Source organism: Microbispora sp. H10949, assembly GCF_014161435.1.
GTDB lineage: Bacteria > Actinomycetota > Actinomycetes > Streptosporangiales > Streptosporangiaceae > Microbispora > Microbispora triticiradicis.
Window position 1 is genome coordinate 1 of record NZ_JABBWZ010000017.1, and the last position, 57,671, is coordinate 57,671.

The following is a 57,671-nucleotide window of genomic DNA, read 5'->3' on the forward strand; positions in this document are numbered from 1 at the left end:
GCAAACGCTGGGTGACCCGATGGAAGGCCGCCCTCAACGCCTTCGCCATCACCTTCGAAGGCCGCCTGACCCCAACCGCCCGATAGAACCAATCAAGACCGAGTTACACCGTTGATTGGACAGACCCTCGAGTTCGGCCGGGATGTCGCTGCAGCCATTGTTGATCGTGCGCGCGGTCGGCTGCGGCGCGTCGTTGGGGCTGCCGTTGTCCACGGTCTTGTTGGCCAGGTCGTAGTTGGAGTTGCCCGCCGCGGCGACGTTGACGACGCCCTGCTTGGTGGACCACTCCACGGCACGCCGGACGGCCTCCTTGCCGGCGGCCTGGTCGGGCTGGTCGTCACACCAGAACTCGAACGGGTCGACGTAGTAGGAGTTGTTCGTCACGTCCATGTGCTTCAGGCCCGCCCACATGAAGCCGCAGAGGGCGTACTCCGGGTAGATGAAGCCGTCGTTGTTGACGACCTTGACGGAGGCCATGCGCACGTTCGGCGCGACACCGACGATGCCGATGTCGTTGCGGGCGGCGGCGATGGTACCGGCGACGTGCGTACCGTGGTCGCTCGTCGTCGGGCGCCACGCCAGCGGCGTCTGGTCCGGGCGGCCGGCGTCGGTGCAGTTGACCGAGTTCGCGACGTCGATGTTGGCCTTGAGGTCCGGGTGGGTCGGCGAGATGCCGCTGTCGAGCACCCCGACGAGGACGTTGCGGTTGCCGTCAGAGATCGCCTGTGCCTGCGGGGCCTTGATCATTTGCATGTCCCACTGGACGCCCTCGTTGGGGTCGAGGCTCTCCCCGGGCTGCGGGTCGGACGGGATGTCGCCGTTGTCCGGCTTCTTGGCACCCTTCTTGTACCCGTTGGCGCCGGGACCCCACGGCGGGGCCACGTCGGTCGGCGTCCCCTCGGAGACCCCGGCCGTGCGGGTGGCGCCGACCGAGGCGACCGCGTTGCCGCCCTTGGCGGTGACGTTCACGCGGAAGGCCGCGCGGTCGGAGTGGGCGACGACCACACCGATCTCGGGCCAGGACTGGACGACGACACCTCCGGCGGCCTCGACCGCGCGCTCGACGAGACGAGTCTGGCCGGGGTTGGCGATCCGGGCGTTGACGACGTAGCTCATGAGCATCCCGTCGGGGATGTCCACGTTGACCGGTGTCGACGTCGGCTCGTCGGTGGTAGCCGCTCCGGCCGAGTCGGTAACGCCTCCAAGGAAGGCGGCACCCGCCATGGCGAACGCCGCGGCGGTGGCCGCGAGGCGTCGCTTGGGCAGGGCATGCTGCATGTGTTGCTCCTTGAACAGTGAGGCTGCGGCACCCATCGCCGCGGTCTGGCTGGGCCCCGATTTCGAAAGTCCGAAATCGCCCTGAATCCAGCCTTTAGGGTTGGTTGGTGACGGTAACAGCCTGATCGTGAATTGTTCAAGAGTTCACCACCGCGCAAGGCCGAGGGCCCGTCACGGGATCGACGACATTCGTGTCAGGCGTCCGTACGCGGCGGGGTGCGGAGGAACGAGCGGATGGCGGGGACGAGGTCGGCGTGGGCGTCTTCCAGCAGATAGTGGCCCGCGCCGTGATACCGGCGAATCCGGGCGGCGGGGAAACGCCGCCGCCATTCGTCCAGTACGGCGCGGTCGAAGACAGGGTCGTCCATTCCCCAGGCGATCAGCGTGGGCCGGTCGGCGAACTGCGCCAGCGACGCGCCGGTGGCCCGCAGGAGCGGCCAGGAAGGGTCGCCGGGGCGCAGCGGGATGTCCTGGACGAAGCGCTGGATGGCCACACGGTGCTCGGGCCGGTCGTAGGGGGCCAGGAACGCCGAGCGCACCGGAGCGGGCATCCGGCGCCGGACCCCCAGCGGACGCCAGGTGGCGCCGCGGGCGAACAGGTTGTGATGCAGGAACAGGCGGGTGCCCAGCCGGGTGTCACGCAGCACCCGGTACGGCAGGCGCAGCAGGGGACGTACGCGTTCGCCGTGCGGGTTCGGAAAGGCCGCGGTGTTCAGCAGGACCAGGCGGGCGATCCGGTCCGGGTGGCGGGAGGCCCAGGCCATGCCGATCGGCCCGCCCCAGTCGTGCAGGACGAGGGTCCACCCGTGTTCCGGGGCGCCGCCGGCGGTGATGAGGTGTTCGGTCAGCGCGTCCAGGTCGTCCACGCGGGCGGCCAGGTCGTAGGGGTAACGGCCGGCGTCCGGCTTGTCCGACAGGCCCATGCCGATGTGGTCGGGGGCGACGCAGCGGAACTCCGCACGCAGCGCGAGGATCGGCCGCCGCCACAGGTAGCTCCAGGAAGGGTTCCCGTGCAGGAACAGCACCGGCTGCCCCGCCCCCTCGTCCAGGTAGTGCTGGCGCAGGCCGTCATGACGCGGGTGGGCGAACCACCGGGAGGCGAACGGATAGTCCGGGAATCCGGTCACCGGATCTTCTCCGTGGAAAGGTGGGCGGTGAGCCGGGCCAGTCCGTCCGCCATGCTCACCCGGGGCCGGTAGCCGAGATCGCGGCGGGCCGCGGAGATGTCGAACCAGTGCGCCGTCGAGGCCTGCTCCACCAGGAACAGCAGCGGTGGCAGGCGCCGCGTTCCCGGCAGCCGGCGAGCCCGCTCCAGCAGCCGGGCCGCCCGCAGGACGGGTCCGACGGGCGCCCGGCGGGTCACCGGAGGCAGCCCGGCGGCACGCAGCAGCAGGTTGAGCCATTCCCCGAAACCGCACGGCTCGCCCTGGGCGATGAAGTAGGCCCGGCCGGCCGGGGGTGAGCCCGGACGCAACCGGTCGAGAGCGAGCAGGTGGGCGTCGGCGGCGTTGTCGACGTAGACGGTGTCGACGGTCTTGTCGGCCTCGCCCAGCAGGCACAGCAGACGGCGTCCCGCCACCAGCCTGGGCAGGAAGTGCGGATCTCCCGGCCCCCAGATGAGATGCGGGCGCAACGCGACCGCCGTCACCCGCCCGGCCGCGGCGTCGGCGAGGACGAGCCGCTCGGCTTCGGCCTTGGTCCGCGGGTAGGCGGCGGGAAAACGGCGGGCGTACGGCACGGACTCGTCCACGCCCTCCAGGTCCCGCCCGTCGTGGACGACGCTCGGCGAGGACGTGTGGACCAGGCGGGCGCCGTGGCGCGCGCAGGCGTCCAGCACGTTCCGCGTGCCCGACACGTTGACCTCCTCGTAGTCCCGGTCCCGTCCGTGCACGCCGGCCTTCGCGGCGCAGTGCACGACCGCCTCGCACGGGGCGACGGCGGCCGCCACCGCCGCGCGGTCGCGCACGTCGGCCAGGTGCTGGACGATCCCGAGCGCCGCCAGCGCCGGGCTGTGGTGCCGCTGGAGGGCGTGGACGGTGTCACCGCGGGCGGCCAGCCGCCGGCAGACGGCCTCTCCAAGGAAGCCCCCGCCCCCGGTCACCAGGACCCTCATGGCCGACCCGGCCGTACGCGCCGCGCGGCCCACCGGGCGAGCTCGGACCGGCGGATCTTGCTGTTGTGCCGGGCGTCGACCGGGAACCCGGGATGGAACAGCACGTCGCGGAGCCCGGCGGTGTGCGGATGGCGGGCCGCCACCTCCAGGACGTCGGCCGTCACGCGTGCGTCGTCCCGGGATCCCGGCTCGCGCTCCACGACCAGGACCGGGCGCTGCGCGCCGGCGGGACCGACGCCGACCAGCGCGGTGCGGCGGACCCCGGGCACGGCGGCGAAGACGGGTTCGACCTGGTCGGTGTGCAGGTCGCCGCCGGTGGTGCGGACCCGTTCCGATTTGCGTCCGGCGAACCAGAGCCTTCCCTGCTCGTCGAACCGGCCGACGTCGCCCATGCGGTGCCAGACGCGGTCGCCGTCGCTGATCCGGGCCAGCGCGGTCGCCTCCGGATCGTCAAGGTAGGGATCGCTGACGGTGGGGGCGGCCACGGCGATCTCCCCGATGGCGCCGGGCGGCACGACCAGATCCGCACTCCACCGTTCGACCGGGTCGTCGCTGAGGGCGATGACGCGTACCTCGGTGCCCGGGAGCGGAGGGCCCAGGCAGGTGCCCGCCCCGGCGGCGGTGGCCGCGGCGTGCTCGGCGAGCAGGCGGCTCTCGATCGCGGCCACCGGCATGCACTCGGTGGCGCCGTACACCGACAGCACCCGCGCGTCGTCGCGCAGGCAGCCGCGCAGGCGGTCCATCACCGGCATCGGCAGCGGCGCCCCGGCGGACACCACGTCGCCGAGCGTGTCCAGCACCAGGCCATGGGCGGCGCAGTGCCGTGCCAGCCGGTCCAGCAGCGCGGGGGCGGCGAACATCCCCGCCACGCGATAGCGCCGGATGTCGGCGACCAGGGCGGCCGGGTCGGCCCGCACCGGATGCCGCGGGTCCATATCCGGGATCACCACGGTGGCCCCGAACGCCGCCGCTCCGAGGGCGAACGGCGCGAACGTCGACATCACCGGCGTTCCCGGTTCCACTGTGCCCAGCGCGCCCAGCAGGGTGAGCTGCGCGGCCAGGTGCCGGTGCCGCAGCGGCACGCCCTTGGGCGGGCCGGTGGAACCGGAGGTGTACGCGATCAGCGCCAGGTCGTCGGGCCCGGCGGAGGGCTCGCCGGGCCGAAGGCCGCGTGCGGGCGCTCCGGACGGCCAGGCCGAGCCGTGGGCCCGCCGCGAGGGGACCGTGACGGACACGCGGACGTCAGGGGCCCAGCCCAGCAGCCTCCTGGCCAGGTGTACGGCGGGGATCGCGACGAAGGCCTCGGGCGCCGCCTGGCGCAGACAGCGCTTGATCGCGCCGAGCGGCAGCCCGGGATCGACCAGCACCGGCACCGCGCGGAGCCGTACCAGGGCGACGGCCAGCGCGCCCAGTTCCGGGCCCGGCGGGACCAGCAGGCCGGTACGCATGCCGGGGCGGATTCCGGCCCCGGAGAGGACCGCGACGGCGTGGTCCACCGACCGTGACAGCTCCCCGTAGGTGGTGGCCGCCGGGCTGCGGCCGCCGACCTGGCAGGCGATCACGTCGGGCTGCTCGCGGAACCAGTGCTCGGCGCGGACGATCAGCTCGCTGACCGGCTCGGCCGGGCCGGAGCCGCTCGAACGGGTCGCCCAGGTCGTCACCGGATCACCGCCGCATGTCGGTGGCTCCGGCTCGGGGGAGTCGCTTGTGTGATCACCGGATCACCACCGTACGACGACGATTCCGGCGCTGGCCCCGCTGGCCAGGCCGACGAGGGCGACCAGGTCGCCGCGCCGGACCCGTCCCGACCCGACCACCCGCGCCAGTTGCACGAGCAGCGTCGCCGCGACGAGGTTGCCGTGCTGGGCGATGGTGACGACGACCTTGCCCTGCGGTATCCGCACCTGGTCGCAGAACCACCACAGCGTCGGCAGCGTCGCCTGGTGTACGCAGACGGCCGCGAAGTCGTCCCAGGTCAGCCCCAGATCGGCGAGGGGTTTGTGGAAGACGGCGTAGTCGATGTTCTCGATGCCGCGCACCAACCCGGCGGAGTCGACGACGAGCGGCCCGATGGTGGGCCGGCCCGCCCACGGGTCGGTGGTCAGGTTGTCCACAGCGGAGACCGCCGCCTCCCACCCGGCGGAGTACGCGGAGAACCGGTGGGCGAGCACCCCCGGTTCGGAGCCGGCCTCCAGCAGCAGCGCGGCGCCGGCGTCGGAGACGGTGTAGGACGCGGCGACGGTGACGTACTCCTCGGCACTCGCCACCGTCCACGGTGTGCCGGCGGTGGGCAGCTCTCCGCAGCAGACGAGGACCCGCCGATGACGGCCGGCGGAGATCAGCGCGTCGGCCACCTGGATGGCGTTCAGCACGCTGTTGCAGGCGTTGCGCACGTCGAACACCGGGCAGCAGGCCCCGATCTTGGCGGCGACGATGTGTCCCGTGGCCGGTTCCACCGCGTCGGACGACACTCCCGCGTAGATGAGCAGATCGAGGTCGGCGGCCCGCAGGTCGTTGTCCTCCAGGACCCGGCGGGCGGCGTGCGCCGCCAGGTCGGACGGTTTCTCGTGGGGGAGGGCGATGTGCCGGCGCCGTACTCCGCTGTGCTCGTGGATCAGCCCCCGGGGCAGGTCCAGGGTGGGGTTGCGCTCGGCGAGCCGGTCTTCCAGCTCGGCCGTGCTCAGCGTGGTCTCCGGCAGATGGGCGGCCACCCCCGCCAACCGGGTGTGCGACTGGGTCACTGCGGTCCTCACCTCTCGTTCGCTTCAGGCCGGCCCGCCGGTACGGGGCCCGCACCGGCGGGCCGCTCTTCACGGCGCGGGCCGAGGCGGACGAGGACGCTGTGCGCGATGTCGGCGACGGTGCCGCCGCCGCGCATCAGCTCCATGGGCGGGATGTCGATGCCGAACCGGGCGCGGATGGAGGTCAGCAGTTCGGTGGCCATCAGGGAGTCCAGGCCGTACTCGTCCAGCCGCCGGTCGCTCGCGATCTGGTCGGCCGGGACGAGCATGACGGTGGACAGCAACCGGGTGATCTGCTCGGTGAGGTACGCGTACCCCTGCTCGTGGCTCATCTCCGCCAGCAGCGACGGCAGGTCGGGCCCCGGCTCCTCCGTGCCGGGCGGCAGCACCAGCGACAGCCACGGACGCCGCAGGCCGGGCAGGACCTGCCGCAACCGGCCCCAGTCGCAGCGGCCGACCATGGCGACGTCGGCGTGCTCGCCGAGCATGTCCCCTACGGCGTCCAGCGCCCGGGCGGGCGACATCGGCGGAATCCCGGCCTTGGCCAGCGTCTCTCCCTGCCTGCCGCGGGTCAGCACCCCGGTCTCCGCGAGCGCGCCCAGGCAGGCCGTGAGGCCGGGCAGGCCCTCCCGGTTGCGCCGCCGGGCCAGCGCCTCCAGGAACAGGTTCGCGGCGACGTAAGAGGTCTGGCCGATGTTGCCGACGGTGGTGAGGGAGGAGTACATGACGAACAGGTCCAGAGGGAGGTCCCGGGTCAGCTCGTCCAGCACCATCGCGCCGGCGACCTTGGGGTGCAGGACCGCCCGGATCCGGTCGTCGCCGAGGTCGGCGAGCAGGCCGTCGTCGAGATGCATGGCCGCGTGGACGACGCCGCGCAGCGGACGGCCGCCGGCGTCCAGGTCGCGCAGGATCCGGCGTACGGCGTCGCGGTCGGCCACGTCGGCCGCGTACGCGCGGACCTCCGCCCCCGCCGCCTCCAGTTCCGCCAGCAGAGCGGGTGCCTCGGGCGCCTCGGCGCCCCGGCGGCCGACCAGGGCCAGGTGGCGGGCGCCCCACTGGGCGAGGCGGCGGGCCGTCGCCGCGCCGAAGCCGCCCAGGCCGCCCGTGACCAGGTAGGTTCCCTCCGGGTCCAGGCGCGGCGCCGTCCGCTGGGGCCGTACGGTGACCGGTTCGTCGCGCGGGTCGAAGGACACCACGACTTTTCCGATATGCCGGGAATGGCGCATCATGGCGAAGGCGTCGGCGACGCGGGCGGCCGGGAACACCGTGTGCGGCAGCGGCCGGAACCGCCGGGAGTGGTAGAGGGGAGCGGCCTGCGACGTGCTGTCCGCCATCAGCTCGGGCGCCTTCCACATCAGGGTGCCGATGTCCACGCCGTAGAACGCGATGTTGTCGGAGAACGGGCGCAGCAGCAGGGACCTGTTCTGGTAGATGTCCCGTTTGCCGAGCTCGACGAACCGGCCGCCGTGCCGCAGGCATTCGACGCCCCGGGTGATGGCCTCACCGGCCAGCGAGTTGAGCACGATGTCCACGCCCTGGCCCCCGGTCAGTTCCCTGACCTGCTCGGCGAAGTGCAGGCTGCGCGAGTCGAGGACGTGGTCGGCTCCCATCGCGAGCAGCAGGTCGCGTTTGGCGGCCGTGCCGGCGGTCGCGATCACGCGGGCGCCGTGGTGCCGGGCGTACTGCAGCGCGGCCAGGCCGACCCCACCGGCGCCGCCGTGGACCAGGATCGTCTCGCCCGCCCTGACCCGCGCGCAGTAGCCCAGCGAATGATGCGCGGTGGAGAACGCCATCGGCATGGTGGCGGCCTCGGTGAAGGTCATCCCCTCGGGAAGGGGGACGGCCGCCCACGCCTTGACCCTCGCGTGACTGGCGAATCCGACCGGTCCCGCGGCCATGACCCGGTCGCCCGGCCGCGTCCCGGTGACGGCGGCGCCGACCGCGGTGACGATCCCGGCGCATTCCAGGCCCAGTCCGTGCCCGCCGAAGACCGCTTCGACGGCCTCGGCGGGCAGCAGGTTCACCGCGTGCATCACGTCGCGGTAGTTCAGCCCGATCGCCCGCACCTCGACCACGAGCTCGTCGGGCTCGGGCTCCGGGACAGGGATCTCCTCCCAGGCCAGCGTGTACGACAGCCCCGGATCGCACACCTTGAGCCGGTAGGCGTCGCCCGAGCCGTTGGCCACACCCCGGCCGGGCTCGCCCGGCTCCAGCAGCCGCGGCACGAAACGTCCCCGGCGGGTGAGCAGAATCTCGTCCTCCTCGTCCGGGGCGAGCAGTTCCGCCGCCAGGCGGCCGGCGTCCTGCGCGGCGTCACCGGTGGGATGCAGGCAGATCCGGCGTATCGCCGGCCGCGGCTGCTCGTTGCCCAGCGAACGCGTCGTCCCCCAGGTCGCCGCGTCCTCGGGGTGGAGCCGGACGCCGGTGAGGTGAGGTTCCGGCAACGCGCCGCAGGGACGGGCGACCAGCCACACCGTGACCGCGACGTGCTCGGGCAGTTGCTCGCAGGCCAGCGCGACGGCCCGCAGCGCCGCGGCCCGCCGGGTGATCCGCTCGACCGCCGCCTTCGGCTCGGTGCCGTCGGCTGGGCCCGATTCGGTGTCGTCGGCTCCGCCCAGGACGACCGCGACGGTGACCGTCCCGGCGGTGAGCGGGAAGTGGTCGGTCCAGTGGTCGGGGTCGTCACTGAGCGGCGAGTGGAGCACGTCGCCCCCACGGGACCGCAGCAGCGCCCCCAGCTCGGCGGTCAGCGCGCCGGTCCCGTCCTCACCGGCGAGGATCCACGTGCCGGAGGCGTCCGGCACGGCGGGCACGGTGGCCGGAGCGTCTCCGGCGGTGGCCGGGGCGCCCTTGGCGGTGGCCAGCGTCACCGAGAAGTCGCCGGCCGCGAGTTCGTCGTCGTCGCCGGTCTGGACGATCTCGGTGTAACCGGCCTCCGCCAGCACCTCCGGCCATTCCTCCCGGGACAGCAGCGGTGAGTGCGGGCGCAGGTGCCGGTCGGTGAAGTCCCAGAACTCCTCCTGCACGCCGAGGAACGGCAGCAGGGTCCCCACCCGGTGCGGTTCGGTGATGAGCAACTGGCCGCCGGGCACCAGGAGGGTGGACAGGTGGTGCAGCGCGGCGGGCAGGTCACGGGCCAGGTGCAGGCTGTTCGCCGCGACCACGAGATCGAATCCGCCCGCGGCCGGTCCCTGCCCGGCCGGGTCGGCGTCCAGGTCGAGTACGGCGTAGTCGACGAAGTCGAAGCCGGCGAAGCGCTGCCGCAACCGGGGCAACGCCGCTTCGGCCCGGTCGGTGACGAGGTAGCGGGTGCGGTCGGCGGGCAGGACGGGCAGCAACATGGCGGTGGTGCCGCCGGTCCCCGCACCGGCTTCCAGGACACGCAGCGGCCGGTCGGCCGGCCAGCGCCGGACGATCTGCTCGACCAGTGCCCGGGCGATCCGGTTGGTGAACAGGTTGACCGGCCCGACGTCGTGGAACTGTTCCAGCAGTTCCTGGCCGCCGCCGGAACTTAGGACCTCGGAGGCGGTGAGCCGGCCCGTGAGCAGTTCGGGCAGGCACCGCCCGGCCCGTACGGACAGGGCGCTCTGGGCGGCGAAGGCGGCCCCCCGGCTGAGGAGGTCCCGGTGCAGATCCCGGACCAGGTTCCGGTGCAGGTCACGGTGCAGGTCACGGTGGAGGTCATGGTTGGGGTCCCGGCTGGGACCCCGGGGGAGGTCGCCGTGCGGCTCGCGCGGGTCCCCGCCCGCCGGCGTCAGGCGGAGGCCGCCCTCGCGCTCCAGCAGTCCGTGCCGCTCCAGCAGCGGCAGGGCCGCACGCAGCATCCGCCGGTGGTGCGCCTCCGGGCACGCCTCGATCAGTTCCTCGACGCCGATCGGCCGCCCGTCGGCCGGCCGCGCGCTCGGCTCGGTGCTCGGCTGGGTGCTCAGCTCGCCGAGCGCGCCGGCCAGCGTACGGGCGAAGACCTCTTCGAGCCGTGCCGCGTACCGCGGGTAGTCCAGCTCGTGCCACGCCGAGCGCAGCCGGTCGATCCGCTCGGCCGCGCCGGACAGGATCTCCCCGGGGCCGGGTGCCGGCCACGGCTCGGCGGGGGCGCCGGCCCGGGGCGCGGCCCGAAGCGCCGTCTCGTACCGGGTGACCGGAGTGATGTGGACGCCGGGCATCCGGCGGAGCCGGCAGCCCTCCACCTCGGCGGCGATCCGGCCGTCGTCGTCGGCGACCACCAGGTCCCAGCAGACCTCCTCGGCACTGCTGGAGCGTTCCCGCACGTACACCAGCCCTCGCGCCGAGGGCCTTCCCCACAGGCGGACGGAGCCGATCGCGGCGGGCATGTAGCCGCGGCCCGAGCGCAGCGACTCCACCAGCCACAGCACGCCGGCCTGCAGCGCGCTGTCCAGCACCACCGGATGCATCTGGTAGCGCCCCTGTCCCTGCTCCGGGCACGAGTAGGCGCCCAGCACCTCCCGCTCGCCCATCCACAGCTCGGTCAGGACCTGGAACTCCGGCCCCCACACCATCTGTCCTTCGGCGGCCCGCGCGTAGTAGCCGGGCACGTCCACGCGCGTGCGGATGCGGGCGCGCAGCGCGGCCACGTCCAGCGGCGGCGGGATCCGGCGCAGCAGCGGCCGCACCCGGGCCCGGAAGTGCTCGCGCGGCTGCTCGGCCTGCCGCCCGGCGCTTGCCACGGTCACCACTCCGGTCTCGGCGCAGAGCGACGTCTGCGCGTACACCGGATCGGCGGCGGCCTGCGACGGCACCACCATGGCCCGGCTGATGTCGACCCTGTCCACCTCCACCGCCTCGGCGGTGTCCGGTAGGGCCAGCCGGGCGGCGGCGATGGCCATCTCCACGTAACCGGTGGCCGGCATCACGGCGGCGCCGCCGGCCCGGTGATCGGCCACCCAGGGCACCCGTACCCGGTCGATCTCCCCCTGCCAGGTCGGGTCCAGCACCGGCAGCCGCTGTCCCAGCAGCGGATGCTGGATCGTCGGGTCGACGTCGGTCCGCACCCAGGTGTGCGGGCCGCCGATCCAGTGCCGTTCGCGCTGCCAGGGGTAGGCCGGCAGCGATCGCACCGCGCCGGGGCGGGGGAAGTACCGATCCCAGTCGAGCCGCGCACCGGCCGCGACGAGGTCCGCGACCGCTCGGCGGACCCGCGCCGGGCCCGGCTCGTCGCGGCGCAGGGTGGCCACGACGGCCGCGCGTACCCGCGCGGAGCCGCTTATCCGGCGCAGGTACGAGCGCAGCACGGGATGCGGGCCGATCTCCAGCAGCACGTCGAAGCCGTCGCCGAGCACCCGCTCGACCGCCGCGGCGAACCGGACCGGCTCCCGGACGTTCCGCCACCAGTACGTCGCGTCGAGTTCCGGCCCCCGGACCAGGTCGCCCGTCACCGTGGACACCAGGGGGACACGCGCAAGGCCGGGCCGCAACCCGGCGAGTCCGTCGGCCAGGGGCTGCCGCGCCGGCTCCATGGCACCGCTGTGGAAGGCGTAGTCCAGGTCCAGTTCGCGGAAGAAGACCCTGCGTGCGGAGAGGTCCTCACCCAGGGACTTCAGCGACCCGTCCGGTCCGGCGATCGTGACGTCGCGGTCGGAGTTGACCGCCGCGAGCTCCAGGTCCGGGTAGCCCGCCAGGATCTGCCTGGCCGCGGTCTCGGGCAGCCCGAGCGCGGCCATCCGGCCCTGCCCCCTGGTGATCGACTGCGCGACGCCGCGCTCGGAGATCACCCGCGCCGCCTGGGCCAGTGACAGGGCGCCGGAGGTGTGGGCGGCGGCGACCTCGCCGACGCTGTGGCCGAGCACCACTCCCGGCCGTACGCCCGCCGCCTTGAGCATCTCCACCAGGCCGACCTGGACGGCGAACAGCAACGGCTGCGCCACTTCCGTGGCCGAGAGCCGGGACCGTTCGGCGGGCAGGGACAGCTCCTCGATCACCGACCAGCCGAGCGCGTCGGACAGTTCGGCGTCGACCGCCTCCACGGCCGATCGGAAGCCGTCGTCGGACAGCAGGTCGGCGCCCATCCCGGCCCACTGCGAACCGTTGCCGGAGAACGCGAACGCCACCCGCCCGTGCTCCACCGCCTCCGACTCCGCCACCGCCGCGTCCCCGGCGCCGAGCCGCCTGCCCGCACCCGGCCCACCGGATTCACCGGACGCGCTCGCGGGGGCGTCCGGCTCCGAAGCGTCCACCAGGCTCGCCAGCGCCCCTGCCGCCGCCTCCGCTGTACCGGCCAGCACCACGGCGCGATGCCGGTGGGCGCCACGCCGCCGGGTCGCGGTGTGGGCCACGTCGTAGAAGTCCCGTTCGTCGAGTGACGCCAGGTGGGCGGCGGTCCGTTCCACGGCTTCCCGCAGAGCCGGCCGGCTGCGCGCGGACACGACGATGGGCAGTGCTCCTGTGGGGGGTGCCGGTGCCTCGCGGGCGGCGGCCGGTGCTCTGAGGGGGGCGGCCGGTGCTTTGAGGGGAGCGGGTGGCGCGGTCAGCGCCACATGGGCGTTGGCGCCCCCGAATCCGAAGGAGTTGACACCGATCACGGGCCGCTCGCCTGCCGCGTCCAGTGGCCGCGACTCGGTGGCGACGCTCAGCCCCAGGGCGTCGAAGTCGATGCGGGGGTTGAGCGTGGCGGCGTGCAGCGAGGGCGGGATCACCCGGTGCCGGAGCACCAGCAGGGCCTTGAACAGCCCCGGCATGCCGGAGGCGGGTTCCAGGTGCCCCAGGTTGGTCTTCACCGAGCCGATGGGCAGGGCTCCGCGCGTACGCCGGTTGCCCAGCGCCCGCCCCAGTGCCTGACACTCGGCTGGATCACCGGCCTGGGTGCCGGTGCCGTGGGCCTCCACGTACGCGATCTCGTCGGGGCTGATGCCCGCTGTGGCGTACACCTGCCGTAACAGGGTCTCCTGCGCGTCGGCGTTCGGCAGCGCCAGCCCTCTGGTGTGGCCGTCGTTGTTGGTGGCGGCGCCGACGATGACGCCGTGGATCCGGTCCCCGTCGGCGAGCGCGTCGGCCAGGCGCTTGAGCACCACCACACCGCCGCCCTCCGCGCGTACGAACCCGTCGGCGTCGGCGGAGAAGGCCCGGCACCGGCCGGTCGGCGACAGCATCGACGCCTGACTGAAACCGATGAAGGGGCCCGGGCTGAGCAGCAGGTTGACCCCGCCGGCCAGCGCCACCCGGCTGGAGCCCTCCGCGAGTGACCGCCAGGCACGCTCCACGGCCGTCAGCGACGAGGAGCACGCGGTGTCGATGCTCATGCTCGGCCCGCGCAGGTCGAAGAAGTGCGACAGCCGGTTGGCCGCGATGGACAGGGTTCCCCCCGACATCGAGTACGGGCCCAGGCCGCCCGGCTCCAGCGCCTGCATCGTGCCGTAGGCCGGATCGGAGATGCCGACGAACACGCCGGTGTCCGTGCCCGCGAGCACCGCCGGGTCGATGCCCGCGTCGTCCAGGGCCTCGACCGCCATCTCCAGGAGCAGCCGCTGCTGCGGGTCCATCGAGGCGGCCTCTTTGGGGGAGATGCCGAAGTAGGCGGCGTCGAAGGCGGTGACGTCCCCGTCGAGGAAGCCCCCGGCCCGGGTGTAACTCCTGTTCGGCCTTGGCGTGACCTCGTCGACGAACCGATCGGCCTCGAACCTGCTGGGCGGAATCCGGCCGACCAGATCGGCGCCCTGCCGCAGCGCCTGCCACAGCCCGTCCAGGTCCACGATCCCACCGGGCAGGCGGCATCCCACGCCCACCACCGCCGCCGCGTGCTCCGGCCAGGCCTGTTCCGCTGTCGGGTCGTCCGCGCTCATGTCGCCCTTCCTGCTCAGGTCCACCACGACTCGGCACTTCGCCGGTCGGCTCGCTGTCTCGGCCAGGGTCCACCGTGTCTGACGTGCGCACCTGACACAGGCCAGGCGGATTCGTCACCATGTCACCACAACTGGTGGTATGTGCCTAGGTACACTCCGTATTTGTCCGGAAGAATGATGTTGTGCGAGGAATGGCCAAAACCATTGCGGCCCGTACCCGCCCGTCGTTCACGCCAGGACAATCAGCGGCAGAAAGCAGATACTGATCAGGTGAAGGTGACAACCAGTCCTGCACCTCTTCCCGGTGTGCGCGCTCAGGTCGTTCCCCGCTGAGTCGGCGACTCCGACGCCGACGTCTCCTGCCGGAGGTTCGCATGGAGCTGTGGGAGCGCTCCGGGCAACTGGAGCTCCTCGACGATCTGCTGCGGGGGACCGCCCACGGCGGTCGCGTGGCGGTGGTGGCGGGCGAGGCCGGGATCGGCAAGTCCGTGCTCGTGACCGAGTTCGCCCGGCGGTGCGGGCCGGCGGCGTGGGTGCTCTGGGGCGGTTGTGACCGGCTGATCACTCCGCGGGCGCTTGGTCCCCTGCACGACATCGGCCGCCAGACCGGAGGCGCACTGGCCGAGCGGCTGAACACCGGTGCCTCGCAGGAGGAGCTTTTCACGGCGTTTCTGGACGAGATCTCCGGTCCCGCGCAGCGCCCGCGCCCGGTCGTCGTCGTGGAGGACGCCCACTGGGCCGACGAGGCCACACTCGACTGGCTGACCTGGTCGGCCCGGCGGATCGGCCGCACGCCGGTCCTGTTCGTGGTGACCTACCGCGACGACGAGGTGGGCGCCGAGCACCCGCTGCGCGGCGCCCTCGCGACCCTGCCCAGCGCGATCACGCGGCGCGTGTCGCTGCCGCCGCTGTCGCGGGAGTGCGTGGCGGAGCAGGCACGCCTGACCGGGCGGGATCCGGAGCCGGTCCACCGGTTGGCCGGCGGCAATCCGCTGCTGGTGACCGAGCTGTTGAAGGCGGAGGGGCGGGCGGTTCCGGTCACGGTGCGGGACCTGGTCCTGGACCGGCTGCGGTTGCTGCCCCGGCCGGCCCGGGAGCTGGCCCACCTGGTGTCGGTGATCCCGACCCGCGCCGACGCCGCCGTCGTGGCGGAGGCGCCGGACCTGGTCGACGCGTGCGTCGACGCGGGGGTGCTCGTGCCGTCCGGTGACGGTGTGTCGTACCGCCACGAGCTGCTGCGCGGCGCGGTGGAGGAGTCGCTGTCGCCCGCACGCCGCGCCGCGCTGCACCGGCGGGTGCTGGGCACGCTGTCCGGGATCGCCGGGGTCGACCCGGGCCGTCTGGTCCACCACGCGACGCGGGCGGGGGACGAGGCCGCCGTCCTGCGGTACGGACAGGTCGCGGGGGCCGGCGCCGCCCGGCAGGGCGCCCATCGGGAGGCGACGGCGCACTATCGGGCGGCCGCCGGGTACGCCGACAGGTTGCCGGCCCCGCGACGAGCCGAGCTGCTGGAGGGGTACGCCTTGCAGGCGTACCTGGCCGGGCTGGCCGAGGAGGGACTGCGAGCCCGGCGGGCGGCGCTGGCCGTACGCGAGGATCTGGGGCAGCCCGGACCGGCAGGGGAGAACCTGCGCTGGATCTCCCGGCTCGCCTGGTGGGCGGGGGACGCGCGGCAGGCCTGGGAGGCGGCCGAGCGCGCGGTGACCCTTCTGGAGACCGAGCCGCCGGGCCGGCCGCTGGCCATGGCCTACAGCAACCGGTCCCAGTTGCACATGCTCGCGGGGGAGCGGGAGGCGGCGGTCTCGTGGGGCGAGCGGGCGCGAACGCTGGCCGTCCGGCTGGGGGACGTGGAGACCTCCCTCCACGCCGAGATCAACGTGAGCACCGCCCGGCTCGTGGGCGGTGACGCGGCCGCGGCCGCGGCGCTGCGGGAGGCGCACGAGCGGGCCGCGGCCCTCGGGCTGGCCGATCACGCCGCTCGGGCGCTCGTCAACCTGGCGACCACGCTGGTGCAGCTGGCCGAGTACGAAACCGCCGCACCGGCGGTCGACCGCGCGCTGGCGTACGCCACCCAGCAGGACCTCGACGGCTACCTCCAGTACCTGCTCGGGGTGCGGGCGGGGGTGCGGCTGACGCGTTGTGACTGGGCCGGCGCTCTGGCCGACGCGGACGCCGCGCTGGACCGGCCGGTCCGGGACGGGGTCGCCGTGGTGCCCGCGCTGCTGGCGCGGGGCCGGATCCAGGCGGCCCGTGGCGAACGCGAGGCGCGGGCCACGCTCGACGAGGCCGCCCGCCAGGCCGAGCGCACCGGCGAGGTGCAGCGGGTCTGCCCGGTGGCGGCGGCCCGTTCGGAGTACTTCCTGCTGTACGGCGACGTCGGGCGTGCCGCCGAGGAGGCCCGGCGCGGCCTGGACCTGGCCGTCCGGGCCCGTCATCCGGTGTACGCGGGTGAGCTGACCTTCCGGCTGTGGCGGGCCGGGGAGACCGGGCCGGCCCGCGTGGAAGCCGGGCCGTACCGGATGATGATCGACGGAGACTGGGCGGGCGCGGCCGCGGAGTGGGCCCGGCGCGGGGCCGCGTACGCGCGCGTCGAGGCGCTGGCGGGCGGTGACCGGGACGCCGCGGCCGAGGCCCTGCGGGTCCTGGACGGGCTGGGGGCCACCCGGGTGGCGGACAGGGTGCGGGCCGAGCTGAGAGGGCGAGGCCTCACCCGGGTGCCGCGCGGCCCTCGCCGGACGACGGCCGCCAACCCCGCCGGCCTCACGCCGCGGCAGGCGGAGGTGCTCGCACTGGTGGCCGAAGGGCTGTCCAACGCCGAGATGGCCGCGCGCCTGTCGTTGTCGGTCAAGACCGTCGATCACCACGTCTCCGCGTTGCTGGACAAGCTCGGCGTGGCCACCAGGGGCCAGGCGGCCGCGGTGGCGCACCGGCTGGACCTGGCCGGGAAGCCCGCAAATTAGGCAGTTCTCCCCAGTCGCGGATCGTCGCGAGGACCTACCGTTCCGCGCGAAGACGCCGTCCCAAGGGGGAGACATGAGCTATCTCGGCACACCTGACGAATCACCCCTCTACGAGGCCGAGCGATCCGCCCGGGGGTACGTGCCCAACTACCTGAGGGTGCTGGCGCTGCGGCCCGAGGTCTACGACGCGTGGCTGCGCCTGGCGGAGGAGGTCAGGGCGGGCATGGACCTGCGCCGGTACGAACTGGTCACGCTGACGGCCGCCCGCAGTCTCGGTTCCTCGTACTGCGGTCTCGCGCACGCGGCCGTGCTGCTCGAACGGTTCTACGACGGCACGGAGTTGCGGTCGATCATGACCGACCACCGCGATGCGGGGCTGGCGCCGGTGGACGTCGCGGTGATGGACTTCGCGGACCGCGTCGCCCGGGATCCGACGGGTGTGACCGAGGGAGACGTCGCGGTCCTGCGCGGGCACGGACTGGCCGATGCCGACATCCTCCAGATCGTCCTCGCCGCCTGCCTGCGCCGGTTCTTCAGCGGTGTCCTCTCCGCCGTCGGCGCCGTCCCCGATCCGGTCTTCGACGGGCTGCCGGCGGATGTCCGGGCGGCCTTGGGAGTGACCGGCGAGGCTGCCACACCTGCCGAGGCGGGCGGCGCCTGACCCGGGCGTCCGGAGGTCGTGGTGAGCTGGATCAGCGGCCTCACCGAGGCTCACCCGTGCGGCGGGGCCTCCGCACGGATCGCCGCCCGGTGGCCTTGCAGCAGGTAGACGATCACGACACCGACGACCGCGGAGATCGCCGCGAGGATCCCCACCATGGTGTAGCACGCGCTGGCGTATCCCCGGCTCAGGAACGCGACATAGCCATGATCCAAGCACGACTTTTGCGCATGTACGCGAAGGATAAGACGTGAGGCGCTACGACCTGCTGACTGCCGCGATGGCCGCCGTGACCGCGAGAACCGCGACCGGTGCAGTCCTTCGAGGGAGTGTGCCAGCCATCATCAGGTGCCGTCGATGGGTGATTTTCCCCAGAAGTACCGGATTACAAGGCCCCTCTCAAACACACTCTCACCGTGAGTGGCCTCGCGTGAAGTGTCGGCTGACCGATTGATCGCTTACTGTCACACTGCGTTAGGTTCATGACAGTTAGCGAACCTATGGTCCGCTCGCACCTTGTGAAAATTTCATAACAGTCAGGACATATGAAACTGTAGTGAAACTAGTAGCTCAATGAGTTAATTGTTCCTCGGGATCGGCTGCATCTTGCCTGCTCAGGCTGATCTGGGGGCGGGATCGTCAGCGATCCGCACATCCGCCTGAAGCCTGGCTCTAGCCGCCAGTTCTCTCAGACTTTGCCAGAAATCGGCCTAGGACCCTGTCCTTCCTCGGGTTCTAGGGTCATAATCGTCAAGTATTGCGGCGGACGGTGCGGTGACCGCACCCGAGACCGTGTGGCTGGCTGCCCGACAGGAGGCAAGATGCTTCTCCGCTTCCGTGTCGCCAACTACGCATCGTTGCGCGACGAGCAGGAGCTCAGCTTGGTTGCTCTGGATCCGCACAGCGATCTGGCGCTCTGCAACCCCACCCAGGACGATCTACGGCTGTTGCCGGCTGCGGCCATCTATGGCGGCAATGCCTCCGGTAAGTCGAACCTGCTGCAAGCCTTGCGTTTCATGGCGACCGCTGTCGAGAACTCCCACCAGAGGTGGAAGCCTGGGTCGGCTATCCGCCGAAACAGCTTCCGATTCGATGGCGAGAGCATCGGTAAAGAGTCGATGTTCTCTGTCGATATTGCACTCGATGGCACGCACTATGAGTACGGTTTCGAGCTGGATGATGAAGCCGTACGGAGTGAGTGGCTGTACAGCTTCACCAAGCAGCAGCGAAGGGTTCGGCGTGTGCTGTTCGAAAGATCAGGCCCCGAGGGGAGCTCCATTCGTTTCGGTGAGCACCTGAGAGGTAGGAAGAAATCGATTGCCGAACTGGTCAGGCCAAACAGCCTTTACCTGTCGGCTGCCGCAGCGAACAATCATCCCCAACTCACCAAGCTGTATCGGTGGTTCGAGAGAGGGATAATTTATATCGACGCGGGTGAGCCGTGGACCAACCTGGCTTCAACCCTGCATGAGCTTGAGGTGCATGACCGTGAAGGGATCCTGCGCCTGCTCAGTCATGCCGACTTCGGTATCACTGACGTGCGGCAGGAGTTGCAGCCCATGGCGAAGGAGGTGCGTGAGGGATTCATCGCGTTCTTCAGTGCGATAAACCCAGACTTCGCGCCGGGCGAAGATGTCGAACTCCAGGGTTGGCCGAACGTGGAGTTCACTCACGAGGTGAGAGGGCGCGAGTACAGGCTTCCGATGGAATTGGAATCCAGCGGAACGCGCGCATGGTTCGCTCTCCTGGGTCCTATCCTCAAAGGATTTTCGCGAGGGAGGCTAGTCGTGGTCGACGAACTGGATGCCTTCCTGCACCCTCTTCTGGTAGGCGAGCTCGTGGCACTGTTCCAAGACCCAGAGTTCAACAGGAAAGGAGCGCAGCTGGTCTTCAACACGCATGACGTCACTCTTCTGTCATCCCTGAACAAGGCGAGGCTTCGGCGTGACCAGGTCTGGTTCGCCGACCGTAACGCAGATGGGGCGACAGAGCTTCACCCGCTGACACAGTACCGAGTCAGGGACGGGCTCGATAACGTCTTCCGTGGCTACCTCCTGGGCCGCTACAGGGGTGTGCCGGTTTTCGATGATTCCTTCCTAGGGCATGCTCTCGCCGGGCACACTGGTGAGCATGCCGATCCGCCGCAGCAGCAGGACGCTCAAGCGCCGACAGGGAAACCTGCCAGAGAGGAAGCGATTCCTCATCTACTGCGAGGGTGAGGTTACGGAACGTCTCTACTTCGGTGCCCTGAAGCGTCAACTCCGCATCCCTGGGGTCCAACTTGGATCGGCACATGGAGAGCCGCTGAGCCTGGTTAGAGCTGCGGCCGACCACAAGGCGCGTGCAGCTATGTCCGAAACGGACCAGTGCACGCCATACGAAGAGGTTTGGTGTGTAATTGACGTCGAGGCACCGATTGAGCATCCCACTCTGCAGAAGGCGTTGAGCCTTGCCAGGGCGAAGGATATAAAGTGCGCTGTCTCAAACCCGTGTTTTGAGCTGTGGCTAATACTCCATAGCTGGGACCAGCGCGGCTACCTGACCACGGACCAGGCGTGTAACCTGCTGGAGGCTCGGGGCTCGTGTTGCTACAAGCGCGACGGCAAGAGCTTCGACGCTGTAGGCCTGTTGGGAAGCTATGAAGTTGCCCGAGAGCGTGCACAAAGGCTCGAAGAAGATCACCGCGAGGTGACTAGGTGGACAGACCGCAATCCCTATGCGTCTGTGTGGCAGCTTGTTGACAAGCTACGCGCTCAAGTCGATGGTTCGAGACAGTCGGTGAAATGACCTGGACTGGCTCTCTCGATGATGTTCAGGTAACGGTGGCACCTCGCACCGGTTGAGTTCGAGGGCGATACGCTGTGCCGTCGCTGTCGAACCAGGTTCGGGGATCCGCCGTCCAAGACACCATGACGGCAGACGCGCTGCGCCCGGGGGACCCGGAGAGGCTGGGCCCCTACCGGCTGGCGAGCAGGCTCGGCTCGGGCGGTCAGGGCGTCGTCTACGAGGGCTACGACGAGGCGGCCAGCCGCGTGGCGGTCAAGGTCCTGCACGCCTACCTGTCCGGCGACTCTCCCCTGCGCCGCCGCTTCACCCGGGAGGTCACCGCGGCGCGGCAGGTGGCGTCGTTCTGCACGGCACGCATCCTGGATCACGACCTCGACGGCGAGCGCCCCTACATCGTCACCGAGTTCGTCCCCGGCCCGAGCCTGCGTACGGCGGTGCGGGAGGAGGCTCCCCTCTCGGGAGACCGGCTGCACCGGCTGGCGCTGGGCGTGGCCACCGCGCTGGCCGCCATCCACCAGGCGGACGTGGTGCACCGTGACCTGAAGCCGGAGAACGTCCTGCTGGGCCCCGACGGGCCACGAGTGATCGACTTCGGCATCGCCCGGGCGGCGGGCCTGTCGCTGACCTCGCTGGGGGAGCTGGCCGGCACGCCCACGTACATGGCGCCGGAGCTGTTCTCGGGAGGACGCGCCGAGCCGGCGGCGGACGTGTTCGCCTGGGGCGCGGTGGTCCTGTTCGCCGCGACGGGACGCGACGCGTTCACCGCCCCGACGACGTTCGCGGTCGTCAACCGCCTGCTCAACCACGACCCCGACGTCGACGTCCTGCCGGAAGGGCTGCGCGAACTCGTCCGGGCCGGGCTGTCGAAGGACCCGTCCGCGCGTCCGTCCGCGCGGCGCCTGCTGCTGGCGCTGCTCAGTGGTGGCAGTGGTGGCAGTGGTGGCAGTGGTGGCAGTGGTGGCAGTGATGGCAGCGGTGGCGGGCGCGTGACGCTGGCCGAGGGCGCCCGGGCCGCCGCCGACGTACGGCCCCCGGGCGCGGGGCCGGTCGGCGAGCCGGCGTTGGGCGCGGTGGCCGAGCGGTGCTACGCCGGGCTGACGCCGTCCGAGCGTCAGGCGGCGCGGGATCTGCTGCTGCGGCTGGTGGACGTCCGCGACCACGACGAAACGCCGCGCAGCGCCGCCCTGGACGAGCTGATCGAGGTACGGCACGCCGAGCCGGTGCTCGCCGCGTTCGAGCAGGCCGAGGTGGTACGCCGGCAGGGGGACACGGTCGCGCTGCGCAACGCCGCTCTGCTGTACGCCTGGCCAAGGCTGCGCGAATGGGTGACCGGCGACCGCGACGCGCTCGGCCGCCACCGCGAGCTGGGCGAAGCAGCCCGGCGGTGGGCGCGGAACGGCCGCCGCCCGGAGGACCTCCTCCACGGCACCGCCCTGCGTCAGGCGCTGGAGTGGACCGCCGCCACGCACCTGACCCTCAACACCACGGAGCGGACGTTCGTCGAGGCGAGCAGGTCCGGGTCGGTGCGGCGGACGAGGCGGCGCCGCCTGACCACCACGGGCCTCGCGGTCCTGCTGGTCACCTCGCTCACGGCCGGCGCCTTCGCCTGGCAGCAGTCGGTCAGGAGCGACGAGACCGGCGGCCGCCTGGCCGACGAGCGGGCGCGGGCCACGGCCCGGCGGGTGGCGCTGCAGGCGGACGCGCTGCGCGAGGCCGACCCGGTGAAGGCGATGCTGCTCAGCGTGGCCGCCTACCGCATCGCGCCGGTCCCCGAGGCCGGATCGGCGGTGCTGAGCTCACTCGCCCAGCGGGAGCGGTCGGTCTTCACGGATCCTGCCCCGGCAAACGAGGGACGCACGCTGAGCCCCGACGGGCGGACGCTGGTCAGCGCCGGCGCCGGCCGGGTCACGGCCTACGACGTGGCGACCGGACGGCCGGTCAGGACCTTCGCCGGGATCGGCGAGGCGCCCGCCACCGCCGCGCTGGGCCCGGACGGCGACACACTGGCGCTCGCGCGGGGCAAGACGATGGAGCTGTGGAGCCTCCGGACCGGCAGGCGGCTCGGCGGGGGCCGGTGGGGGCCGAAGGAGATGATCGGCGACGCCGGCCGTCCGGACAGCGTGGAGTTCAGCCCGGGCGGGGGCTACATAGTCGTCCGGGACAACATCGGCGGGCCGTACACCGCGCTGTGGAACGTGGCGCGGCGGGCGCCGGAAAAGCCGGAGAAGCGGTACGGATACCTTGGCGGCGCGCTGCTCGGACCGGGCGACGGATTCGGCGTCGTCGACGGAGCGCTGCGGACGTTCCCCGGCGGGGGAACGCCGGTGGGCAAGCGACTTCCGCCCGGCCGGGCGGGGGCCGTGCTCGCCTTCAGCCCCGACGGCGCGCTGGTCGCCGTGCAGGGCACCGGGACGAGGCTCTGGAACCTGTCCACCGGCAGGTGGGACCGGCGCGTCCTCCCCGGGCTCTCCACCGACGCCGTCTTCAGCCCGGACGGCCGCTTCCTGATCACGTACGACGACTCCGCGGGCGGACACCTCACGCTGTGGCGGCTTGAGGACGCGGCCCCGATCCTCCGGCTCACCGTCGCCTCCGAGATCGTCGGATCCCCGCGGCTCGACTCCGGAAACCGCACGCTGAGCATCCTGGACGACGCCGGACGGGTGACCGCCTACGACGTCGGCCGGCTGACCGGTCCCCGGCGCGTCCTGCCCCCCGACGCCCGGCAGGCGCGGTTCACCGCATCGGGAGACGCGTTGTTCGCCCTGACCGGCGACACCGTACGGCGATGGTCGGTGCCCGGCTTCCGCCAGACCGGACGTATCGGGGCCGGCACGAAGGGACTGATCATGCGGGTCGGTCCCGACGGGCGCACCGTGGTCACTCTGCACCCCGACGGCCTGGCCGGTCCCACGATCTGGGACGCGGTGTCCGGGCGCAGGGTGGGCGAGGTGCCCCTGACCCACGAGCACGACAGGTCGGACATGCGGATCAGCCCCGACGGCCGCTTGCTCGCCGTCAGCCACGCCCTGCCCAACGACTACTACGGCCAGGGCGCCGTCGTCATCGTCGACCTCGCGCGACGCGAGCAGGTCATGCGGTTCGGCGACGTCGCGGGAGGCGCCCTGTCCTTCAGCTCCGACAGCAGATACCTCGTGACCGCCGACCAGGGCGGCGCCGACGTCATCGACCTCGTCGCCCGTAAGGTGCTCGACCCGGCCGAAGGCCCCGGCACGCTCGCCAGGAGGTGGATGACGTTCGCGCCGAGGGGCCCGCTGGCCGCCTCGCCGTACGGGAGCAGGGCGGTCGCCCTGTGGGACACCCGCTCCTGGCGTACGACGGGTCAGGTGTTCAGGGTGCCGGGAGACGTGCTGGGGGTCACGTTCTCTCCCGACGGGCGCATCCTGGCCGTCGCGCACGACACCAGGGTGACGATGTTCGACACGGTCGCGGGCCGCCGGCTCGGCGGTAGTTGGACGGTGACGACCGGCGGGTTCGATTCGAGCGTGATGGACGGGCCCGTGCCCGCGCTCGCCTTCACGGCCGACGGCACACTCCTTCGCGTGGTGGGACGCGACCGCGCGTCCCAGGATCTGCCCGCCGACCCCGCGAAGGCCGTCCCCGCCGTGTGCGAACGAGCGGGACGCCCGCTCACCCAGCGGGAATGGCGCGAACACGTCGGAGCGGAGCTCGACTACCGGCAGGTCTGCACTCCCTGACACGTGGCCCCACCGGACAGAGCCGGCCCGTCGCAGATCATGTCTCCCGTGGCCCACTCCACCCGCTGGGGCAGGGTTGACCCTGACACCGTGTGAGGTCGTAGACCGGAGGCGTCATGTTCAGTATCGGAGATTTCGCCCGCCTCGGCCGGGTGTCCGTGCGTATGCTGCGGCACTACGACGCGCTCGGACTGCTCCTGCCCGCGAGGGTCGACCACGCCACCGGCTACCGCTACTACGAGGCGGGGCAGCTGTCCCGGCTCAACCGCCTGATCGCACTCAAGGACCTCGGCCTGACACTCGAACAGGTGGGGCGGATCCTTGAGCAGAAGGTCGGCCCGGAGGAACTGCACGGCATGCTGCGGTTGCGCCGGGCCGAACTGGCGGCGCGGCTGGCCGACGAGAGCATGCGGCTGGCCAGGGTCGAGGCGAGGCTCCGATTGATCGAAACGGAGGGTCTCATGTCCATGGACGTCGTCGTCAAGAGTGTTCCCGCGGTCCGTCTCGCCGAGCTGAGCGGCATCGCGGAGAGCTACGAGTCCGAGAAGATCAGCCCCGTGATCCAGCCGCTGTACGACGAGCTGTGCCGGCGGATCTGCGAGGCGGGCCTGGCCGTCACCGGCCCCACGGTCGCCTACTACGAGCAGGTCCCCGAGGGGGTGCGGGTGCACGCGGGAGCCCCGGTGAACGCGGAGCCGGGCGGCGCCTACGACTTCGACGTCGTGGACCTGCCCGCGATCGAGCAGGCGGCCACCGTCATCCACCACGGCACCATGGACCAGGCGGATCTCACGACCCAGCGGCTCGCCCAGTGGATCGAGGAGAACGGCTACCGTAGTTCCGGCTTCGCCCGGGAGGTGTACCTCACGTACGGGCACGGCGATCCGGCCACCTGGGTGACGGAACTGCAGGAGCCGATCTCCAGGGATGCGTAGCGGATTGTGAGCCGCGCCCTCGGGCGTCGCTCACCGCCGGAGCCGCGTCGTGCTCCCGCTTCCGGAGGGCTGCGATGTCTTCGGCGACCCCTTCCCTCGGATCTATCCGGGAAGGCATTGAATTACTTTCGATCGAGGGTGGTATCCACTCCGCATTCCTCGGCGCCCTCTTTTTCTTGCACGGGATTTTGGCGGCGCGCCCCCGGAAAGACACACCGGTGTTTATCGATCGCGGGCCCGGGGACGGTTGTCCGCGAAACACCCCTTTTAGGGGTGTCGCCCAGTTCCGGGAGGCTGACATGAACGGATTCTTGCCGTACCGCGATTCGACTCCGGCTACCCGTGTCGGCGGCGTACGCGGCTGGCAGGCGGACATTCTCCGCGGTGAGTGATAGCCGAGACGAGTCACAGCTGAGCGATTCAGCGAGTCGAGGTGCTGCGGTGCGCAGAGGCCGCAGTGCCTCGATCGACGGCAGGCGGGTCGGCGCATTCCGGGGGGCGTTTCATGGCGCGCTTGTGCTATCCCGCCGCATTTCGCGGCGACATCGTGGAGGATCTGTTCGGAATTCCGGTCTCCGATCCCTACCGATGGCTGGAGAACGGCGACGACCCGCGCGTACGGGAATGGGCAGAGGCCCAGGACCGTCTCTTCCGGACCTGCCGCGCCGGATGGCGTGAGAGGCGGTCGTGGGCGGCTCTGGTGGACCAGGTGTCGTCCTACGGCGTCTCGGAGCCTCCGCTGGCGCGCGGTCCGTTCCTGTTCCTGACCGAGTGGCCCCGCGGGGACGAGCAGCGACGCCTTCTCGTCGTCGACGCCGAGGGGAACAGGCGGGTGCTGGTCGATCCCGTGCGGATCGACCCGTCCGGACAGACCGGGCTGCACGCCTGGTGGCCGTCGCGCGAGGGCGAACGCGTGGCCGTCCAGATGGAGGTCGCCGAACAGCCCGGCAGTGACATCGTGGTGCTGGACGCGCGTACCGGCGAGACGGTGGACGGCCCGTTGCCGCGCGCCCGCAACACCTCGCTCGCGTGGCTGCCGGGAGGGGACGCGTTCTACTACGTCAGCCGGGTGCCCGACGAGGACCTCGCCCCGGGCGACACGCGCCTGCATCGGCGGGTGCGTCTCCACCGGATCGGCACCCCCGACCGGCGGGACGCGGTGGTGTTCGGCGGCGAGGACGCCCCCGACCACTACTACGGCCTCACGATCAGCGCCGACGGCCGTTTCATGGCGATCACCGCGACGGCCGGGCCCGCCCCGCGGAACGACGTGTACGTGGCCGACCTCACCGATCCGGAGGCTCCGCGCTTCGTCAGGTTCGCAGACGGTGCCGCCCTGGGCGCCCGCGTCCTCCCACGCTTCCTCCCGGACGGCGATCTCCTGCTGGTGACCGACCACCAGGCCCCGTGCGGCCGCGTCTGCGTCGCCCGCCGGCCCGGCACCGGCCCGCACGCGCGGCACGACACCGATCCGGCCGCGTGGCGCGACCTGGTGGCCGAAGACCCCGAGGCGCCCCTGGACGAGTGCGTGGTGCTGGACGACCCGGGGCTCGCGCGGCCCCTGCTGCTGGTGGCTCGCGCCCGGCACGGCACGTCCACCCTGACGCTGCACGACCTCGGCACCGGCCGGCCGCTCACCGACCTGCCCCTGCCCGGCGCGGGCGTCGTGTCGTCCCTGCGTACGGCCCTTCCGCACGGGCGCCGGGCGTGGTTCGGCTACTGCGACGCGACCACGCCTCCCGCCGTCTACCGCTACGACGGCGTCACGGGGACGGTCGAACACGAGGCGGGCGCGACGGCGGGCCACACCCCGGAGATCCGCAGCCGCGTCGTCCGCTACCGGGCCGGTGACGGCACCGAGATCCCGCTGTTCCTCTTCACCCCGGCGGGGCGGCTGGAAGGCCCCCGCCCCACCCTCCTGTACGGCTACGGCAGCTTCGGCATGCCGATGCGCCCCTGGTTCTTCCCGGCCGCGGCGGCATGGGTCGCCGCCGGAGGGATCTACGCCGTCGCCTGCGTACGCGGAGGCGGCGAGGAAGGGCAGCGGTGGCACGACGCCGGTCGCGGGCCGCACAAGCACCGCGCGATCGGCGACTTCAACGACGCCGCGGCCTGGCTGACCGGCACCGGCGTGACGACCCGCGACCGGCTGGCGAGCTACGGCCAGTCCGCGGGCGGGCTGCTGGTCACCGCCGCGGCCGTCCGGCGGCCGGACCTGTACGCCGCGGTCGTCGCCGAGGGCCCGCTGTGCGACATGGCGCGGTACGAACGCTTCGGCCTGGGACGCACGTGGACCGAGGAGTTCGGCACCGCCACCGACCCGGAGCAGCTTCGATGGCTGCTGGAATACTCCCCCTATCACCACGTCACGCCCGGAACCTCCTATCCCGCGTTCCTGCTCACCGGCGCGGTGACCGATCTGCAGACCGGAGAGGCCCACGTCACCAAGATGTGCGCGGCTCTCCAGCACGCCACCGGCGGCGACCGGCCGATCCTGATGCGCCGGGACCCCGGCACCGCCCACGCCGCCTCTCCCGCGAGCAAGGAACGCGCCCTGACCGCGGACATCCTCGCCTTCGCCGCGGAACACACCGGTCTCTCACCCGATCGCCACGGCGGAACGAACCGGAGCGGCGACCGGCGGTCGGTGCTGGTGAACCCACCGGAGGGGACGTACGTTTCTGGGGCATGAGATTGCGAACGATCCTGCTCGTGGCGGTGTTGTCGCTGGCAGCGGCGTGTGGAGAGGCGACGTCGGCCACAACGGCGGCCCCCGCCGGCGACGGGCCGGCCACGCCGGTCGCCCTGTGGGGCGCCGAAGGCGGGTTCGTGACCCCGACCGTGAACGTGCTGCGTCCGCCCCGGGTGGTGCTGTACGGCGACGGCCTGGTGGTCGCGGACGCGAGCAGGCAACTGAGGCTCACCGACGCCGAGACCGTCGGGACGGTCGCGGCGATGGAGAGGTATCTGACCGGGCAGCCGCCGACGGTCCGGCCGAGCCCGGGCGCGCCGTCGGTGGCGGACGTGCCGGCCACCGTCCTCGCCGTACGGGGGAAGGACGGGAAGATGCGGGAGGTCCGGGCCGAGGCCCTGGAACAGGTCGCGGAGTTCTACCCCAGGGAGCTCATGGACGCGAAGAAGCTGATGGAGGGCCTGGCGGCCCGCGCCGGCACGGAGGGCACCGCCTACACCGCCCCGCGCGTGCGGATGGTCGCCGAAGGGGTCGATTCGGCGGAGGGCAAGCCGGCACGGTGGCCCGCGAAGGTCCCCGAGCCCGACGGCCCGGCCGACCCGGTCTGGCGGAAGGACCTGGACGGCGAGGCGGCGAGCGCGCTCGCCAAGGCCGTCCCCGCCGGTCAGGACCACGGCCGGCCGATCTTCAAGACCGCTTCGGGGAAGGTGTTCGTGCTCTCCTGGCGATATCTGCTGCCCGACGAGTGACCCGCCGCCCGGCGGCCGGAACGGTCAGAGCAGTGACGGCGAGCCCGCCGAGGACGACGAGGACGAGCAGCGCGGCCCAGGGGACGGCCCAGGCGTTCGTGGTGCTCTCGACGGCGGCGAGCGGGGCGACCGAGCCCGACGCGTCGGCGAGCAGCGGGACGAGGGTGACCGTCCCCGTCAGCCTCAGCGCGGGAGCCACTCCGCGCACCGGCACCGAGACCTTCCAGGTCTCGCCCGGCAGCAGCGGGGGCGAGTCGGCGATCCGCCCCGCGCGGACACCGAAACGCCCGAAGGGGCCGGAGGTGGACACCTCCTGCCGCGCGGTGAGGATGGCGTTGCCGGTGTTGCGGATCGTGTACGTGACGGTGGCGTCGCCCTTCGCGAACGGATCGGGCGTGCCGGAGTAGCCGACGTGCAGACCGTCCACCGACAGGCTCGGCCTGAGCTCCCCGCCCACCCGGAGGCGGATCCGGATGCCGAGACGCCGCCCGTCCGCCTCGCCGGACCGGGGTGGGCCGGTCACGACGCCGCCCATGTACTCGCCGGGTGCGGCGTCGTCCGGCAGGGCGACCGTGAACGGCACCTCGGCCGACTCTCCGGGCGGGACCGTCACGTCGGGCCGGGCGGGGTGGACCCACGCGCCCACCCCGGCGGGCGTCGCGTCCTCGCCGGCGAGGTCGAGCCCGCCCTGTCCGGTGGTGAACGCGTCCGCGGCGTACACGGCGAGGTGGAGCGGCGTCGTGCCGTGGTTGACGACCACGAGACCGTCCTCGATCCGCCCTCCGGGGTCGAGGGTGTAGGCGTAGTTGCGCCGGTCGGACCCGAAGTCGTTGGAAGCCGTCCGCACCGTCCAGGAGACCTCGCCGTCCGCCGCCGCGGCGGGTCCCGCCCCCGCTGCGAGGAGACCGATCGCGGCGAGCAGCGCCACGATGACGGCCCGGGCGAGGGCGGCGCGGGCGAGGGTGTCGGCCGCCGTGGTCGTACGCGGTCCGGGGGAGTACATGCGAATGGTCCTCGGGTGGGTCGGGAGCGGAGGGAGGGAGGACGTGCGGTGGGGCGGGCGCCGGACGGCGCCCGCCCCACCGGGCCGAGCGGGCCGGATCAGCTCGTCGTGACCGGCCGCGCGTCACCGCCGGTCGGCTACTGCAGCCAGCCGGACTCGGCCGCCGCCGGCGCGTCCTCCGTGGCCTTGCCCTCGTTCGTGTGGATCACGACCTTGTCGACGGTGGAGCCGACCGGCTGAGCGGCGGTGGCGCCGCTGTCCGGGCCGCACCAGGACTCCTGGCCCAGCTCCACCGCGGCGTTGGGGGCGGCGCAGGTGCCGCTGCGGATGTTCTCGACGACGAGCTTGTTCCCGCGCACCTGGACCCGCACGTAGGTGCGGACGTGCTCCTGGTTCTCGACCGAGTTGGCCCAGTGGCTCTTGGGGTTCAGCGGGTCGGGACCGTAGTTCGGGTCCTTGGTGGTGTCCGGAGCGGTGAGGTCGTAGTACTTCGAACCCGACGCCGAGTTGGCCGTCACGTAGATGACGCCGCCGGGGCCCTTGGAGACCTGGGCGGCGCCGGGCTGCTCGTCCTTGTTCGCCTTCTGCCCGTTCTTGATCACGTAGCTGCGGGAGTAGCTGTGGTCGTGACCCTGCAGGACCAGGTCGACGCCGAGCTTCGAGAAGGCCGTCGGGAAGTCCTGGCGGCGCACCTTGTTATCGCCGTCGTTCGCGTGGCTGGCCGGCGAGTAGATCGCGTGGTGGTAGACGAGCACCGTGTGCTTGACGCCGGCGCCGTGCTTGTCGACGACATCGGTGATGTAGGCGATGTGCGCGGCGTCGGAGCCGCTGGCGTACGCGTTGCTGTTGATGTCGATGAACAGGATGTTCTTGTACTTGAACCAGTAGTCGCCGCCCGACCGGGTCGTCGCGCTGCCGTTGTAGTACGGCGCGGACCGGTCGGTGTTCGGCGTCCAGAAGTGCTGCTCGTACGCCTTGCCGCCGACGTCGTGGTTGCCGATGGTGGCGGCCCAGGGGTACCGGCGCAGCTTGTCGGACGCGAGGAACGCGTTCCACTGCGTCTCGGTGTTGGCGGTCTCGACCTGGTCGCCGCCGGAGACCAGCAGTTCGGCCTTCGGGTTGGCGGCGAGGGCGACGTCCAGGGTGTCCGCCCAGCCGGCGCCGTCCTTCGCCACGTTGCCGGACGAGCCGATCTGCGGGTCGCCGAAGAACAGGAAGTCGAGGTTGTTGCCGTTGAAGTCCTGCGTCGTGAAGGAGTACGCCGGGGACCAGCCTCCCTCGGCGCCGACCCGGTAGGAGTACTCCGTGTTCTGCTTCAGGCTGTCGATCGTGGCGTGCGCGTTGTAGCCGCCGTTGACGCTGTTCGCGGAGACGGTGGCGGAGAAGGTCACGGCGTTCGCGGGGAACTGGCCCTCGACGAGCTTGGACGTCGGCGCGACCTGCACCACCTGCGGGGTGCCGGTCGAGGAGTACCACGACACGACGCGCTGCGTCTCGTCGGCGCCGACGCCGAGGACGACGCCGGTGAGCGTCGCGCTGTCGGCGTGGGCGCCGGTCGTCAGGCCGCCGAACACGGCGGTGGCGCTGAGAGCCGCCGCGCCGGCGCTGACGGCGACCCGCCGCAGCACCTGGCCGGGGCCCTTGGTCCCGTTGTCGAACTTCATTACTTTCCATCCATTTATGGGGAATTGGAGCGATTTGCACGCTTTCGGGGTTTGGTGTCGCGAAAGTGAACATCGGGCGGGCGGGCCGTTGCGCCTGCCGGAAGTTGTGATGCGATCTCGGATTCCGGCTCAGACTCCGAGCACGCGTTGCACGAACCACACCAGGCCCATCACGGACACCCCCGCCGCGATCGCCCCGGTCGTCCACAGCCCCGCGACCGGCCGGCGGTGCCGCAGCAGGGCGAGCAGCGGGAAGACGGCGACGATGATCGCCAGCTGGACGACCTCGATGCCCACGTTGAAGACGAGCAGCGACCACAGGAGCGTCCACGACCAGGCCTGGTCGATCCCCAGCGCCGCGGCGAAGCCCAGCCCGTGCACGAGGCCGAAGCAGAAGACCACCGCGAGCCGCGCCAGGCCCGCGCGGTCCAGGCCGAGGCGACCGTGCCCCGCGGTTTCAAGATCCGTGGCGTGCGATCGGCGCCGCCGGACGCGCCACAGGTGCCACCCGGCGACGACCGCGATCGACAGGGCGATGACGGGCTCGACGAACGACGCGGGCGCCCGTACGAGGCCGAGGGCCGCGAGGACGAAGGTCACCGAGTGGGCCAGCGTGAAGGTCGTCGCCGCGAGCACGATCTCGCGCAGGCGGCGCGATCCCGCGATGAGCGCCAGCAGGAAGAGGATGTGGTCGACTCCGCCGAGCAGGTGCTCGGCTCCGAGCCGGAAGAACTGCCAGAACCGCTCGGCCCAGGACTGTTCCGTGGAGAACGACCGATGCCGGGAGTCGAGAGCCGTGCTTCCGGACCTCAGGTCGAGGTCGTAGGTGACGATCGTCTTGCTGTCGCGCACGTAGCCCTCGGAGCCCGGGAACAGCCCGCTGCGCACCTCGTGCGCTCCGGCGGACTCCAGGCACCGGTAGTCGAGGACCAGCCGCGCGTACGGGACGCCCTCGCGTCGCCCGATGGTGAAGCCGCCGTCCCGGGCCGGGACGCACGCCGTGCCCCCGGCCGTGACGCCGAAGCGCTCGGTCACGTACGCGACGACCGAGCCGGCGTGCCCGTCGAGCGCGGCGGCCTGCTCGGCGGCGTCACCGCCCTCGAACGCGGCGGTGCCCTCCCTGAAGAGCGGGTCGTCCTTCCCGGAGTCGGCGGCGGAGACGACGAGCAGGTCGTACTCCAGCTGGAGCTCGGCGCGGACATGCCCGGTCCGGGGCGAGGCGAGGTGGACGTAGGCCGTCGAGGTGAACCCGTGGGCGAGAGCGGGGACGGATCCGAGCACAGCGGGCAGGACACTGGACAGGACGGCCACGGCTACGGCGGCGATGCCGGAACAGACGCGACGCCGCGCGGCGGTGGACATATTACTCCTTTTCGGGCTTGGCGTACGAAATCTGGCCGATCCGGATGAACGACCGATATCTCGTGAATGAATCGATGGCGAACCAATCCCGGTGAAGGACGCTTGAGGTCGGAAAGGACGCAGGCGATGAGATAGGAAGTAGGCGCACTTCCCGCGCCTCCGAAGGACGATCCCCATGCGCTCTCGGCTTCTGCCTGCCGGCACACTGGCCGCGGCGGTCGCGACCGCCCTGCTGGCCGGTGGATGCGGCTCCGGTGACGACTGGTCCCGGCCGCACGCGGAGGCCACCGCCGTCGGCACCCCGGGCCCGGGGTTCCTCCCCGCCTCCTCGCCCGCGCCGGAGGCGACGATCACGCCCCGGCCCGGCTCGTGGAACGGGGTCCGGCCGTCGGAGGGCTACCGCGTGGTGCTGCTCACCGCGGGAGCGGACCGCCGGACCCGCACGCTGGTGAACGCCGTAACGGAGTGGGCCGAGGAGGAGCGGGTCAGCCTGAGGACCATCACGGCCACGAAGCCGGCCGACTTCGTCCCGAGCATCAGCAGGGCGATCGAGCTGAAGCCCGACCTCGTCGTCAGCGCCGGAGACAGCCTCGTCGATCCCCTGGCCCTCGTCACGCCCAACCACCTCGACCAGCAGTTCCTGGTGGTGGGCGCCGAGCTGGCCGAGCCCACGGCGAACGTCACCGCCGCCGACTGGGCCGGTGCGTCGTTCCGCGGCGAGGGACTCGGCATGTCCTCGACGTACGACTCGGCCAGCTTCACTCCCGAGCGCGCGGGGCGTGCCGTCCGGGCCGGTGTCGCCGCCGTGCTCACCGGCCTCACCGGCAACGTGATCTGGCTGGACTAGGCGGCGGAGGAGCTGACGGAGGAGCCGGCGGCCGTGACGAGGTGGGCGTAGACGATGACGTTGTCGCGGTAGTGCCCGGTGGCGGAGTCGAAGGTTCCGCCGCAGGTGATGAGGCGCAGGCCGGGGAACCGCACCATCCCGTAGACCTTGCGGGTGGGGAAGCGGTCCTTCGGCACCTTCTCCAGGGAGTCCACCTCGAAGGTCACCCGGCTGCCGTCCTTCCTGGAGATCTTCACCGTGTCGCCCGGGCGCAGCTCCCCCAGGCGGAAGAAGACCCCGGGCCCCTTCGCCGAGTCGACGTGACCGGCGATGACGGCGGGACCACGCGCGCCCGGCGACGGGCCGAGGCGGTACCAGCCCGCCTCGCCGACCCTGGAGAGAGGCGGGACCTCCAGCGTGCCGTCCGGGTTCTTGCCCAGCGTCATCAGCGTGGTGCGCACGCCGATCTCCGGGATCTCCAGCAGCACCGGCGGTGACGCGGGCAGCGCGCGTGCCGTGGCCTTCGGGTGCGCCGGCGGGGTGGAGACGGAGGCGGGAGGGGCGGGCGGAGCCGCCGGGCGGCCGCCGGTGCGGCCGGTGACGACCACGACGGCGGTGACGGCGGCGAGGGCCGCGGTCAGGCCGACGAGGACGGCGGCGGGCCTGCCCAATTGATCACCGCTTCTGATCGAAAGCTACCGCCACATCATATGTCGCTTTTACGTAATCCAGTCCCGTGAGTCACTCGTGTACTCTCATGGGAGTAGTAAACGGTTATGTGGCGGCTTGCAAAGATCTGGACGGTTTTTTAGTGGTTCAGTCAGAAACTCTGCGCAGGCCGCCGCAGCCGGATCACGTTCCCGCGATCTTCGATCGCGAGCGGGCCGGTCCGGGCCGCCACCGGGCCGCCAAGGGCGCGGACGGCAGGCGGGACCTCCCGGAGGTCGACCACGCGCGCATGCGCGTCACCGTGCTGGTCCCGGCCCACGACGAAGAGGACCAGATCGCGGAGACGATCACCTCGCTGCACGCCCAGCGGCGCAGGCCCAACCGGATCATCGTGATCGCGGACAACTGCACGGACCGGACCGCGGACATCGCGCGGGCGCACGGCGCCGAGGTCATCAGGACGGTCGGCAACCGCCACAAGAAGGCGGGCGCGCTCAACCAGGTGCTCGAAGTGCTGCTTCCTCTGATGGGGTCGCGGGACGCCGTGCTGGTCATGGACGCGGACTCGGCGCTCGATCCCGGTTTCGTCCACCACGCCGTGCTCCGGCTCGCCACCGGCAGGCTGGCCGCGGTGGGCGGCACCTTCACCGGCAAGCCGGGCGGCGGGCTGGTGGGCATGTTCCAGCGCAACGAGTACGCGCGCTACGCCCGGGACGTGCGGAGGCTGCACGGAAAGGCGCTGGTGCTCACCGGGACGGCGACGCTCTTCCGCGCGCTCGCCCTCAAGGAGGTCGTCAGGGCCCGCCGCGCCGGACGCCTCCCCGGTCGCGACCAGGTGTACGACGTGCGCGTCCTCACCGAGGACAACGAGCTCACCCTGGCGCTGCTGCACCTGCGGTTCCGCATCCTCTGTCCCGCCGAGTGCACGCTCACCACCGAGGTCATGGAGACCTGGAAGGACCTGTTCAAACAGCGCCTTCGATGGAAGCGGGGCGCGCTGGAGAACCTCACCGACTACGGCTGGACGCGGGTCACGCTGCCCTACTGGGGCCGCCAGCTCCTGTCGCTGGTCGGAATCGTCGTGATCTTCGCGTACCTCGGCGCCACGGCCTGGTCGATCGCCGTCACGGGCAGGCTCGACTTCCATCCGCTCTGGGTGGCGGTGACGGGCGTCTTCATGATCGAGCGGATCGTCACCGTCCGGAGCAGAGGCGGCGGGCAGATGGCCGTCGCCGGCCTGCTGTTCGTCGAGATGATCTTCGATGTGTTTCTGCAGATCGCACAGGCGAAAGCCTTCTGGGACGCCGCGTGGCGTCGGGAAAGGAAATGGTGAACATGTACAACAATCCACCCATCGGGGGCGTGGCGGCGGGCTTCGGCGGTGCGGCACTGACCGCCCCGTTCATGGGCTGGAACGCGCTCTGGATCGCCCTGGGCCTGTTCACGCTGGTGTCGGCCGCGGTGGCGGTCAAGCGGATCATCCCCAAGCGCGAGGCCTGACCCCGGTCAGGCGCTACGCCTGGAGCTTGCGGCGCAGGTCGGCGGCGTGGGGGTGGCCGAGATCGCGGAAGATCTCGTACGCCTCCCGCCAGTGCTCGCGGGCCGTCTCCGGGTCGCCGACGGCCTCGCTCGCGTCACCGAGGTGTCCGAGCAGCTGGGCCCGCAGGGCCTGGTGGTCCGTCGGGCCGGCCAGCAGCAGGCCGCGGCGGAAGAGCGGGACCGCGCTCATCGGGTCGCCGAGCCGCTGGTGGAGCAGGCCCAGCGTGTCGAGGGTGACCAGCTCGTTCGGCCGGTCACCGGCCCGTCGCTGCAGCTCCAGCGCCTGCAGGTGGTAGGGCAGGGCCTCCTGGAGGGAGCCGAGCTCCGACAGGTACCAGCCCACGGCGAGGGCGGCCTTGCCCGCCCAGTAGGGGTCGTCGATCTCGGTGAAGAGCGACAACGACCGCCCGGCCTGGTCGAGCGCGTGCTCGCCGTCGCCCTGCAGCCAGTAGACGTAGGACAGCACGAAGCGGTTCTCGGCCTCGCCCGCCCGGTCTCCGGCGGCGAGGCTCAGCCGGAGCGCCTCCCGCATGTGGGCGTGCGCCTCCTCGAACCGGTCGAGCCTGCCGTGCACGGCGCTCAGGAAGCGGTGCGCGTGCGCCGCCGCCGGCCGGTCGGTCATGGCGGTGGCCGCGCGCAGCGCCACCGCCCACGCCGCCCCCTCGTCGTGCCAGCGCCGCTCGTCGTTCAGGAACGTGTCCAGCGCCCAGCTCAGCTGCCAGGCATGCCGGTGCATCCCCTCATCCTCGGCCTGCCGCAGCGTGGTCAGCAGCACGGCGTACTCAGCCTTCAGCCACCGCACGGCGGCCGCGAGGTCGAGCACCGGCTTCGGCTCGGCGCCGTCCACGGGCGCGCCGAGGGCCATCGGAATGGGCGCGCGCACCGGGTTCAGCACGAGTTCGGCGTGGTACGCGGTGTGCGTGTAATGGTCGAGCAGCCGGGTCAGCGCCTCCTGCCGCGCGGCCTCGGACTCCTCGGCCCGGACGCGTTCGGCGGCGTACGCGTGCAGCAGGTCGTGCATCCGGTAGCGGCCGGGCGCGTGCTCCACGACCATGCTGGCGTCGGTCAGCTCGGCCAGCGTGCGCCGGACCTCGGGCAGCGCCCGGCCGGCCAGCGCGGCGGCGGACGCGAGCGCGATGTCGGCGCCCGCGACGAGCCCGAGCAGCCGGAACAGCCGTGCGGCGTCCCGGCTGAGCGCGTCGTAGGACCAGGAGAAGACGACGTCGATCTCCAGCGCCGCGATCCGTCCATGGGGATTGCGCAGCTCCGTGGCGATCGCATCGGGCGGGAACCCGGTCAGCTGCGCCCGCGCGCCGACCAGGGCCAGCGCCAGCGGGAGCCGTCCGCACGCGGCCGCGATCGCGGCCACCGCGTCGCCACGCCGGGTCCGTGTCGTGCCCGGGCCGAGGCGGCGGCCGAGCAGTTCGACCGCCTCCGGCAGGTCCGGGACGTCGAGCGTCAGCGCCGTGGCGCCGGTCTCCGCCACCAGGGCGGTGAGCCGCCGGCGGCTGGTGACGATCGTACGGGCGGCGGGTCCGGCCGGCAGCAGGGGCAGGACCTGCTCGGTGTCTCGGGCGTTGTCGAGCACGACGAGCAGGGCGCGCCCGGCCGTGTGGCTGCGGTAGAGCGCCACCTGTGCCGTGAGGCCGGGCGGAACGCGGTCGAGCGGCACCCCGAGCGCGTCGAGGAACCCGCGGACCACCTCCGCCGGCTCCATGGCGTCGTGGCGGGAGAAGCCGCGCAGGTCCACGTACAGCCGGCCGTCCGGGAAGCGCGGCGCGGCCAGATGGGACCAGTGCACGGCGAGGGAGGTCTTGCCCACCCCGGCGGGACCGGAGACGGCGACCACCGCGGACGCGGCCGCGTCCAGCGCGCGCAGCGCCTCGGCCCGGCCGGTGAAGCCGTCGACGTCGGCGGGCAGCTGCTCCGGCGCCGGAGGCCGCCCGGCGTCCCCCTGTGCGGCGTGCTGGAAGGCGGCCCGGTCGTCCGGGGACAGGTTCAGCGCGCCGGCGAGCATCCGGACGGTGCCGGCGCGGGGCACCGGCACCCGGCCCGACTCGATCTCCCGGATCTGCCGCTCGCTGACGCCGGACAGCGCGGCCAGCTCCTCCTGCGTGAGCATGGCCCGGATCCGCAGGTCACGCAGCATGTCGCCGAACATCGATTCCCTTCCGTCGGCCCACGGTATTCGATCACGTTCGCGCGGACGGCAGCCTAACCGCCGGTCAACCGCCGGTCGAGCGCCTGCCCCCCGTACCGCCGCCGCTGGTTGGCTGGAGGGGCCTCACCGGTCCTGACAGGGCGCGGAGACGCACCGGGTCGGCGCTCGCGACGGGGGCAGCGCTGACAGCCACCGGGGTCTGGAGCCGCCGGGGGCTCCGGAGGCGCCGGGGAGGGCGGGAGGAGCACGCCGGGGGCCTCGCCGATCGCGACGGCCGAAATCACGGGGGTGATGGTGTTCGAGTTCGACGTTCTCGGGCCGCTGCGGGTGAGCCGTGACGGAGTTCCCGTGCGGCTGGGCGCGGCCATGCTGCGCCGCCTGCTCGCGACCCTGCTGTGCACGCCGGGCAGGCCGGTGGCGGTGCCGGCGCTGGTCGAGGCGCTCTGGGACGATGATCCGCCGCGCAGCGCCCACAAGACGCTGCAGATCTATGTGCTGCGGCTCCGGCAGGCGATGGGCGATCGCGACCGCGTCGTCCACGGCCCCGGTGGTTACGCCGCCGCCGTCTCGGAGTCCGAACTCGACGCGCTGCGGTTCCGGGAGCTGACGGCGGCCGGACGGGCCGCCAGGAGGAACGGGGACCCGGCGAAGGCGGGCGCGTTGTTCCGGCGGGCGCTCGGCCTGTGGCGGGGCCCCGCCTTCGCCGACGCCGGAGACGGGGCGCTCGTGGCGGACGAGGCGCGGCGGCTGGAGGAGGAGCGGCTGCTGACCTGCGAGGAACTGGCCGTGGCCGACCTGGCGTGCGGCCGCCACGCGGAACTGGTCACCGGCCTGACCGAGATGGCCGCGCTGCATCCGTACCGGGAACGGCTGCACGCCTGCCTCATGCTGGCCCTCTGCCACGCCGGGCGGCAGGCCGAGGCGTTACGGGTCTACCAGCGGGTGCGCACCATGCTCGGAGAGGAACTCGGCGTGGAACCCGGCCACACGCTGCGGCGGGTGCACGAGGCGGTCCTGCGGGGCGACACCGGCGATGACGGCCGCGATCGCCGTAGTCATCACTGCGGGGATCACGACGGGGCGCCCGGCTCGGTCGCCGCACTGCTCCTCGGGCCCGAGGAGGAGCCGTACGGGGAGAGCGCGGGGTTCCCGTACGCCCGCCGCACAGACACGGCGGACCAGGCCGGCGCGGATGACGACGGGCCCGTGGTGGCCGCGCCGTGCCAGCTGCCCCCGGACATCGGGGACTTCACCGGACGTCACGAGCTGGCCGATTCGCTGCGGGTGTGTCTCACCGGTGCTCAGGACCCGCCCGTGACACCGGTCGTGGCGCTGTACGGCAGGGCGGGCGCCGGCAAGACGACGCTGGCCGTCCACGTCGCCCACAGCCTGGGGGAGGTGTTCGCCCACGGCCGGCTCTACGTCGACCTGCACGGGACCCGTCCGCGGCCGGCCGACCCGGCCGATGCGCTGGCGCGTCTCCTGACCGCCCTCGGCGTGGCCGCGCGGGCGTTGCCGGACGGGGTGGAGGAGCGCGGGCGGCTGTTCCGCGCCGTCCTGGCCGACCGCCGCGTACTGGTGGTGCTGGACGACGCCGCGAGCGAGGAGCAGGTCAGGCCGCTCCTGCCGGGCGGCCCGGGCTGCGCCGTGCTGGTGACCAGCAGGCGCAGGCCGGCCGGGCTGAGCGCCCGCGCCGTACGCGTCGACGCGCTCGGCCCGGCGTCCGCGGCGGCGCTGCTCGGGCGGATCGCCGGACCGGAGCGGGTCGCGGCCCGGCCCGCGGTCGTGGCCGAGATCGTCCGCCTCTGCGGCCACCTGCCCCTGGCGGTGCGGATCGCCGGGGAACGGCTCGCGCAGCGCGAGCACTGGACTCCCGAACACCTGGCCGACCGCCTGCGGGATGAGCGGCGGCGCCTGGACGAACTCGTCGCGGGCGACCTCTCGGTGCGCGCGAGACTCGACGCCGACTACCGCGTGCTCGGCGTGCCCGCCAGGCGGGCGCTGCGGATGCTCGGCCTGCTCGACGTCCCCGAGTTCGCCGCGTGGGTGCTCGCGGCGGCCCTCGACGTCCCGGTGCGCGAGGCCGAGGCGTACGCCGACCTGCTCGTCGACGCCCAGTTGCTGAGCTGCGCGGCCGACGACGCCGGCGGCCGGTTCCGCTACCGCTTCCACGACTTCGTGCGGGCCTACGCCCGGGAACGCGCCGAACTTGAGGAGACCGGCGGCGAACGGGAGGAGGTGGTCGCCCGTGTCCTCGGCGCGTTGCTCGCCGTGGCCGAGGCGGCGGAACGCGGCCTGCCGGAACATGTGGCCTCCGCCGTCCCGGGCGGCCCGATCAGCGGGACAGGCTGCGGATGACCACACCGAGCACCTCGTCGGTCCGCAGGTAACCCCAGCGCCGGGAGTCCATGCTGGCGGGGCCGTCGCCGAGGACCACCAGTCGTCCGGCCGGGACCAGGTCTCCCGGCGCGGCACGCACACCGGCCATCACCTGGTCGGGCACCCTGTCACCCGGCACCGCGGCGATCCGCTTGATCAGCCACGACGTCCCGCCCAGCCGCGCCACCTCCGTCGCCGCCCCGCCGTACGGCGAGCGCCCGCCGTGCGGGCCGGCGTTCGTGCCGCCGGGGAAAGGGGAGCCCGACCCGCCGGGCGTGCCTGGGTCCGTGCTGTCGGGCGTGCCCGGGATCGTGCCTGGGTCCGTGCCGCCGGGCGTGCCCGGGATCGTGCCTGGGTCCGTGCTGTCGGGCGTGCCCGGGGTCGTGCCTTCGGGCGTGCCTGGGCCTGTGCCGTCGCGGGAGCCGTGCCGGAAGACCACGACCTGGCCGCGCCGCAGGGCCGTGCGCCCGCCGCGCCGTACGAGCACCCGGTCTCCCGGCCGGTATGCCGGGACCATGCTCGTCCCGGACACCCGGACGACGACGAAGCGACGCCGGGCGAACAAGCCGGCCACGACCCCGGCGACCAGCAGCCCGGCGACCAGCAGCCCGGCGACCAGCGGCCCGGCGACCGCTGCCGAGGCCGGCAGCGGAGTAACGAGATGTCGCATGGCCACCCTCCGGACCCCGTCAGCCGGTCCCGGCCCCCCGGCCGGGCCGGATCCCGTACGGCCGGCCCCGCACACCCGCGGATCCGGCACGGCGCCGACTCTGCCCGGATCCGGTTGCGCGCCGGTTGCGCCGCGCCTGCGCGGCGCCTGCGCCCGGGCCCTGGCCGGCCGCGACCGCGGCGCAGGTCGCACCGCGCATCCTCACAGGGCGGGCGGCCTACCACGCCCGCGAACCCCCTCCGAAGGGAGCAACACACATGATGCGGACGCTGAACCGTCTGGGAGACCGGATGCTCGAGCGGCTCCTTCCCGCCGCCGAGGCCAAGGCGGACCGGTGTGTCGAGTACTGGCCGACGGGCGGCTGCAACCGCTACAAGGACTGCTACCCCAACCCCACCGGCTTCCTGTGCATCACGTACTTCCGCAGCAGCTGCAGCGGCGCCTGGCAGAACATCGGGTACTGCTGAGGCCGGCTGACAGGTTCGTGATCCACGCCGTCATGGTCTACGCCGTGCTGACCGTCCGGCTCGTGCTGGCGGGGGTCTTCCTGGTCTCCGTCCTCACGAAGCTGCGCACGCGGCGGGCTTTCGGCGAGTTCACCACGGCGGTACGGCGACTCGGCGGCCTTCCCACGCCCCTCGTCGCGCCGGCCGCCGTGGTCGTCGTCGCCGCCGAGGCCGGAACCGTCGTCCTGCTGGCGGCGCCCGGCCTCGACGGCGACGCCACCGCCGGCCTCGTCCTCGCGGGGGCCCTGCTCCTCGGCTTCGCCGTCATCCTGGCGAGAGCCCTGCGGCGGGGCGCGGCCGGACCCTGCCGATGCTTCGGCGGGTCGGACGAGCCGATCGGTCTCCGTGACGTGGCGCGCAACGGCGTGCTCGTCGCGTGCGCGGCCGCCGGGGTGGTCATGACCTCCGCCGGGGCGGGCGCGTCCGCGGGGACCGGCGCGGCCGTCTCGCCGGCCGCCGCCGCGCTGTGCCTGCTCGGGGCCTCGGTCGCCGTCGGCGCCGTCGTGCTCCTCGACGACCTGCTCGACCTCCTCCGCTGACCACCGAAGCCCTCTCCGCTGTCGAAGGGAACGCCCATGGCCGTCCTGGTCGCCGCCGTCATCGTGCTCGGCGGGCTCGTCCTGGTCAACCTCCTCCTGACCGCCGCCGTCATCAGGAAACTCCGGAAGATCACCAAGGAGCTCCCCGCCGGGAGGGCGCGGGACGGCTTCGGGCTCCCGGTGGGCGCCGAGGTCCCGGCCTTCTCCGCGCTCACGGTCGCGGACACGAAGGTCACCACCGACGACCTCGCGGGCGGGCGTACCCTCGTCGGCTTCTTCAGCACCGACTGCCGGCACTGCCTGCCCAACGCGCCCGGCTTCGCCGCCACCGCCCGCGACGCCGCGGCGGACGGCGTACGCAACCTGGCGGTGGTCGTCGCGGGGGAAGAGGAGCCCGCGGGCCTGCTCGACGCGCTCGGCGACGCCGTCACCGTCGTCGTGGAGAACGAAGGCGGCGCGCTGACGGACGCGTTCGCGGTCGCGGGGTTCCCGTCGTTCTTCCTGGTCGGCCCGGACGCGACCATCGCCGCCAGCGGCCACGAGCCGGAGTCGCTGCTCGCCGCGCCGTCCCTGACCTGACATGGCCGATGTGAGGGCGCGGCTCGGGCCGCTGCGACCCACCCTGGCGCTCGTCTGGCGGGCCGGGCCCGGGCTCGCCCTCACCCATCTCGCCATGGCGGTCCTGGGCGGCGCCTCTCCCGTCGCCATCACCTGGCTCACCAAGCTCCTGATCGACCGCCTGACCACCGGCACGGGCCCGGCGACGGCCCCGCTGGCCGCCGCGATGGCCGCACTCGGGGCGCTGACCGCGCTGCTTCCCCACCTGTCCGGGTACGTCCAGCAGGAACAGCGGCGCCGTATCGCCTGGCGCACCAGCGACGAACTGTTCACCGCCGTGTGCCGCATGCAGGGCCTGAGCAGGCTGGAGAACCCCGGGTTCCACGACCGGCTCCAGATGGCCCAGCAGTCCGCGCAGACCGCGCCGCAGCTCATCACCGAGTCGGCGCTCGGCGTGCTGCGCGGCGGTGTCACCATCGCCGGGCTCCTCGGCGCGCTCGCCACGCTCAGCACGCCGCTGGCCGCCGTCGTGGCCGCCGCAGCCGGACCCGAACTGGTGATGCAGTTGCGGCTCAGCCGCCGCCGCGCGCACCTGCGCTGGGAGGTGGCCCCCGCCGAGCGCCGCCGGATGTTCTACCAGGCGTTGCTGCTCGACCATCAGGCCGCCAAGGAGATCCGGCTGTTCGGGATCGGCGGTTTCCTGCGCGGACGCATGCTGACCGAGCTGGCCGCCCAGCAGCGGGCCGAACGCCGGGTGGACCTCGCGGCCGTCCGGTACAACGGAGCGCTCACCGCCCTCAGCACGGTCATCGCGGGCGCGGCGCTGATCGTCATGGTCTCCCGCATAGCGGCGGGGCAGGCCGGCATCGGCGACCTGGCCGTGCTCACCGCCGCCCTGGCGGGCACCCAGTCGTCCCTCTCCGGCATGGTGATCCAGCTGGCCCACCTGAACGAGGCGCTCGTCCTCGCCGGTCACTACACCCATGTCGTCACCATCGGGCCCGACCTGCCGGAGCCCGCCACCGGTGGCGGCGTCACGCCGCTGCGGCGCGGCATCGAGCTCCGCGACGTGTGGTTCCGGTACGACCCCGACCATCCGTACGTGCTCCGCGGCCTGAACCTGACCATCCCGCACGGCCGCAGCGTGGCCCTGGTCGGCCTGAACGGCGCGGGCAAGAGCACCGTCGTCAAGCTGCTGTGCCGCCTGTACGACCCCGAGCGCGGCAGCGTCCGCTGGGACGACGCCGACGTACGGGACCTGCGGATCGACGACCTGCGCCGCCGGATCGGGGCCGTGTTCCAGGACTACATGGCCTACGACCTCACCGCGGCGGAGAACGTCGCCGTCGGAGACGTCGGCTCCCTCGACCGGCCGGAACGCCTCCACGAGGCGGCCCGCCGGGCGGGCATCCACGACAGGCTCGCCGGCCTGCCCCGCGGCTACGACACCATCCTGTCCCGGTTCTTCGCCGCCGACCCGGACGAGGACCCCGGCCAGGGCGTGCTCCTGTCCGGCGGGCAGTGGCAGCGCGTCGCCCTCGCCCGCGCCCTCCTCCGCGCGGACACCGCCGACCTGCTCATCCTCGACGAGCCCAGCTCCGGGCTCGACCCCGACGCCGAGTACGCCGTCCACCGGCGGCTGCGCGACCTCCGCGCCGGCCGTACGAGCCTGCTCATCTCGCACCGCCTCAACACCGTGCGCGGCGCGGACCACATCGTCGTCCTCGCCGACGGCCGGGTGGCCGAGCAGGGCACCCACGACGAGCTGATGGCGCTCGGCGGCGAGTACGCCCGCCTGTTCACCCGCCAGGCGGCCGACTTCCAGCTCGCCCGGCCGCTCGGTTCACCGGCCGACACGTGACGAGACCCGGGCGCCGCGTCACCTCGCCCGCCCGGCCAGGAACTCCTCCCAGGTCCGCCCGCCCGCGCCGGCGCCGTCCAGGGGCAGGTTCGCGCCGTTGCGGAACGCGCGGGCGGCCCGGCCCGGAGCCGGCATCGGCATGACGAGCCGGCGCCTGCCGACGGCCTTCAGGTAGTCGCGGGCGAGATCCTCCATCGGATACACGCGCGGCCCGGCGACGTCGGGCACCAGACCGGCCGGCGCGCCGAGGGCCAGCCCGGCGAGCCGGGCCGCCACCTCGCCCGCGTCGACCGGCTGGAACCGTACGCCGGCCCAGGTCGGCAGCACCGGCGGCAGCGCGCTCAGCCGGCTCAGCGTCGTCCAGACGAACTCGTAAAACTGGGTGGCGCGCAGGGTGGTCCACGGCAGTCCGCTGCCCTCGACGATCCGTTCGGCCTCCCGCTTGGCGGCGAAGTAGCCGAACATCGCCCGGTCGACGCCGCTGACGACGGGGACGCGATCGGCGCCGACGACCGAGACGAACACGAGGTGCGGCCCGTCCGCCCGGGACGCCGCACCCACCAGGTTGCGGGCCTTGACCTCGTCGCCCTTGGCGCTGCCCGCGCAGTGCACGATGGTGCCGGCGCCCTTCACCGCGGCGTCGAGTCCGTCGCCGGTCGACACGTCACCGGTCACGAACTCCACGCCGTCCCGGTGATCGCGGGCGCTCCTGCTGAGCACGCGCACGCGGTGGCCCGCGTCCCGCAGCAGCGGTACGACGAGCCGCCCGAGCGTGCCGGTGCCGCCGGTGACCAGGGTGAGCGAGGTCATGATGGTCAACTCCTCGGGTCCGGGGGCCCCGGTCACATCGGCCGGGCCCTCTGGGTCTACCAATGAGGGACACCGGGGCGGAGAGGAATGTGACGCGGTGGACGAACGGGAGTGGCTGACGGAGCGTTTCGAGGAGCACCGCACCCGGCTGCGGGCGGTGGCCTACCGGATGCTCGGCTCGATGAGCGAGGCCGACGACGCCGTACAGGACGCCTGGCTGCGGGTCAGCCGCGCCGGCGCCGGCGGCGTGGAGAACCTCGGCGCGTGGCTCACGACGGTGGTGGCGCGGGTGTGCCTCAACGTGCTGCGCTCCCGTGAACACCGGCGCGAGGAGCATCTGGGGGTGCGGGTGCCCGACCCGGTCATCGATCCCGAGTCGGGGGCCGACCCCGAGCACGAGGCGGTGCTCGCCGACTCGGTCGGGCTCGCGCTGCTGGTGGTGCTCGAAACGCTCGCTCCGGCCGAGCGGCTCGCGTTCGTGCTCCACGACATGTTCGCCGTGCCCTTCGAGGACATCGCGACGATGATCGACCGCTCCCCGGCCGCGGCGCGGCAACTGGCGAGCCGCGCCCGGCGGCGCGTACGGGGACAGGCGCCCGCCCCCGATCCCGACCTCGCCCGGCAGCGCGCGGTCGTCGAGGCGTTCCTGGCCGCTGCCCGCGACGGCGACTTCGACGGGCTCGTCGCCGTGCTCGCCCCCGGCGTCGTGCTGCGGTCCGACGGCGGCGTCGCGCGGGCCCGTCACAGCACCGTCGTCACGGGGGCGCGGGAGGTGGCGGCGCAGGCGGCCGTCTTCGGCTCGCTCTCGCCGTACGCGCGGCCGGCCCTGGTCAACGGGGCCGCCGGAGTCGTCGTCGTGGCGAACGGCCGGCCGCTGTCCGTCATGGCCTTCACCGTCACCGGCGGGAGGATCGCCGCCATCGACGTGTTGTCCGACCCCGAACGCCTGGCCGGGCTCGACCTCACCGTCCTCGGCGACTGAGCACCGCCACCGGCCGCCGTCGAGCGCCGCCGGCCGGGCGGCGTTCGACCCGGTGCCGGCTCAGCGGTCGGAGCCCGCCTCGCAGCGGCGCTTGAGGCTCTCCGCCTCGGTGCGGACGTACCTGCGGGTGCGCCCGCCGGTGAGCAGGCCCACCAGCGGCGCCAGCGGGCCGGACTGGGCGATCGTGAGAAGGACCGACACCCCGCCGCCCGGCCGGGGCGTGAGCACGTGGCCCGCGACCGTGACGACGCCCCCGCTCGCCGCCCGCCACGTGAAGGACGTGCCGTCGGTGAACTCCGTCACCTCCCAGACCATCGGGGGAAGCCCGGGCTGCTTGATCCGTACGCGGACGCCGGGCCCCAGCGGGCCGTCGCCGGCGTACGCGACCCGGGTCATGGTGGGGAGGAACTCCGGCCACCTGACGACGTCCGCCAGGATCCGCCAGACCCGTTCCTGAGATGCGTCGATGTCGACGCCGGTCTCGAACCGCATCGCAGTTGTCGCTCCTTCTCCGTACCGGAGCCGCGCGGGGGCCCGGGGGCGGACCACCGTGGCTCACGTCACGATGATCACACCTGGTGCCGGCGGTGCCGCACCCGGAAGGGCCGGGCGCCCGGAGGACGCCCGGCCCGCGACATCAGCCGGTCGGCCTCGTCAGACCCGCTTCCACGGGCCGTTCGGGTCGCCGGGCGCCTGGTTGCGGCTGTACCACTTCGCCTGGTAGACGACGCCCTGGTACTCCGCCCGGTCTCCGGTGAGGAAGATCCGTGACGGGGTCCACACGGGGGTGCCGTCCGCCGTGGACACGATCTGCTGCCAGGCCCCGTACGGGTTGCCGGGGATCTGGTTCCTGGAGTACCACGAGTTGAGCCAGACGGTGCCCTGGTAGGTCACCTGGTCACCGGTGTGGTAGATCGTGCTCGCGGCCCAGGCCGGCGGGTTGTCGATCACGATGGAGACGGTCTGCTCGGTGGTCAGCCCGTTCGTGCCGACCGCGTCGATCCTGAGCTGGTAGGTGCCGTTCGGATAGGCGGTGGTGTCGACGACGAGGTCGGGGTGGAGCCCGTCGTCGTGGCTGCCGGGCGCCTTGGTGTTGTCCGTCAGCGCGACGCCGTCGCGGACGAGCGCGATGGTGGTGTGGGCCACGTCGGACGCCTCGCCGCCGAGGTCGACGGTGAAGGTCGGCGTGCCGGAGACGGAGGCGCCGTCCGCCACCGAGACGTGCTTGATCTTCAGGTAGGGCGCGAGGGTCCAGAAGTGGTCCGGGACGCTTGCGTCACTCGTCGCGGGCGTGGGGCTGGCGACGAGGGTCGCGTTGCGTCCGTTGCCGGACGAGTCCGCGACGGCCGTTCCTCCGTTCTCGTCGAACGTGTAGCGCAGCACGTCGCCCGCGCCGGCCTGCCCGGCCGCGAGGGCAGCCACCTCGGACGCGGTCAGCGCGCGGCCGTAGACGTTGAAGTCGTCCACCGCGGCGGCCAGGTAGGGGTCCCCTCCGTACTGCGAGCGGCCGATCCAGTTCTGGGTGGTGGCGCCGAGGTTGGCGGGGCGCCTGGTGACGCCGGGGTTGGTGCCCACCACCTGGTCGTTGACGTAGAGGGTGCCGGTGGTGCCGGACACGGTGACCGTCACCAGCGACCAGGTGTTGAGCGGGAGCGTCGTGGTGGAGCTGATCTGCTGCTCTCCGCCGGCGCCGCTCGTCGTGATGGCGAACCGGAGCCCGGTGTTCTTGTTGAGCGTCAGGAACATGTAGGCCGACGTGCCGGTGCCGAAGTCGAACACCCGCGACCAGGTCGAGTTCTTGGCCGGGTTGACCCACGTGGAGACCGTGAAGTCGCCCGTGACGCCGCTCACCGCGCCCCGCGGCACGTTGACGTACTGGTTGGTCCCGGACAGCGCGACGGCCTTGCCGAGCTTGCCGGCCACCCGGGTGCCGCCGACGCCGGAGGACGTGACGGTGGTGTCGTTCCACTGCACGACCTGGGCGCCCGGGTCCTTGCTCATGCCGTCGACGGCGAGCACCAGGCCCGTGCCGTAGTTGACGAGCTGGTTGTGGCCCTTCCCGTCGGGGACGACCTGCCAGAGCTGGGTGTTGCCGCCGATGTCGGTCTCCACGACGGCGGACGCGCCGTTGCCGGACGAGGCGTCCTTCACCCCGAGCACCAGGCCGCCGGCCGCGTTGACCACCTTGTACAGGCCGGAGCCGGTGGAGACGAGCTTCCACCTCTGCGTGGCGCCGCCCGCGGCGGTGGCCTGGTTCACCAGGGTTCCGGCCGAGGTCCCCGCATCGTGGGTGTCGAGCGCGAGCCCGCTGTTGAGGTTGGTGATCCGGTACGTGTTCTCGAGGTCGGTCGCCGTACCGGCGCCGCTGATCACCAGGTGGTAGGCGTCGGCGGAGCTCATCGCCACCGGCACGGTGATGGACCCGTCGGTCACCTTGTAGACGGTGTCGGAGATGGTGATCGGGCCGGCGACGGGGTTGGTGCGCCCGTACGACGGGGTGTACTCGAGCGTGGCGTGGACCGTTCCGCCCAGGTCGAGCTTGTCCAGCCCGTCGACCTTGACGGCGGTGGCGCCGCTGCCGCCGCCGAAGACCACGCTGACCTGCTTCTTGTCGGCGGGCACGGCGGCGGCGCCATCGAGGCCGGTCGTGGCGTTGGGCGGGGTGGTGGTGACCATGTCCCCGCTCATGTCGGCGTACCACTTGTAGAGCCAGTAGGCGCCGTTCGGGCTTCCGCCGGTGCCGGTCAGCAGGTCGCCGAGCGCGCCGTAGCCGTTCCAGAACGCGAGCTCGGCGTCGTGGATGCCGTATCGCTCGAACTTCGCGATGTACCCCACCAGGGAGCCCGGGATACCCACCTCGGAGGGCGCCGCGTACTCCTCGATGGAGATCGGGCGCGGGCTGATGCCGAGGTCCTTCATGATGGCGTTGACCTTGGCGAGGTCACTCACGATCTTGCCGGAGTTGATCAGTTCGTGCCAGGCGAGGATGTCGGGGACCGTGTCGGTCGCGACCGCGTTCCTGAGGAACTTCTCCATGTCGTTGATGTTGTCGGAGAAGCTCGGGCCCTGGATCGGCGTGGTCGGGTCGAGCGACCGCACCTGGCGGAAGGTCTTCGTCCAGAAGTCCTCGTAGGTGCCGTTGGACGCGAGCCAGGTGTTGTCCGACTCGTTCCACAGCTCCCACGCCGCCATGTTCGTCGCGCCGGACGCCTGGACGGCCTTGACCTGCTGCTCGACGACCGTCGGCCACGTGCTCCAGCTGAACTGGTACGGCCAGCCCGCGTAGTAGTCGGACAGGCGGTTCACGACCTTCGCGCCCGCTCTGGCCGCCTTGTCGGCGACCACCAGCACGTCGCCCTTCGCCTGCTGCCTGCCGCCCACGGCCATCTGGACGAACGTGTTCGGCTTGATGGCCTTGACCAGGGCGTCGGAGGGCGTCGTGTCGTCGGCGAGGCCGTACAGGGATCCCGTCGCGACGTGGGTGACCGGGCGGAAGGGCTGGTCGGCCTGCACCACGAGCGTGGCCGCGGGGGCCGGGTCGGCCGACGCGGGCGAGGCGGGAAGGGCGGCCCCCGCGGCCGCGATGGTGAGCGCGGCCACCAGAACCGCTGCCTGGTGGGAAGTGCCCTGGCGCCGGTTCGGGCGAAGGCGCGGGGCCGATGCCCTTTCCGGGGGGGATGCCGCTCGAGACATGCGTACTACTCCTTTGCGTTCGTGAACGAGGGAGTCGTTCACACTTGCGTCACGCGTCGTCTCGGAAGGCAGGGCCGTATCAGCCGGCGATGTTATCGTTAACATCGGCACGCGTGACGCGGCACGTCCTCCAAGAGGGCGCGTGGCTCCGGGGACCGTTCGGCCCGCGGGAAGCAGGGGATCGTCGAGGATGGCTTGCGAGGTGGCCGGGCGGAGGGGACTCCTCAGTCCTTGACGGCGCCGGCGGTGACTCCCGCGGCGACGTAGCGCTGCGCGAGGACGAGGAGCACGGTGGCGGGGATCGAGGCGATCACGGCGGTGGCCATGATGGCGTTCCACTGCTGGTTGTTGTTGCCGATGTAGTGGTAGATGCCGAGCGTGATGGGCTGGTGGTCGCCGCCCTGGTCGAGGGTGCTGGCGAAGACGAAGTCCGACCACGCCCACAGGAACGCGAACAGCGAGACCGTGATGACCGCGTTGCGGCTGACCGGCAGCACGATCGACCAGAACGTCCGCAGCGCCCCCGCGCCGTCCACCCGGGCGGCCTGCAACAGCTCCTCCGGGATCCCGGACATGAACGTCGTGAAGATCAGCACCGCGAACGGCACCGCCAGGGTGGAGTCGGCCAGGATCAGCCCCGGCACGGTGTTCAGGACCCCGGTGCTCAGGTAGATCGCGTAGAACCCCATCGCCATGATCACTCCGGGGATCATCTGCGCGACCAGCAGCAGGAAGCTCAGCACGCCGCCGCCGCGCGGGCGCAGCCTGGCCAGCGAGAAGGCGGCCGGGGCGGAGATCACCAGGGTGAGCGCCACCGTGCCGAGCCCAACCACGAGGCTGGTGGCGAGGTAGGGCCCCTGCTGCTCCAGCACGGCCCGGTAGCCCTCCAGCGTCCCGTTCACGGGGAACCAGTCCGGCGGCGACTTGCGCATGTCCTGGTCGCGGGTGAACGACACGTTGATCATCCAGTAGACCGGGAACAGCATGAGCGCGGTGAACACCACCCCCAGGCCGGTGTGCCACCAGGTGCGCCGGTTCGCCGTCATGCCAGTGCCTGCCTTCGCTGTACGCGGATGTAGACGAGGCCGGAGACCAGCGCGATCACGATCAGCAGGTTGCCGACCGCCGCGCCGGGGCCGAAGGAGGGCAGCAGGTTGCCGAAGCCCAGCCGGTATGACCAGGTGGCCAGCGTCGTGGACGCGTCGCTCGGCCCGCCCTTTGTCATGATCCAGATGATGTCGAACACCTTCAGCGTGTAGACCAGCCCGAGCAGCAGCGTGATCGCCGAGACCGGACGCAGCAGCGGGAAGGTCACCCGCCAGAACCGCTGCCAGCCGCTCGCGCCGTCCAGGGCCGCCGCCTCGTGGATGTGGGACGGGATCGCCTGCAGGCCGCTGTACAGCACCACGAGGTTGAACGGGATGCCGATCCAGATGTTGGCGATGGTCACCGACCACAGCGACCAGTCGGGTGAGGTCAGCCAGTTGACCGGTCCGAGCCCGAACGCGTGCAGGACGGCGTTGACCACACCGGAGTCGCTGTTGAGCATCCACGACCAGGTCGAGGACGACACGATCAGCGGCAGCAGCCACGGCACCAGGAACAGCGCGCGCAACGTGGCCGACAGCCGGAAGTGCCGGGTGAAGAACACCGCCAGGGCGAGCCCGATGGTGAACTGGAAGGCCAGCGACACCAGGGTGAACACCACCGTGTGCCACAAGGCCGGTCCGAAGGTGGCGTCGCCCACGGCCTTCGCGTAGTTCGCGAGCCCGGTGAACGGCGCGTCCCCCTGCACGAACGACCGTACGGTGTAGTTGCGCAGGCTCAGGTCGACGTTCCGGTACAGCGGGTAGGCGTAGAACGCGAGCAGATAGATCACCACCGGCGCGAGGAACGCCCACGCCGTCCACTGCCCTGCGCTCTTTCCTGGCGCGCTCTTGCCCGGCTCGCTCTTGCCCGGTCGCCGTACGATCCGGCGGAGGGCGCCCCCGGCCGCCCCGGCCGGTGCCGGTTCCCGCCCGTCGTCCGCCGTGGGCGCGGCCGGCGTCTCTGTCGCGTGTCTCATGCTTTCCTTCGTCTGACGTCCGCGGGACGGCGACGTGCGCGCGGGTGGATGCTCCTGGGGCCCGCGCGCACCGTGCCTGCTCGATGCGCGCCTGCTGCGTGCGTGCCTGCTGAGTGCGTGCCTACTGGGTGGCGCTCGCCGCCGTGCCCTGGGCGGCCGTCAGCGCCTCCTGCGGCGGCTGTGATCCGCTCAGCGCGGCCTGCATCGCCTTCCACATGGGCTCGGAGATCTTGGGGTACTTCGTGCCGAGGTTGTCGCTGGTGCGGCCCTTGGCGGCCTTGACCGCCTCCACCCACACCTTGAGCTCCGGGTTCTGCTCGACCTGCTTGGCCTGCACCGCCTCCGTCGGGGCGATGTACGACAGCGTGGTCGTGGTGTTGAGGGAGTTGTCCGTGCTGGCCAAACAGGTCACGAGCTTCTGCGTCGTCGCGTAACGGGCCGCGTCCTTCTGCGCGGGGATCGTGACGAACTCGCCGCCGGTCGGCGCGGGGGCGGTGCCGCCGTCCTTGGCGGGGATCGGGATGATGCCGTAGTCGAAGCCGGCCTTCTTGGCGTTGGCGAGCTGCCAGGTGCCGTTCTCGCCGAAGGCGAAGTCGCCGGTCGCGAACTCCTGCCAGCTCGTGGTCTGCGTGTTGTTGATGACGGAGTTGGGGGCGTACCCCTTCTTCACCCAGTCGGCCCACAGCGACAGCGCCGCCACGCCCTGCGGGGAGTCGAGCTTGGTGAGATTCGCGCCGGAGCCCCAGAACCACGGCAGGAACTGGAAGCTGCCCTCCTCGGTGCCGATCGCCGAGAACGTGATGCCCTTCTTGCCGGCCGCCTTCACCTTCTCCAGCGCCGCCGTCAGCGACGCCCAGTCCTTGATGCCGTCGGCCTCCACCCCGGCCTTCTTCAGCACCTCCTTGTTGTAGTACAGCGCGAGGGTGTTCGCCCCGATCGGGATGCCGTACGTCTTGCCGCCGAGCTGGCCCGCCGCCAGCAGGTTCGGCGACACGGCCGAGGTGTCGATCTTCGTCTCGTCCGTCGAGGTCAGCACCCCCGCCTCGGCCAGCGTCGAGACGACCGGGTTGTCCACGATCAGCACGTCGGGCGAGTTGCCCTGCTGCGCCGCGAGCAGCGCCTTGTTGGTCAGGTCGGTGGTGTCGTAGCCGGTCCGCTTGACGGTCACGCCGGCCTGGGTGCCGCACTGGGTGAGCAGCTTCACCCAGTCGGAGGAGTCGTCGAACTGCGGGTACGGGTCCCAGATCGTGTAGGTCCCGCCCCCGGCGGCCGCCTGGCTCGCGCCCGCCGAGGCGGTGTCTCCGTCACCGCCGCCGGACGACCCGGAGCACGCGGTCAGTCCGCCCGCGAGGGCGAGAGCCGCCAGGCCCAGGCCGGTGGCGCGCCGGCCCCTGTCGAGGCTTTCCATATCGTTCTTCCTTTCGACGGCCGGCGTCCGGCCGATGTCATCTCTTCCACCGGCGCGGATCCGCTTTCTGCGCTTGGGGGGTAGAGCAGGAGGTGAAGCGGGGCCACCCGCCCCGAGTCCGGCGAGGCGCGCCACGGGCGGTTCCCATCGGCTTTCGCGGGCCGCGTGCCAGGCGCGGCCCGCGCGGTCATCCCGTGGCGGCGATCGGAATCCAGACCCGCATCGGGCCCTCGCTCCGGTTGCCCCACAGGAAGTACGGCACCGCCGTGAGCGTGAAGGGGGTGCCGCGGCGCCCCCGTCCGCTCGTGGCGGTGTAGAGCGCGTCGCCGGTGTCGGCGAGCGTGCCGCCGGCGGTGAGGACGACCGGGAACTCCGGCAGGTCCTCCCGGCGGTCCGCGACGGCCGGTGCCGCGGGGTCCAGCCGCACGTCCTCCATGACCGCGCCGGGCGGCAGGTCGGCCTGCTCCAGGCAGTACACGAGCGGCCCGCGGGCCAGCGCCACGCAGCCGCGTACGGCGTCCACCCGTGGATGCGCGCTCACCTGCCGGACCGGCATCTCCAGATCGAGGACGACGGTCGTGCCCGGCGCCCAGGCCCGGGTGAGCCGTACGTAGCCGTCCCGGACGGGGGCTATCACCGGGCCGCCGTCGATGCGTACGGTGTGCGCTTCGCACCATTCCGGCACGCGCAGCGCGAGGGTCCAGGGGACGGCCGCGGCGCCGTCCAGGGTCAGCTCGATCCGGCCCCGCCAGGGATACTCGGTGCGCATGTCCACCCGTACGGCGGAGCCCGCGACCTCGGTGTCCACGCTGCCCGAGGCGTACAGGTGGATCTGCAGGCCGTCCTCGTGGGCGGTGGCCAGGTAGCCGTGCAGGGAGGCCATCAGCCGGGCGATGTTGGGCGGGCAGCAGGCGCAGGTGTACCAGGGCAGCCGCCGTGCCGCCGACTCCTCTCCGGCGCCCGTGTGCCCCGTGCGCAGCTGCAGGGGGTTGGAGTAGAAGAAGTGCCTGCCGTCGTGGGACACGGCGACGGCGACCGCGTTGTACAGCGCCCGTTCCATCTCGTCGGCGTACCGCGCGCGGCCGGTCGCCAGCAGCAGCCGCCAGTTCCACTGGAAGCTCGCGATGGCCGCGCAGGTCTCGGCGTACGCCCGGTCCGGCGGCAGTTCGTACGGATCGCCGTACGCCTCGTCGCGGTGGCGCGACCCGTGCGCCCCGGTCACGTAGGTGCGCCGGCGCACGGCGTCCTCCCACAGTCGCTCGGCGGCGTCGAGCAGTGTGCGGTCGCCGGTCTCCACGCCGACGTCGACCATCCCGGCCAGGAGGTAGAGCTGGCGTACGGAGTGCCCGGCGACCTCCGTGGCCTCGCGTACGGGCACGTGGTCCTGGTAGTAGACGGGGCCGAACCGGCCGGGCCCGAGCAGCCCCCGTCCGCGCAGGTCGAGGAACCGGCGGGCCAGGTCCAGGTAGGGCCGGTGCCCGGTCAGCCGGTACAGCTCGGCCAGGGCGGTCTCGATCTCCGGGTGCCCGCAGACCTCGTCGGCGCCACCCGGCCCGAAGCGCTCCACCAGCAGGTCGGCGAAACGGCGGGCGACGCCCACCAGGCCGGGGCTCACGCCGGTCCTGGCGGCGGCCACGGCGGCCTGGATGAGATGGCCGGCGCAGTACAGCTCGTGGCTCCACTCCGGCTTGCGCCACCGGTCCTCGGGCGCGGCGACGGTGAAGTAGGAGTTGAGGTAGCCGTCCGGCTGCTGGGCGCGGGCGAGCAACGCGGCCGTGTCGTCCACGAACGACCGCAGCCCGGCGTCGCCGGGTGAGCGCCCGAGCTCCCAGGCGGCGGCCTCCAGGGTCTTGTGGACGTCGGAGTCGGCGAACCACATGCCCGCGAACGCCTCGTCCGCCTCCCCCGCGGCGGCGCGAAGGTTGCCGATGTTCCCGGCGCCGTGCAGGTTGTCCACGCAGTGCGGGAGCGTGACCGCGGCGTTGCGCCGCTGCCACCGCCCCAGCAGGCCGTCCGGATCGAGACGGACCTGGTCCGGACCCAGCGGCCACAGCGCGGCGACCGCCCCGGGCCCCGGAGCGACCGGCCCCGTGGCGCCGTCGGGTGCTGAGGGGGCCGGCGCCTGGATCGGGCGGACGCCGGGAGCGGCGGGTGTGTCTGACAGCTTCTGCTGAGTCATGCCTCAATCTTTCGTGCGACAGGGACGTCCGTCACGCCGCCGAGGACCTGTCCCGGTTACGGCGAGGAACATGCAGCAGGAAAAAATTAGGAAAGAAGGAAAACGATTGCCGTCACGGTATCCAACCTGGATCAGGACCGTCAATAGCCTGTTTCCGCGCTGTTACAGCGAGCTTGCGGCCGATTGCGGGGCCTATAAAGTGAGGCCTAGGCAACCGGCAAGGAAAGTGGGGGAAACGTGGGGAAGTCGGAGCGTCATGCCACGATCGCCGACGTCGCGGCGCTCGCCGGGGTGTCGGTGGGCACGGTCTCCAAGGCCCTCAACGGTCGCGGGTCGTTGCGCGAGGAGACCCGGATGCGGGTGCGCGAGGCGGCCAGGCAGTTGGCGTTCGAGGCCAACGCGGGTGCGCGGAGCCTGCACTCGGGACGCACCTACACGGTCGGCATGATCACCACCGACACGATCGGGCGGTTCAGCATCCCCGTGCTGATGGGCGCGGAGGACGCGTTGGGCGCCGGGGAGATGTCGGTCTTCCTCTGCGACGGGCGCGACGACCCCATCCGCGAGCAGTACTACGTCAAGACCCTCCTCAGCCGCCGGGTCGACGGCATGATCGTGACCGGCCGGCGCACCGAGGCGCGGGCGCCCATCGGCGCCAACCTGCCGGTGCCCGTGGTCTACGCCTTCATCAGCTCCTCCGACCCCCAGGACTGCTCGGTGGTCCCGGACGAGGCGGGCGGCGCGCGCAAGGCGATCGAGCATCTCCTGGCCGTCGGGCGCACCCGGATCGCCCACATCACCGGACCCGAGCACCACGACTCCGCCCGGGTGCGCGCGGCCGCGGCGACGGAGCGGCTCACCGAGGCCGGGCTGTCCCTGGTCGCTCCACCGCTGTTCGGCGGGTGGAGCGAGGTGTGGGGACGTCAGGCCGTCGGCATCCTCCTGGCCGGCCGGACCGAGTTCGACGCCGTCTTCTGCGGCAACGACCAGATCGCCCGGGGCGTCTGCGACGCGCTGCGGGCCGCCGGGCGCCGGGTTCCCCAGGACGTCGCCCTCATCGGCTTCGACAACTGGGATGTCATGACCGAGGCCAGCCAGCCGCCGCTGACCAGCATCGACCTGAACCTCGAAGGGCTCGGCCGTTCGGCGGCCGAGATGCTGCTGGCGGCCATCAACGGCTCCCCCTCCCCGGGCCGCCACGCCCACCCGTGCCGGCTCGTGGTGCGGGAGTCCACCTCGGTGCCGCTCTCGTGACCGGCCCGGCCGCCCGGCCGTAACGGCCCGGCCGCGCCGCCGCACCCGTTCCAGTGTCTTGTTTGCGGTGACTTGCCTAGATCGTCCCTTCCAACCTAGTATTCCGGCAGAGTTACTAGGAAATGCCTGCCGCCCCTAAGGCGCGCAGTGCGGGAAGGGGCGCACCATGCCCACGACCACGCCCGCGACCCTGCCGTCCACGGCCCAGTCCGTGGACACCCTCTGGTTCACCCGCTGTCCGGTCCCGACGGCGAGCGGACTCGCCCACGCGCTCGGCTGGCTGGCCGGCCGCTACGCGGACCTGGGCGTCGACATCGGGGTCCTGCAGGACGCGCCCCTGGAGATCGCCAGGCACCACTACGACCACGACCTCGTCGGCCTGATCCGCGAAGGGGGGAACGTCCCCGCCATCGCGGCCCGCGCCGAGGGCGCCAGGACCCGCCTGATCGGGCTGACCTGGATCGACGAGGGACAGTCGATCGTGGTCCGCGGGGACTCCGCGATCGACTCGCCGGCCGCCCTGCGCGGCGCCCGGGTCGCGGTCCCCGGCTGGGCCGCGACCAGGGACACCAGCATGGCCCGCGCCATGGCCCTGCACGGGTTCAAGGGCGCGCTCGGCCTCGCGGGCCTGTCGCTCGACGACGTCGAGTTCGTCGAGCTGCCGCTCGACCCGGTGGTGCCTCCCGGGCGCGTCCGCGCCGAGCGGGCCGCGCCGCGCTTCCCCGAGCTGGACGCGCTCGCCGCCGGCCGCGTCGACGCGGTGTACGCCAAGGGCGCCGCGGCGCTGGAGGAGGCCCGCCTCCGCGGCGCCGTGGTCGGCATCGACCTGGACGCGCTGCCGGCGCGGCGCTCCAGGGTGAACAACGGCACCCCGCGGCCGATCACCGTGCACGAGGATCTGCTGCGGTCGCGGCCCGAGCTCGTGGTCGAGTTCCTGGTCCAGTCGCTGCGCGCGGCCGACTGGGCGGCGGGCGACCTGGAGGGCGTTCGCCAGGTGCTGGCCGCCGAGACCGGCTCCGGCGCCGACGGGGTGCTCCTCGCCTACCGCGACGGGTTCCACCGCACCCTGCACCCCACGCTGGACGACGAGCGCGTCGACCTGCTGCGGACACAGA

The 57,671-nt window shown here is 72.4% G+C and carries 39 protein-coding genes (1 of these 39 running past the window's edge); 19 read left to right on the forward strand and 20 right to left on the reverse strand.

Annotated features, from left to right (window positions below; all coding sequences use genetic code 11):
• Positions 1–48: 48 nt before the first annotated feature.
• From HHX40_RS32800 to HHX40_RS32825, 6 genes are all read right to left on the reverse strand, one after another.
• A complete protein-coding gene (locus HHX40_RS32800; protein ID WP_182883685.1) occupies positions 49–1,278 on the reverse strand; it encodes a S8 family peptidase in 1,230 nt (409 codons plus the stop codon).
• A 194-nt stretch (positions 1,279–1,472) separates the two neighbouring features.
• Positions 1,473–2,405, reverse strand: a complete 933-nt coding sequence (locus HHX40_RS32805; protein ID WP_182883686.1) for an alpha/beta fold hydrolase — start codon at positions 2,403–2,405, stop codon at positions 1,473–1,475.
• Positions 2,402–3,391: an NAD-dependent epimerase/dehydratase family protein gene (locus tag HHX40_RS32810; protein WP_182883687.1), complete on the reverse strand. Its 990-nt coding sequence runs from the start codon at positions 3,389–3,391 to the stop codon at positions 2,402–2,404. Before HHX40_RS32810 ends, HHX40_RS32805 begins: the two co-directional genes overlap by 4 nt.
• The gene (locus tag HHX40_RS32815) at positions 3,388–5,052 is read right to left on the reverse strand and encodes a fatty acid CoA ligase family protein (RefSeq protein WP_220499872.1); all 1,665 of its coding nucleotides are present in this window, start codon (positions 5,050–5,052) and stop codon (positions 3,388–3,390) included. Before HHX40_RS32815 ends, HHX40_RS32810 begins: the two co-directional genes overlap by 4 nt.
• A 60-nt stretch (positions 5,053–5,112) precedes the next feature.
• Entirely contained in the window at positions 5,113–6,144 is a 1,032-nt protein-coding gene (locus HHX40_RS32820) for a 3-oxoacyl-ACP synthase III family protein (protein ID WP_208868257.1), read from the reverse strand.
• Positions 6,141–13,925, reverse strand: a complete 7,785-nt coding sequence (locus tag HHX40_RS32825) for a type I polyketide synthase (protein WP_182883688.1) — start codon at positions 13,923–13,925, stop codon at positions 6,141–6,143. Before HHX40_RS32825 ends, HHX40_RS32820 begins: the two co-directional genes overlap by 4 nt.
• 374 nt (positions 13,926–14,299) lie before the next feature.
• Between HHX40_RS32825 and HHX40_RS32830 the strand changes: the two genes are divergently transcribed.
• Both HHX40_RS32830 and HHX40_RS32835 read left to right on the forward strand, forming a co-directional pair.
• A complete protein-coding gene (locus HHX40_RS32830) occupies positions 14,300–16,885 on the forward strand; it encodes an ATP-binding protein (protein WP_182883689.1) in 2,586 nt (861 codons plus the stop codon).
• A 73-nt stretch (positions 16,886–16,958) separates the two neighbouring features.
• On the forward strand, positions 16,959–17,546 hold the full coding sequence (locus HHX40_RS32835) for a carboxymuconolactone decarboxylase family protein (RefSeq protein WP_182883690.1): 588 nt from the start codon (positions 16,959–16,961) through the stop codon (positions 17,544–17,546).
• Positions 17,547–17,596: 50 nt separating this feature from the next.
• Here the strand turns inward: HHX40_RS32835 and HHX40_RS32840 are convergent, their stop codons facing one another.
• A complete protein-coding gene (locus tag HHX40_RS32840) occupies positions 17,597–17,761 on the reverse strand; it encodes a hypothetical protein (protein WP_182883691.1) in 165 nt (54 codons plus the stop codon).
• Between the two features lie 606 nt (positions 17,762–18,367).
• On the opposite strand from HHX40_RS32840, the gene HHX40_RS32845 reads away from it, so the two are divergent.
• The 6 genes from HHX40_RS32845 (at position 18,368) to HHX40_RS32870 (ending at position 28,428) form a co-directional block, all read left to right on the forward strand.
• Complete coding sequence (locus HHX40_RS32845) at positions 18,368–19,765, forward strand: AAA family ATPase (protein WP_182883692.1); 1,398 nt, start codon at positions 18,368–18,370, stop codon at positions 19,763–19,765.
• A complete protein-coding gene (locus tag HHX40_RS38360) occupies positions 19,677–20,333 on the forward strand; it encodes an RloB family protein (protein ID WP_182883693.1) in 657 nt (218 codons plus the stop codon). Before HHX40_RS32845 ends, HHX40_RS38360 begins: the two co-directional genes overlap by 89 nt.
• A 122-nt stretch (positions 20,334–20,455) precedes the next feature.
• Positions 20,456–24,052, forward strand: a complete 3,597-nt coding sequence (locus tag HHX40_RS32855; protein WP_182883694.1) for a WD40 repeat domain-containing serine/threonine protein kinase — start codon at positions 20,456–20,458, stop codon at positions 24,050–24,052.
• 116 nt (positions 24,053–24,168) lie between these two features.
• The gene (locus HHX40_RS32860) at positions 24,169–24,987 is read left to right on the forward strand and encodes a MerR family transcriptional regulator (RefSeq protein ID WP_182883695.1); all 819 of its coding nucleotides are present in this window, start codon (positions 24,169–24,171) and stop codon (positions 24,985–24,987) included.
• A gap of 547 nt (positions 24,988–25,534) precedes the next feature.
• Entirely contained in the window at positions 25,535–27,679 is a 2,145-nt protein-coding gene (locus tag HHX40_RS32865) for a prolyl oligopeptidase family serine peptidase (protein WP_182883696.1), read from the forward strand.
• Complete coding sequence (locus tag HHX40_RS32870) at positions 27,676–28,428, forward strand: hypothetical protein (protein WP_182883697.1); 753 nt, start codon at positions 27,676–27,678, stop codon at positions 28,426–28,428. The genes HHX40_RS32865 and HHX40_RS32870 overlap by 4 nt, the downstream gene beginning before the upstream one ends.
• Here HHX40_RS32870 and HHX40_RS32875 read toward each other — a convergent pair.
• The 3 genes from HHX40_RS32875 to HHX40_RS32885 all read right to left on the reverse strand — a co-directional run bounded on the left by HHX40_RS32875 (position 28,367) and on the right by HHX40_RS32885 (position 32,457).
• Entirely contained in the window at positions 28,367–29,431 is a 1,065-nt protein-coding gene (locus tag HHX40_RS32875) for a WxL protein peptidoglycan domain-containing protein (protein ID WP_182883698.1), read from the reverse strand. The two genes, HHX40_RS32870 and HHX40_RS32875, sit on opposite strands and share 62 nt — an antisense overlap.
• A gap of 137 nt (positions 29,432–29,568) precedes the next feature.
• On the reverse strand, positions 29,569–31,095 hold the full coding sequence (locus HHX40_RS32880) for a purple acid phosphatase family protein (protein WP_182883699.1): 1,527 nt from the start codon (positions 31,093–31,095) through the stop codon (positions 29,569–29,571).
• A 129-nt stretch (positions 31,096–31,224) separates the two neighbouring features.
• On the reverse strand, positions 31,225–32,457 hold the full coding sequence (locus HHX40_RS32885; RefSeq protein WP_182883700.1) for a HupE/UreJ family protein: 1,233 nt from the start codon (positions 32,455–32,457) through the stop codon (positions 31,225–31,227).
• A 175-nt stretch (positions 32,458–32,632) separates the two neighbouring features.
• On the opposite strand from HHX40_RS32885, the gene HHX40_RS32890 reads away from it, so the two are divergent.
• Positions 32,633–33,304, forward strand: coding sequence for a hypothetical protein (locus HHX40_RS32890; RefSeq protein WP_182883701.1), 672 nt, complete (start codon positions 32,633–32,635; stop codon positions 33,302–33,304).
• Here the strand turns inward: HHX40_RS32890 and HHX40_RS32895 are convergent.
• Positions 33,301–33,954, reverse strand: coding sequence for a class F sortase (locus HHX40_RS32895; protein ID WP_220499873.1), 654 nt, complete (start codon positions 33,952–33,954; stop codon positions 33,301–33,303). The genes HHX40_RS32890 and HHX40_RS32895 overlap by 4 nt on opposite strands.
• 140 nt (positions 33,955–34,094) lie before the next feature.
• Between HHX40_RS32895 and HHX40_RS32900 the strand changes: the two genes are divergently transcribed.
• Entirely contained in the window at positions 34,095–35,285 is a 1,191-nt protein-coding gene (locus HHX40_RS32900) for a glycosyltransferase family 2 protein (protein WP_220499874.1), read from the forward strand.
• A gap of 2 nt (positions 35,286–35,287) precedes the next feature.
• On the forward strand, positions 35,288–35,452 hold the full coding sequence (locus tag HHX40_RS32905; RefSeq protein WP_165900532.1) for a hypothetical protein: 165 nt from the start codon (positions 35,288–35,290) through the stop codon (positions 35,450–35,452).
• 13 nt (positions 35,453–35,465) lie between these two features.
• Here the strand turns inward: HHX40_RS32905 and HHX40_RS32910 are convergent, their stop codons facing one another.
• Positions 35,466–37,640: an ATP-binding protein gene (locus HHX40_RS32910; protein WP_220499875.1), complete on the reverse strand. Its 2,175-nt coding sequence runs from the start codon at positions 37,638–37,640 to the stop codon at positions 35,466–35,468.
• Positions 37,641–37,943: 303 nt separating this feature from the next.
• Between HHX40_RS32910 and HHX40_RS32915 the strand changes: the two genes are divergently transcribed.
• Positions 37,944–40,010, forward strand: a complete 2,067-nt coding sequence (locus HHX40_RS32915) for an AfsR/SARP family transcriptional regulator (RefSeq protein WP_182883704.1) — start codon at positions 37,944–37,946, stop codon at positions 40,008–40,010.
• Here HHX40_RS32915 and HHX40_RS36085 read toward each other — a convergent pair.
• On the reverse strand, positions 39,988–40,701 hold the full coding sequence (locus HHX40_RS36085; RefSeq protein WP_220499876.1) for a S26 family signal peptidase: 714 nt from the start codon (positions 40,699–40,701) through the stop codon (positions 39,988–39,990). The two genes, HHX40_RS32915 and HHX40_RS36085, sit on opposite strands and share 23 nt — an antisense overlap.
• A 257-nt stretch (positions 40,702–40,958) precedes the next feature.
• Between HHX40_RS36085 and HHX40_RS32925 the strand changes: the two genes are divergently transcribed.
• From HHX40_RS32925 to HHX40_RS32940, 4 genes are read left to right on the forward strand one after another with little or no spacing between them, the layout of a single operon-like run.
• Complete coding sequence (locus tag HHX40_RS32925) at positions 40,959–41,168, forward strand: hypothetical protein (RefSeq protein WP_111699192.1); 210 nt, start codon at positions 40,959–40,961, stop codon at positions 41,166–41,168.
• Positions 41,169–41,185: 17 nt separating this feature from the next.
• A complete protein-coding gene (locus HHX40_RS32930; RefSeq protein ID WP_182883705.1) occupies positions 41,186–41,746 on the forward strand; it encodes a MauE/DoxX family redox-associated membrane protein in 561 nt (186 codons plus the stop codon).
• A gap of 36 nt (positions 41,747–41,782) precedes the next feature.
• Positions 41,783–42,325, forward strand: a complete 543-nt coding sequence (locus HHX40_RS32935) for a peroxiredoxin family protein (protein WP_111699196.1) — start codon at positions 41,783–41,785, stop codon at positions 42,323–42,325.
• Between the two features lies 1 nt (position 42,326).
• Entirely contained in the window at positions 42,327–44,165 is a 1,839-nt protein-coding gene (locus tag HHX40_RS32940; protein WP_182883706.1) for an ABC transporter ATP-binding protein, read from the forward strand.
• 18 nt (positions 44,166–44,183) lie between these two features.
• On the opposite strand, the gene HHX40_RS32945 is transcribed toward HHX40_RS32940, so the two are convergent.
• Positions 44,184–44,975 carry an SDR family oxidoreductase gene (locus HHX40_RS32945; protein WP_182883707.1) on the reverse strand — a complete coding sequence of 264 codons (792 nt, stop codon included), beginning with the start codon at positions 44,973–44,975 and terminating at the stop codon, positions 44,184–44,186.
• Between the two features lie 97 nt (positions 44,976–45,072).
• On the opposite strand from HHX40_RS32945, the gene sigJ reads away from it, so the two are divergent.
• On the forward strand, positions 45,073–45,957 hold the full coding sequence (gene sigJ, locus HHX40_RS32950; RefSeq protein WP_310738384.1) for an RNA polymerase sigma factor SigJ: 885 nt from the start codon (positions 45,073–45,075) through the stop codon (positions 45,955–45,957).
• 60 nt (positions 45,958–46,017) lie between these two features.
• On the opposite strand, the gene HHX40_RS32955 is transcribed toward sigJ, so the two are convergent.
• From HHX40_RS32955 to HHX40_RS32980, 6 genes are all read right to left on the reverse strand, one after another.
• Complete coding sequence (locus tag HHX40_RS32955; protein WP_182883708.1) at positions 46,018–46,449, reverse strand: SRPBCC family protein; 432 nt, start codon at positions 46,447–46,449, stop codon at positions 46,018–46,020.
• Positions 46,450–46,611: 162 nt separating this feature from the next.
• Positions 46,612–49,557 carry a LamG-like jellyroll fold domain-containing protein gene (locus HHX40_RS38020; protein ID WP_220499877.1) on the reverse strand — a complete coding sequence of 982 codons (2,946 nt, stop codon included), beginning with the start codon at positions 49,555–49,557 and terminating at the stop codon, positions 46,612–46,614.
• Positions 49,558–49,874: 317 nt separating this feature from the next.
• Entirely contained in the window at positions 49,875–50,696 is an 822-nt protein-coding gene (locus HHX40_RS32965; RefSeq protein WP_111699207.1) for a carbohydrate ABC transporter permease, read from the reverse strand.
• The gene (locus HHX40_RS32970) at positions 50,693–51,715 is read right to left on the reverse strand and encodes a carbohydrate ABC transporter permease (protein ID WP_182883710.1); all 1,023 of its coding nucleotides are present in this window, start codon (positions 51,713–51,715) and stop codon (positions 50,693–50,695) included. The genes HHX40_RS32965 and HHX40_RS32970 overlap by 4 nt, the downstream gene beginning before the upstream one ends.
• Positions 51,716–51,836: 121 nt before the next feature.
• Positions 51,837–53,123: a sugar ABC transporter substrate-binding protein gene (locus HHX40_RS32975; RefSeq protein ID WP_182883711.1), complete on the reverse strand. Its 1,287-nt coding sequence runs from the start codon at positions 53,121–53,123 to the stop codon at positions 51,837–51,839.
• A gap of 187 nt (positions 53,124–53,310) precedes the next feature.
• Positions 53,311–55,302, reverse strand: a complete 1,992-nt coding sequence (locus HHX40_RS32980; RefSeq protein WP_182883712.1) for a glycoside hydrolase family 127 protein — start codon at positions 55,300–55,302, stop codon at positions 53,311–53,313.
• Positions 55,303–55,539: 237 nt separating this feature from the next.
• Here HHX40_RS32980 and HHX40_RS32985 point away from each other — a divergent pair, with 237 nt between their 5' ends.
• Together HHX40_RS32985 and HHX40_RS32990 are read left to right on the forward strand one after the other, a co-directional pair.
• A complete protein-coding gene (locus HHX40_RS32985) occupies positions 55,540–56,556 on the forward strand; it encodes a LacI family DNA-binding transcriptional regulator (RefSeq protein WP_182883713.1) in 1,017 nt (338 codons plus the stop codon).
• A 166-nt stretch (positions 56,557–56,722) separates the two neighbouring features.
• Positions 56,723–57,671: the 5' portion of an ABC transporter substrate-binding protein gene (locus HHX40_RS32990; protein WP_182883714.1), read on the forward strand. It continues 110 nt past the right edge of the window; the window shows 949 of its 1,059 coding nt (coding positions 1–949); its start codon is at positions 56,723–56,725; the stop codon falls past the right edge of the window.

Excerpts from the sequence above, each read along its gene's own strand:
- HHX40_RS32800 (WP_182883685.1), bottom strand. The coding sequence starts at position 1,278 with ATGCAGCATGCCCTGCCCAAGCGACGCCTCGCGGCCACCGCCGCGGCG.
- HHX40_RS32810 (WP_182883687.1), bottom strand. The coding sequence starts at position 3,391 with ATGAGGGTCCTGGTGACCGGGGGCGGGGGCTTCCTTGGAGAGGCCGTC.
- HHX40_RS32825 (WP_182883688.1), bottom strand. The coding sequence starts at position 13,925 with ATGAGCGCGGACGACCCGACAGCGGAACAGGCCTGGCCGGAGCACGCG.
- HHX40_RS32830 (WP_182883689.1), top strand. The coding sequence starts at position 14,300 with ATGGAGCTGTGGGAGCGCTCCGGGCAACTGGAGCTCCTCGACGATCTG.
- HHX40_RS32835 (WP_182883690.1), top strand. The coding sequence starts at position 16,959 with ATGAGCTATCTCGGCACACCTGACGAATCACCCCTCTACGAGGCCGAG.
- HHX40_RS32845 (WP_182883692.1), top strand. The coding sequence starts at position 18,368 with ATGCTTCTCCGCTTCCGTGTCGCCAACTACGCATCGTTGCGCGACGAG.
- HHX40_RS38360 (WP_182883693.1), top strand. The coding sequence starts at position 19,677 with ATGCCGATCCGCCGCAGCAGCAGGACGCTCAAGCGCCGACAGGGAAAC.
- HHX40_RS32855 (WP_182883694.1), top strand. The coding sequence starts at position 20,456 with ATGACGGCAGACGCGCTGCGCCCGGGGGACCCGGAGAGGCTGGGCCCC.
- HHX40_RS32860 (WP_182883695.1), top strand. The coding sequence starts at position 24,169 with ATGTTCAGTATCGGAGATTTCGCCCGCCTCGGCCGGGTGTCCGTGCGT.
- HHX40_RS32870 (WP_182883697.1), top strand. The coding sequence starts at position 27,676 with ATGAGATTGCGAACGATCCTGCTCGTGGCGGTGTTGTCGCTGGCAGCG.
- HHX40_RS32875 (WP_182883698.1), bottom strand. The coding sequence starts at position 29,431 with ATGTACTCCCCCGGACCGCGTACGACCACGGCGGCCGACACCCTCGCC.
- HHX40_RS32880 (WP_182883699.1), bottom strand. The coding sequence starts at position 31,095 with ATGAAGTTCGACAACGGGACCAAGGGCCCCGGCCAGGTGCTGCGGCGG.
- HHX40_RS32885 (WP_182883700.1), bottom strand. The coding sequence starts at position 32,457 with ATGTCCACCGCCGCGCGGCGTCGCGTCTGTTCCGGCATCGCCGCCGTA.
- HHX40_RS32890 (WP_182883701.1), top strand. The coding sequence starts at position 32,633 with ATGCGCTCTCGGCTTCTGCCTGCCGGCACACTGGCCGCGGCGGTCGCG.
- HHX40_RS32905 (WP_165900532.1), top strand. The coding sequence starts at position 35,288 with ATGTACAACAATCCACCCATCGGGGGCGTGGCGGCGGGCTTCGGCGGT.
- HHX40_RS32910 (WP_220499875.1), bottom strand. The coding sequence starts at position 37,640 with ATGCTGCGTGACCTGCGGATCCGGGCCATGCTCACGCAGGAGGAGCTG.
- HHX40_RS32915 (WP_182883704.1), top strand. The coding sequence starts at position 37,944 with ATGGTGTTCGAGTTCGACGTTCTCGGGCCGCTGCGGGTGAGCCGTGAC.
- HHX40_RS36085 (WP_220499876.1), bottom strand. The coding sequence starts at position 40,701 with ATGCGACATCTCGTTACTCCGCTGCCGGCCTCGGCAGCGGTCGCCGGG.
- HHX40_RS32925 (WP_111699192.1), top strand. The coding sequence starts at position 40,959 with ATGATGCGGACGCTGAACCGTCTGGGAGACCGGATGCTCGAGCGGCTC.
- HHX40_RS32935 (WP_111699196.1), top strand. The coding sequence starts at position 41,783 with ATGGCCGTCCTGGTCGCCGCCGTCATCGTGCTCGGCGGGCTCGTCCTG.
- HHX40_RS32940 (WP_182883706.1), top strand. The coding sequence starts at position 42,327 with ATGGCCGATGTGAGGGCGCGGCTCGGGCCGCTGCGACCCACCCTGGCG.
- HHX40_RS32945 (WP_182883707.1), bottom strand. The coding sequence starts at position 44,975 with ATGACCTCGCTCACCCTGGTCACCGGCGGCACCGGCACGCTCGGGCGG.
- HHX40_RS32955 (WP_182883708.1), bottom strand. The coding sequence starts at position 46,449 with ATGCGGTTCGAGACCGGCGTCGACATCGACGCATCTCAGGAACGGGTC.
- HHX40_RS32965 (WP_111699207.1), bottom strand. The coding sequence starts at position 50,696 with ATGACGGCGAACCGGCGCACCTGGTGGCACACCGGCCTGGGGGTGGTG.
- HHX40_RS32970 (WP_182883710.1), bottom strand. The coding sequence starts at position 51,715 with ATGAGACACGCGACAGAGACGCCGGCCGCGCCCACGGCGGACGACGGG.
- HHX40_RS32975 (WP_182883711.1), bottom strand. The coding sequence starts at position 53,123 with ATGGAAAGCCTCGACAGGGGCCGGCGCGCCACCGGCCTGGGCCTGGCG.
- HHX40_RS32980 (WP_182883712.1), bottom strand. The coding sequence starts at position 55,302 with ATGACTCAGCAGAAGCTGTCAGACACACCCGCCGCTCCCGGCGTCCGC.